Annotated in this window: 53 protein-coding genes (2 of these 53 only partly in view); 19 read left to right on the forward strand and 34 right to left on the reverse strand. The window is 59.2% G+C overall.

The genetic code is table 11. The features are described from left to right. Positions 1–772 carry the 3' portion of an MFS transporter gene (locus tag HEP89_RS26480; protein WP_168693432.1) on the forward strand. It extends 395 nt beyond the left edge of the window, so the window shows 772 of its 1,167 coding nt (coding positions 396–1,167); its start codon lies off the left edge, out of view; it ends in the stop codon at positions 770–772. Between the two features lie 123 nt (positions 773–895). Here HEP89_RS26480 and HEP89_RS26485 read toward each other — a convergent pair whose 3' ends face one another. From HEP89_RS26485 to HEP89_RS26505, 5 genes are all read right to left on the reverse strand, one after another. Next, complete coding sequence (locus tag HEP89_RS26485) at positions 896–1,516, reverse strand: LysE family translocator (protein ID WP_168693433.1); 621 nt, start codon at positions 1,514–1,516, stop codon at positions 896–898. 72 nt (positions 1,517–1,588) lie between these two features. Then, a complete protein-coding gene (locus HEP89_RS26490; protein ID WP_168693434.1) occupies positions 1,589–1,984 on the reverse strand; it encodes a GFA family protein in 396 nt (131 codons plus the stop codon). A gap of 4 nt (positions 1,985–1,988) precedes the next feature. Then, positions 1,989–3,470 (reverse strand): Asp-tRNA(Asn)/Glu-tRNA(Gln) amidotransferase subunit GatB, encoded by a 1,482-nt coding sequence (gatB, locus tag HEP89_RS26495; protein ID WP_022997767.1) that lies wholly within the window; start codon positions 3,468–3,470, stop codon positions 1,989–1,991. A 352-nt stretch (positions 3,471–3,822) separates the two neighbouring features. Next, complete coding sequence (locus tag HEP89_RS26500) at positions 3,823–4,107, reverse strand: EscU/YscU/HrcU family type III secretion system export apparatus switch protein (RefSeq protein WP_022997768.1); 285 nt, start codon at positions 4,105–4,107, stop codon at positions 3,823–3,825. Between the two features lie 13 nt (positions 4,108–4,120). Further along, on the reverse strand, positions 4,121–6,664 hold the full coding sequence (locus tag HEP89_RS26505) for a flagellar hook-length control protein FliK (protein ID WP_168693435.1): 2,544 nt from the start codon (positions 6,662–6,664) through the stop codon (positions 4,121–4,123). A 255-nt stretch (positions 6,665–6,919) separates the two neighbouring features. Here HEP89_RS26505 and HEP89_RS26510 point away from each other — a divergent pair, with 255 nt between their 5' ends. Then, entirely contained in the window at positions 6,920–7,162 is a 243-nt protein-coding gene (locus tag HEP89_RS26510) for a DUF6455 family protein (protein WP_062489387.1), read from the forward strand. 19 nt (positions 7,163–7,181) lie between these two features. On the opposite strand, the gene HEP89_RS26515 is transcribed toward HEP89_RS26510, so the two are convergent. Next, the gene (locus HEP89_RS26515) at positions 7,182–7,484 is read right to left on the reverse strand and encodes a hypothetical protein (protein WP_022997774.1); all 303 of its coding nucleotides are present in this window, start codon (positions 7,482–7,484) and stop codon (positions 7,182–7,184) included. A gap of 394 nt (positions 7,485–7,878) precedes the next feature. Between HEP89_RS26515 and HEP89_RS26520 the strand changes: the two genes are divergently transcribed. Continuing rightward, a complete protein-coding gene (locus HEP89_RS26520) occupies positions 7,879–8,025 on the forward strand; it encodes a hypothetical protein (RefSeq protein WP_022997775.1) in 147 nt (48 codons plus the stop codon). A 294-nt stretch (positions 8,026–8,319) separates the two neighbouring features. Continuing rightward, on the forward strand, positions 8,320–8,577 hold the full coding sequence (locus tag HEP89_RS26525; RefSeq protein WP_168693436.1) for a YjhX family toxin: 258 nt from the start codon (positions 8,320–8,322) through the stop codon (positions 8,575–8,577). 59 nt (positions 8,578–8,636) lie between these two features. On the opposite strand, the gene soxR is transcribed toward HEP89_RS26525, so the two are convergent. Continuing rightward, a complete protein-coding gene (soxR, locus tag HEP89_RS26530) occupies positions 8,637–9,101 on the reverse strand; it encodes a redox-sensitive transcriptional activator SoxR (protein WP_055658778.1) in 465 nt (154 codons plus the stop codon). A 100-nt stretch (positions 9,102–9,201) separates the two neighbouring features. Between soxR and HEP89_RS26535 the strand changes: the two genes are divergently transcribed. Continuing rightward, complete coding sequence (locus tag HEP89_RS26535; RefSeq protein ID WP_152507120.1) at positions 9,202–9,591, forward strand: VOC family protein; 390 nt, start codon at positions 9,202–9,204, stop codon at positions 9,589–9,591. A 55-nt stretch (positions 9,592–9,646) separates the two neighbouring features. On the opposite strand, the gene HEP89_RS26540 is transcribed toward HEP89_RS26535, so the two are convergent. The 8 genes from HEP89_RS26540 to HEP89_RS26575 all read right to left on the reverse strand — a co-directional run bounded on the left by HEP89_RS26540 (position 9,647) and on the right by HEP89_RS26575 (position 19,587). Continuing rightward, positions 9,647–10,888: an HlyD family secretion protein gene (locus HEP89_RS26540; protein WP_075282026.1), complete on the reverse strand. Its 1,242-nt coding sequence runs from the start codon at positions 10,886–10,888 to the stop codon at positions 9,647–9,649. Then, a complete protein-coding gene (locus HEP89_RS26545) occupies positions 10,881–11,387 on the reverse strand; it encodes a hypothetical protein (protein ID WP_168693437.1) in 507 nt (168 codons plus the stop codon). The genes HEP89_RS26540 and HEP89_RS26545 overlap by 8 nt, the downstream gene beginning before the upstream one ends. Before the next feature lie 200 nt (positions 11,388–11,587). Further along, positions 11,588–12,355 (reverse strand): SDR family NAD(P)-dependent oxidoreductase, encoded by a 768-nt coding sequence (locus HEP89_RS26550; RefSeq protein ID WP_168693438.1) that lies wholly within the window; start codon positions 12,353–12,355, stop codon positions 11,588–11,590. 156 nt (positions 12,356–12,511) lie between these two features. Beyond that, entirely contained in the window at positions 12,512–13,867 is a 1,356-nt protein-coding gene (locus HEP89_RS26555) for an adenylate/guanylate cyclase domain-containing protein (RefSeq protein WP_168693439.1), read from the reverse strand. A 99-nt stretch (positions 13,868–13,966) separates the two neighbouring features. After that, on the reverse strand, positions 13,967–15,118 hold the full coding sequence (locus HEP89_RS26560; protein WP_168693440.1) for a helix-turn-helix transcriptional regulator: 1,152 nt from the start codon (positions 15,116–15,118) through the stop codon (positions 13,967–13,969). A gap of 493 nt (positions 15,119–15,611) precedes the next feature. After that, complete coding sequence (locus tag HEP89_RS26565) at positions 15,612–16,436, reverse strand: MBL fold metallo-hydrolase (RefSeq protein WP_168693441.1); 825 nt, start codon at positions 16,434–16,436, stop codon at positions 15,612–15,614. 10 nt (positions 16,437–16,446) lie between these two features. Further along, the gene (locus tag HEP89_RS26570; RefSeq protein ID WP_006931293.1) at positions 16,447–16,905 is read right to left on the reverse strand and encodes a Crp/Fnr family transcriptional regulator; all 459 of its coding nucleotides are present in this window, start codon (positions 16,903–16,905) and stop codon (positions 16,447–16,449) included. 99 nt (positions 16,906–17,004) lie between these two features. After that, a complete protein-coding gene (locus HEP89_RS26575) occupies positions 17,005–19,587 on the reverse strand; it encodes an ABC transporter transmembrane domain-containing protein (RefSeq protein WP_168693442.1) in 2,583 nt (860 codons plus the stop codon). Positions 19,588–19,818: 231 nt separating this feature from the next. Here HEP89_RS26575 and HEP89_RS26580 point away from each other — a divergent pair, with 231 nt between their 5' ends. The 6 genes from HEP89_RS26580 to HEP89_RS26605 all read left to right on the forward strand — a co-directional run bounded on the left by HEP89_RS26580 (position 19,819) and on the right by HEP89_RS26605 (position 25,916). Next, positions 19,819–21,033, forward strand: a complete 1,215-nt coding sequence (locus HEP89_RS26580; protein ID WP_152511400.1) for a glycosyltransferase — start codon at positions 19,819–19,821, stop codon at positions 21,031–21,033. Positions 21,034–21,074: 41 nt separating this feature from the next. Further along, positions 21,075–22,295 carry a glycosyltransferase family 4 protein gene (locus HEP89_RS26585; protein WP_168693443.1) on the forward strand — a complete coding sequence of 407 codons (1,221 nt, stop codon included), beginning with the start codon at positions 21,075–21,077 and terminating at the stop codon, positions 22,293–22,295. 19 nt (positions 22,296–22,314) lie between these two features. Next, complete coding sequence (locus tag HEP89_RS26590; RefSeq protein WP_168693444.1) at positions 22,315–23,442, forward strand: glycosyltransferase family 4 protein; 1,128 nt, start codon at positions 22,315–22,317, stop codon at positions 23,440–23,442. Then, entirely contained in the window at positions 23,439–24,593 is a 1,155-nt protein-coding gene (locus tag HEP89_RS26595) for a glycosyltransferase (protein WP_168693445.1), read from the forward strand. The genes HEP89_RS26590 and HEP89_RS26595 overlap by 4 nt, the downstream gene beginning before the upstream one ends. Beyond that, entirely contained in the window at positions 24,590–25,360 is a 771-nt protein-coding gene (locus HEP89_RS26600) for a polysaccharide deacetylase family protein (protein ID WP_077290373.1), read from the forward strand. The genes HEP89_RS26595 and HEP89_RS26600 overlap by 4 nt, the downstream gene beginning before the upstream one ends. Before the next feature lie 250 nt (positions 25,361–25,610). Next, positions 25,611–25,916 (forward strand): DUF3088 domain-containing protein, encoded by a 306-nt coding sequence (locus HEP89_RS26605; protein WP_077290374.1) that lies wholly within the window; start codon positions 25,611–25,613, stop codon positions 25,914–25,916. Positions 25,917–25,948: 32 nt separating this feature from the next. On the opposite strand, the gene HEP89_RS26610 is transcribed toward HEP89_RS26605, so the two are convergent. Next, complete coding sequence (locus HEP89_RS26610; RefSeq protein WP_077293119.1) at positions 25,949–26,467, reverse strand: peptide-methionine (S)-S-oxide reductase; 519 nt, start codon at positions 26,465–26,467, stop codon at positions 25,949–25,951. A gap of 292 nt (positions 26,468–26,759) precedes the next feature. Here HEP89_RS26610 and HEP89_RS26615 point away from each other — a divergent pair, with 292 nt between their 5' ends. Beyond that, a complete protein-coding gene (locus HEP89_RS26615) occupies positions 26,760–27,308 on the forward strand; it encodes a GNAT family N-acetyltransferase (RefSeq protein ID WP_077290375.1) in 549 nt (182 codons plus the stop codon). 245 nt (positions 27,309–27,553) lie between these two features. Here the strand turns inward: HEP89_RS26615 and HEP89_RS26620 are convergent, their stop codons facing one another. From HEP89_RS26620 to HEP89_RS26630, 3 genes are all read right to left on the reverse strand, one after another. Next, the gene (locus tag HEP89_RS26620) at positions 27,554–27,781 is read right to left on the reverse strand and encodes a DUF2783 domain-containing protein (protein WP_197923294.1); all 228 of its coding nucleotides are present in this window, start codon (positions 27,779–27,781) and stop codon (positions 27,554–27,556) included. A gap of 3 nt (positions 27,782–27,784) precedes the next feature. Beyond that, positions 27,785–29,395 carry an FAD-dependent oxidoreductase gene (locus HEP89_RS26625; protein ID WP_077290376.1) on the reverse strand — a complete coding sequence of 537 codons (1,611 nt, stop codon included), beginning with the start codon at positions 29,393–29,395 and terminating at the stop codon, positions 27,785–27,787. 74 nt (positions 29,396–29,469) lie between these two features. Continuing rightward, on the reverse strand, positions 29,470–30,012 hold the full coding sequence (locus HEP89_RS26630) for a VOC family protein (protein ID WP_077290377.1): 543 nt from the start codon (positions 30,010–30,012) through the stop codon (positions 29,470–29,472). 262 nt (positions 30,013–30,274) lie between these two features. On the opposite strand from HEP89_RS26630, the gene nthA reads away from it, so the two are divergent. From nthA to HEP89_RS26650, 4 genes are read left to right on the forward strand one after another with little or no spacing between them, the layout of a single operon-like run. Further along, positions 30,275–30,916, forward strand: a complete 642-nt coding sequence (gene nthA / locus HEP89_RS26635; RefSeq protein ID WP_055658742.1) for a nitrile hydratase subunit alpha — start codon at positions 30,275–30,277, stop codon at positions 30,914–30,916. Beyond that, entirely contained in the window at positions 30,913–31,575 is a 663-nt protein-coding gene (nthB, locus tag HEP89_RS26640; protein ID WP_077290378.1) for a nitrile hydratase subunit beta, read from the forward strand. The genes nthA and nthB overlap by 4 nt, the downstream gene beginning before the upstream one ends. Then, the gene (locus tag HEP89_RS26645; RefSeq protein ID WP_031268099.1) at positions 31,565–31,915 is read left to right on the forward strand and encodes a nitrile hydratase accessory protein; all 351 of its coding nucleotides are present in this window, start codon (positions 31,565–31,567) and stop codon (positions 31,913–31,915) included. Before nthB ends, HEP89_RS26645 begins: the two co-directional genes overlap by 11 nt. An 8-nt stretch (positions 31,916–31,923) precedes the next feature. Further along, a complete protein-coding gene (locus HEP89_RS26650) occupies positions 31,924–32,376 on the forward strand; it encodes an isoprenylcysteine carboxylmethyltransferase family protein (RefSeq protein ID WP_077290379.1) in 453 nt (150 codons plus the stop codon). A 16-nt stretch (positions 32,377–32,392) separates the two neighbouring features. On the opposite strand, the gene HEP89_RS26655 is transcribed toward HEP89_RS26650, so the two are convergent. Next, the gene (locus tag HEP89_RS26655) at positions 32,393–33,283 is read right to left on the reverse strand and encodes a LysR family transcriptional regulator (protein WP_077290380.1); all 891 of its coding nucleotides are present in this window, start codon (positions 33,281–33,283) and stop codon (positions 32,393–32,395) included. 101 nt (positions 33,284–33,384) lie between these two features. On the opposite strand from HEP89_RS26655, the gene HEP89_RS26660 reads away from it, so the two are divergent. Then, positions 33,385–33,672: a DUF1330 domain-containing protein gene (locus tag HEP89_RS26660; RefSeq protein ID WP_055658736.1), complete on the forward strand. Its 288-nt coding sequence runs from the start codon at positions 33,385–33,387 to the stop codon at positions 33,670–33,672. A gap of 179 nt (positions 33,673–33,851) precedes the next feature. Here HEP89_RS26660 and HEP89_RS26665 read toward each other — a convergent pair whose 3' ends face one another. From HEP89_RS26665 to HEP89_RS26705, 9 genes are all read right to left on the reverse strand, one after another. Next, positions 33,852–34,445 (reverse strand): class I SAM-dependent methyltransferase, encoded by a 594-nt coding sequence (locus HEP89_RS26665; protein ID WP_022997805.1) that lies wholly within the window; start codon positions 34,443–34,445, stop codon positions 33,852–33,854. A 62-nt stretch (positions 34,446–34,507) separates the two neighbouring features. Further along, positions 34,508–35,686 (reverse strand): ABC transporter permease, encoded by a 1,179-nt coding sequence (locus HEP89_RS26670; protein WP_022997806.1) that lies wholly within the window; start codon positions 35,684–35,686, stop codon positions 34,508–34,510. After that, entirely contained in the window at positions 35,683–36,708 is a 1,026-nt protein-coding gene (locus HEP89_RS26675) for an ABC transporter permease (protein WP_031268102.1), read from the reverse strand. Before HEP89_RS26675 ends, HEP89_RS26670 begins: the two co-directional genes overlap by 4 nt. 266 nt (positions 36,709–36,974) lie before the next feature. Continuing rightward, the gene (locus HEP89_RS26680) at positions 36,975–38,861 is read right to left on the reverse strand and encodes an ABC transporter substrate-binding protein (RefSeq protein ID WP_055658732.1); all 1,887 of its coding nucleotides are present in this window, start codon (positions 38,859–38,861) and stop codon (positions 36,975–36,977) included. Further along, a complete protein-coding gene (locus HEP89_RS26685; RefSeq protein WP_055658730.1) occupies positions 38,858–40,744 on the reverse strand; it encodes an ABC transporter ATP-binding protein in 1,887 nt (628 codons plus the stop codon). The genes HEP89_RS26680 and HEP89_RS26685 overlap by 4 nt, the downstream gene beginning before the upstream one ends. A gap of 290 nt (positions 40,745–41,034) precedes the next feature. After that, positions 41,035–42,912 (reverse strand): adenylate/guanylate cyclase domain-containing protein, encoded by a 1,878-nt coding sequence (locus tag HEP89_RS26690; protein ID WP_209014831.1) that lies wholly within the window; start codon positions 42,910–42,912, stop codon positions 41,035–41,037. Positions 42,913–43,027: 115 nt separating this feature from the next. Next, the gene (locus HEP89_RS26695) at positions 43,028–43,612 is read right to left on the reverse strand and encodes an NUDIX domain-containing protein (protein ID WP_168693446.1); all 585 of its coding nucleotides are present in this window, start codon (positions 43,610–43,612) and stop codon (positions 43,028–43,030) included. A 17-nt stretch (positions 43,613–43,629) separates the two neighbouring features. After that, positions 43,630–44,814, reverse strand: a complete 1,185-nt coding sequence (locus tag HEP89_RS26700) for a CaiB/BaiF CoA-transferase family protein (RefSeq protein WP_022997812.1) — start codon at positions 44,812–44,814, stop codon at positions 43,630–43,632. 27 nt (positions 44,815–44,841) lie between these two features. Then, positions 44,842–45,339 (reverse strand): class I SAM-dependent methyltransferase, encoded by a 498-nt coding sequence (locus HEP89_RS26705; protein WP_082444653.1) that lies wholly within the window; start codon positions 45,337–45,339, stop codon positions 44,842–44,844. Between the two features lie 269 nt (positions 45,340–45,608). Between HEP89_RS26705 and pepN the strand changes: the two genes are divergently transcribed. Continuing rightward, positions 45,609–48,254 carry an aminopeptidase N gene (pepN, locus tag HEP89_RS26710; protein WP_168693447.1) on the forward strand — a complete coding sequence of 882 codons (2,646 nt, stop codon included), beginning with the start codon at positions 45,609–45,611 and terminating at the stop codon, positions 48,252–48,254. 156 nt (positions 48,255–48,410) lie between these two features. Further along, entirely contained in the window at positions 48,411–50,765 is a 2,355-nt protein-coding gene (locus HEP89_RS26715) for a PAS domain-containing sensor histidine kinase (protein WP_168693448.1), read from the forward strand. Between the two features lie 54 nt (positions 50,766–50,819). Here the strand turns inward: HEP89_RS26715 and HEP89_RS26720 are convergent, their stop codons facing one another. The 5 genes from HEP89_RS26720 to HEP89_RS26740 form a co-directional block, all read right to left on the reverse strand. Next, positions 50,820–51,713 (reverse strand): alpha/beta hydrolase, encoded by an 894-nt coding sequence (locus tag HEP89_RS26720; protein WP_168693449.1) that lies wholly within the window; start codon positions 51,711–51,713, stop codon positions 50,820–50,822. A 111-nt stretch (positions 51,714–51,824) separates the two neighbouring features. Next, complete coding sequence (locus tag HEP89_RS26725) at positions 51,825–54,821, reverse strand: bifunctional [glutamine synthetase] adenylyltransferase/[glutamine synthetase]-adenylyl-L-tyrosine phosphorylase (protein ID WP_022997817.1); 2,997 nt, start codon at positions 54,819–54,821, stop codon at positions 51,825–51,827. After that, entirely contained in the window at positions 54,778–56,232 is a 1,455-nt protein-coding gene (locus tag HEP89_RS26730; RefSeq protein WP_168693450.1) for a HAMP domain-containing sensor histidine kinase, read from the reverse strand. The genes HEP89_RS26725 and HEP89_RS26730 overlap by 44 nt, the downstream gene beginning before the upstream one ends. Next, positions 56,216–56,902, reverse strand: coding sequence for a response regulator transcription factor (locus HEP89_RS26735; protein WP_022997819.1), 687 nt, complete (start codon positions 56,900–56,902; stop codon positions 56,216–56,218). Before HEP89_RS26735 ends, HEP89_RS26730 begins: the two co-directional genes overlap by 17 nt. Before the next feature lie 191 nt (positions 56,903–57,093). Beyond that, positions 57,094–57,671: the 3' end of a Do family serine endopeptidase gene (locus HEP89_RS26740; protein ID WP_022997820.1), read on the reverse strand. It continues 958 nt past the right edge of the window; only the last 578 of its 1,536 coding nucleotides appear in the window; its start codon lies beyond the right edge, outside the window; it ends in the stop codon at positions 57,094–57,096.

Genomic DNA, 57,671 nt, shown 5'->3' on the forward strand with positions numbered 1-57,671 from the left:
AGTTTATATCGGCGTTACGCTCGGTGTCGTCCTGGCGCCGTCTTGCGGAACATTCTTTGCAGAACGGTTTGGCTGGCAAACCCCTGTCGCAGGTCTTGGTTTGTTGTCAGTGGTCCTGCTGTTCGCCAATCTGAGGCTTCATTTGCCACCTTTCCAGGCAAAGACAGCCAGCGCACTTTCCCTGCTTCGCCGTCCATCGTTTCTCTGTCAGCTTTTTCTGTCTGTCTGCGTTTTCTCGGCAATGTTCGCTGGCTATTCGTATCTCACCAGCCTGTTGGCCAACGCCGGGCTTGGAGGAGATCAGATGTCCATCGCGCTGCTGGTTTTCGGTGCAGCCGGCCTCGCGGGGAACTGGGTCGGAGGAAGGACAGCCGACCATGCGTTGGCCGGAGCCATTGTCGTTCCATTGCTTGTTTCAGGCGGAGCCATGGCCTTCGGCCTTCTGGCGACTGCTCCCATCCTGCTTTTGACAGTCGTCCTGATTGCCTGGGGCATGGCCCACGCTGCCGGCTTCGTGCTGTCGCAGGTGCGCGTGATGACGGCAGGGCCTGATCACAAGAGTTTCGCGGCATCCATGAACATTGCAGCCGCCAATGTCGGCATTGCACTTGGTACCTTCGTGGGCGGATGGATGCTTGAAACGGGTGGCGTAGCCTCAATGAGCGCAACAGCAGCTCTGTTTGCAATACCGTGTATCGCAACGGTCATTTTGCTCGCAGCACTGCCCAAGCGGTTTCACTCACCTGCCCCGGAGGCCGCAGACCGGATCTGAACCAAGCGAACCAACAGAACGTCACCGAGAACCTGTTGGCAACTGAACAGTTATGTCCACTGAGCTTCAGTGGACATTGGCCTGTAAGCTTGAAACAGGCAGCCGGCAGCAACGTCTTTCCGCTCAAGGCCGGAATGTAGCCAGTTTGTAGGCTGCGAAGGAGAAGAAGACGCCCAGCGTTGCGCTTATCCAGCGCTGACTACGCCGATAGAAGCGGATGACGGGTGCGGTTGAAAACGTCACTGCATAGGCGACGTGCCCGATGATGGAAATTGCCGTACTCAGGCCAATCAGCAGCAGACCGACCCATAGCGGCGTGTCGGCACCCAGGCCTATCCCGACAATCGCGATCCAATGCAGTGCTGCCTTCGGGTTGGTCATCTGTATAGCGAGCCCCTGCAGGAACAGATTGCGTCCCCTTGCACCGGTCACATGCTTTGCGTTGGCCGGCCTTGAAGCCGCACGGAATGCCTTGAATGCCAACCACAACAGGTAGGCCGCCCCGAAAATCTTCAGAACGGTAACGGCCTGGGCATAAGCGGCAATCAGGGCAGTCAGTCCGGCAACCGTGAAGGTTGCCCATAGACCGGAGCCTGCGCCTACACCCAACGCGAGCTGGGTGCCGGACTTGCGACCGCGTTCCATCGACGTCCCGATGATGGCGAGGATGTTTGGTCCAATGCTGATGAAACCAAGAGAGAAGATGCCGAGAGCCAGAAAAAGGCTCGCAAGATGCTCGTTCATTGCCCCTCCCAGGTGTGGATGGCATTACGTGCGCAACAGCGCTTCGGCCCGATCAGAGCACGCAATGTTCCCTCAGTCCAGAAAGGTCCAGGTATCCGCGCCATCGAAGTGACGCAGCCCGATGGCTTCGATGGTTCCAGGAGGCGCTAGCCGGAGGTTGACTGCCAACCGATCGGGAAACTCAGCCGACAAGCTTTGCCAGTGGGTGGTGCAGCCGCAAGTGTTGCAGCTGTGGAAAGCCAGTCCCTTGTCGCCCCAGACGTAGCTGAGCGTTGCTCCGGGTGCCGCCTTGATCTCGATATCGCCAGCTTCGCCATGCCCCCAGATGGTGCCCAGCCGGCGGCAGATGGAGCAGTTGCATTCAACGGCGTGTCGAGGCGGTGTCTTCATTTCGTAAGACACCGCCCCGCAATGGCAGGAACCGGTGATGGGCAGCTCAACTTTCGGCGCTGTCCCCTCACCGCTCATGGTCTTACTCCAGACCGATCTTCTGCTTCAGCATGTCGCTGACGGCCTGCGGGTTGGCCTTGCCCTGGGACTGTTTCATCACCTGGCCGACGAACCAGCCGAGAAGACCCGGCTTGGCGATTGCCTGCTGAACCTTGTCCGGGTTAGCGGCAATGATTTCGTCGACGATGGCTTCAATCGCACCAAGGTCGGTCACCTGCTTCATGCCACGTTCTTCGACGATCTTCGCCGGGTCGCCACCTTCGGTCCATACGATCTCGAACAGGTCCTTGGCGATCTTGCCGGAGATGACACCGTCCTTGATCAGATCGACGATACCGCCGAGCTGCGCCGCGGAAACCGGGCTGGTCGAAAGGTCCTTGCCTTCCTTGTTCAGGCGGCCGAAGAGCTCGTTGATCACCCAGTTGGCAGCCAGTTTGGCGTCGCGGCCCTTGGCGACTTCCTCGAAGAAATCGGCAGAAGCTTTTTCGGCAATCAGGATCTCGGCGTCATAGGCGGTGAGGCCATAATCGCCCATGAAGCGGTTCTTCTTGTCGTCCGGCAGTTCCGGCAGGTGCTGCGCCAGTTCGTCGACGAACGCCTGCGTGAACTCCAGCGGCAGCAGGTCGGGATCCGGGAAATAGCGGTAGTCATGCGCTTCTTCTTTGGACCGCATGGACCGTGTTTCGCCCTTCACGGCGTCGAACAGGCGGGTTTCCTGATCGACCGAGCCGCCATCTTCCAAGAGCGCAACCTGGCGACGTGCTTCATATTCAATGGCCTGGCCGACAAAGCGGATCGAGTTGACGTTCTTGATCTCGCAGCGCGTGCCGAATTCACCGCCAGGACGGCGGACGGAAACGTTGACATCGGCGCGCATGGACCCCTGGTCCATGTTGCCGTCGCAGGTGCCGAGATAGCGCAGGATGGTGCGCAGCTTGGTCAGATAGGCTTTTGCCTCGTCGGAAGACCGGAGATCCGGCTTGGAGACGATTTCCATCAGCGCCACGCCGGAACGGTTCAAGTCAACGAATGACATGGTCGGATGCTGGTCGTGCAGAGACTTGCCGGCGTCCTGCTCAAGGTGCAGGCGCTCCACACCGATCTCGACCTGTTCGTCCGGCATGTCGAGAAGGATCTTGCCTTCTCCGACAATCGGCTGCTTGAACTGGGAGATCTGGTAGCCTTGCGGCAAATCCGGATAGAAATAGTTCTTGCGGTCGAACACGGACTTCAGATTGATCTCGGCCTTGAGACCGAGGCCGGTGCGGATCGCCTGACGCACGCATTCCTCGTTGATCACCGGCAGCATGCCCGGCATGGCCGCGTCCACGAGGCTGACGTTATCGTTGGGGTCCTTGCCGAATTCCGTTGAGGCGCCGGAAAAGAGCTTGGCTTCGGACGTGACCTGGGCATGGACTTCCATACCGATCACGATTTCCCAATCGCCCGTCGCGCCCTTGATGAATTTCTTCGGATCGGGTGTGCGTACGTCGACAATCGTCATAGTCGTCAAAAATCCTGTTCGTTTTGATTTCGCGTCTGGTCAACCAGCTGGAAAGACATGCTGCGGCGCGAATTTGTAGCCGTTTGATGACCTAGTCGGGAATTGTCCTGGCTGCAAGGTTTTCCTTGCCTGAAGCGTCAGCTTTCGCACAGCAGGACGCGCCTTTCCTGTCTGCTTGCCTGGCAATCGCGCATTGCGAAGCGTTGCAACAAGCATCCGTGTCGCCACGGACGAGCGGAATGCCCCCCCGGCCTGATCATTTCCAGAGCCAGGAAACACGACCAACATGCGTGCTACGGAAGGTCACAGTGGCAATTGCTTTGTCAGCGCGACAAGACTCAGCCTTGCGCCATCATTCCTGCGGCGGGTGCTTGGCCTGGCCAGTCCGCATGATGAAGCCGATCAGCACGGCGACCGCCTGATAAAGCTCGATCGGAATTTCCTGGTCGACCTCAATCTGCGACAGGGCCTCAGCCATCATCGGGTTCTGTTCAATCGGCACGCCAGCTTCCCGCGCAAGACGTTCGATCTGTTCAGCCATGGAGCCCGCGCCTTTGGCGGTGACAACGGGAGCGCCCTCGTTCTCATACTGCAGTGCGACCGCAAGCTTCTTCCCGGATTTGTCCTTTTCACTCATTGCCGGTTCCGTCTCACGATTGCCTGTCGATCAGTGCGCCGTATTTGGCCGCTGTTCTGGGTGGGAGCCCCCGGATCAGCCGCAGTTCCTGAAGGTCCAGCCCCGCATCGGCAAAAGCGGCTTCCATGGTTTCGCGAACGGCGTTCAGGCTGTCGAAGGTTTCCTTGCGATCCACCCACAAGCTGGCATAGGTTCCGCCGCCGCGCAGACTGATGGCAGCTTCCAGCGGTCCTGTCGCGGTCAGATCGAGTGCAAACCGCAGCCGCCAGGCGGGTTCCCCCTCATCCTCGTCCTGGTTTCCGGCTCCATCGCGGCCGACCTGCATTTGCATCACGGCCGTTTCATTGCCAAACGCGAGCGGCAGTTCAACCACAAGATCCATCGGACGGGACGCTGCGCGCGGTCCATCTTCCCTGGACAGTTTCGTATTGCTGAGCTGCGTCAGCCGCAGGCGCGCCAGGGCCGAATCCGTTTCCTTCAGAAGTGCCTGCAGATTTTGCGAAGCAGCTCCTGCCCAGAACCCGCTGCTGGTCTGTTGCGCCTGGCCTTGTGGTGCACCATGCCGGGATGGCGCCGGCGGCTGTCCTGCGGGGTGGGTGATTTCAGAGCGGGCACCCAACTGCTGAAGCAGTGCCTTGAACGACAAAAGGGCGGATTTCAGATCCGGCAGTGCGACTTGGCCCTGCGGCTGCGCTCCGGAAGGCAGGGACAATTGTGCTTCGCGAAACTGTCCGGACAATCTTACGGCCTGTTGCAGATCCTGCGTGGTCGGTGCCTGGGCCGACGACAAGCGCAAACCGAGGATCTGCTGCATTGCCTTGACCACGGGATCCGGCAAAGAAACGTTCCCGCTGTTCTGCGCGGACATCAGACTTCCGATCTGGGCGAACAGGCTCCCCAGGCCGGCCTGCTGCTCGCTGAGTGGCTGCTTCAGAAATTCGGCAATCTTATTGGCAGGCTGCTGACCCACCACTGGTGCCTGCGCAGTTGGGTTCGGGGCTCCCGCAGCCGGCACGGATGCACCAACGGATGCGGGATAAGTCTGAGGGATCGCCGTTCGCGTCAGGACTACGGGCTGTGCTCCAACTGTCTGAAATGCGCCGTTTGACTGCCCTGTAGCTTGATTGGGCACGCCTGTGCCAGCCAGGTTTGCAGCTGGAGGAGAAGCGGAGTTGGCACCAGCCCCCGCGGCGGTTGATGCCAATTGCGAGCCCTGGACAGGCGTTGGTCCCGACGATCCTCCCGACTGGAGATTTGCCTGTACCGTGCTTGATACCGGCGCTCCGGTCCCTGCACCTGCCGGAACCTGACCGGGCGCCGTTCCGGGGACTGCACTTTGTACACCAGGGGCGTTTGTGGCAGGTGCAGGCGCGTTTCCTGAAGGAGCCCCCACTGGAGCTGCCGGGTTACCTTGTAAAGGCGGCGGCGCTGGCGTTGCCAGCGTGCCTGCTGAAAGCGTGGACGGTGGTGCCTGAACAGAAGCACCGGCAGGTGAAACTGCGGCAGTGTTCGCTAGGGGCTGGTTCACCGATGTTCCGGGTTGCGTGGGCGCGACTGTAACCGTTGAAGCAACTGCTGCCGGCTGCGAAACCGGTGGTCCGCCGGTCAGGTTAGACAGGCTCGCCGCACCTTGTCCGGGAGCGGCCGTAACAGGTACGCCTCCCCCCGACGGCACTTGCCCGGCCGCAGACCCTGCCGGAGGCGCAGGCTGTCCCGGTTGAGAGATCCCGGAAGATGGCGTGCCCGCCGGTGGCGCGGTAGCGACTTGCGGCTGCACGGGCCCACCCGAAGGGGCATTTGGCGCAGGTGCGGAAACCTGGGACGGGGCAGCAGCAGGCTGCGTCGACGCCGAGTTCTGCGTAGAAGCCCCTGCCGGAGGTGTCACTCCAGCGATTGTTTGTCCAGATGCTCCTGTCGGCGGAAGAGGCTGACCGGTTGCGACGTTTCCTGAAGCCGGAGGCTGCGCGGCGCCGGCCGCCGGCGGAGCGCTGGTTGGCGGAGGCGCCCCCGGAAGAGGTGTTTGCGGCAAGGCCTGCGCGTTGCCGGCAGTCTGGCCCGGAGCCGTATTGACCGAAAGAACCTGAACCAGATGCGCCAGAACCGGCGACGGCCGCGGATAGGCGGTTGCCGTTGAAGGTTGCGGTTGCAGGGGCGCTCCGGCTTCGGATTGCGCAGGAGCCTGGCCGGTCTGGCCCTTTGACGTCTGTACTTGGGATGCTTGAGCTTGAGCCTGGGATGGTTGGGCTTGGGACGCCTGACCTTGAGAAGCTGTCGCCGGCGCGGAAGGTTGCTGCTGCGGCTGCTCCTTGCCCACAGTGATCAGGATCGCAGGCTGCTGTTTTGAGCCGCTGACGGTAACCGTAACCTCGCCACCTTCAGGAAGCGGTGCGGGAACGCGCAGCTCCAGTTTTGCATCGGGTGTGGCAAGGCGGACCACACCACCCGGCAGGTTTGCCTCAACCTTGGCCTTGAGTTCCGTTCCCGGCTCAAGCCCCTGAGCTACTGTGCCATTGCCGGTTGCCTGGGGCAGCGGCGAGGCGCTTACCGTTTCAACCATCACACCGTCTCCAGGTGTTGCGGCGCTCCGATTTGCAGGAGGCGGCCTGGCAGGGGTTCAGAATCATGAACCTGCAGTATGGCTGGTTTCGCAATGCTTGCCCAGAGTTGACCCTGATCAAGGTAACGCAGGTGTTTCTGCTGCATTGTGTCCTTCATAACCGGTGCCGGAAACCAGAGCGGCATCAAGAGACAGAAGGCCTTGGCAGACAATGTCTGCACATGTCCCGTCGGAAGGAGAAACGGCTTGAACTGGATGGATCGCCTCAACGAACGCGCGGAACTGATGGGCAGGATGCTGGACACAATCGGCGCGATGAACCACGTCCCGACCGGTGTGCACACGGGTGCCGCGTTAAGGTCTGCCGCCTATCGATGCATCAACTGCAGCGAAACCGAAGCCTGTCGTGCCTGGCTTGAACGCCATCCCGATGGCGCGGATGAAGCCCTGCCGAACTGTCCCAACGCTCCCCTGTTCAACAGCTGGATCGACAGCTGAAAACGCGGCAGCACCGGCTTCAGGCGCGCTTCACGCGGCGGCTGAGCCAATAGGTCACGGCAGACGCAATCAAACCGCCGACAAAGCGGAACGGAAAGACAGCCAGCGCACCGGCATCATGCGCAAAAGGCTGCGGCACGGGCAGCGCGCCAATCGCCACATCCAGAATGAGCGTCAGCGCTGCCGCCGCGAATCCCGCGATCCAGAGCTTTTGCAGCCGGTCGGCCTTCCACCCCAGATACCCGCCGATCAGCAGCGCAAACGGGTTGAGCAGGCCAGCAAGGCCGAAGAGGTCGTACCAGGTTTCTGAAAGCGTCATCATGGCTTCCTCATAGCCTTGTGCGGGACAAAATGCGAGCCGGTTTCCAAGTTTAAGGACATTAGTCCGGCGGCAAATTGCTGCAGTCTCGTCTCAGCAGTTGGCCGTAAAGCCATGTAATTGAATGAAACAGTCCCATTTCCCTGGCATAACGCGGGGACATGACCCTCAGCTCACCTAAATTTAAACGGTTTTGTACAGCAAAACTCTGTGCTACTTTTGTTAATACAAGTATTTGACATGCATTGCCTCTGGCAGCTCCCATTCCTTAAATTAAGTTTTAAAGGCCATGACTTTACTCTCATCTATTGAAACAGACGACCCAACAGTCGACACGCTCTTCAAGACCGACCGACGCCTTGCCATATTGTGCAATCACTGTGGCCGGTTCCGTTACATGAACTTTTCACGGTTCACCGGAGACCAGAAAGTCTCGTCCTTGAGCGAAACACTTACTTGCGCTTCCTGCGGCTCGCGGGATGTCGAGGCCATTGCGGTTTCACGCAACCCGGACAACGGCTACTGGCCGGCTGAACACAGCTGAAGCGTTTTCACCCGGTCGAACCAGGAAATCGAAATCCTGCGTTTCCAGATCGCAGCAGATTTGCAACAGCCTCTGCAAATCACCCAGCCTCACCGCTGCATTGAGCCTCGGCGCGTTGTCGCGTTTGGCAGCGTGTGCTAAGGGCCTTCCCACCAACTGAGAGGTTTTATGCGCGGATTGCAACAGTCCCGGTAGACCCCGGCTGACGTCAGTCGGGGCCAGTCACATCAGCACTGCAGGCGATTAGCTGCGGTGGCTGGAGCTCTGTGCATACTTTCAGGCAAATTCAAATCAATGGACATTTCCAAAGCCGAGCAGCGGGTCCTGCACCTGCTGGCTCAAGGCGGCTATAGCCTTCTGGAAAAGGATGAGCATGGCCGTGTCATCAAACATGAAACCGTCACCCGTGAAGGCTGGTTCTGGGGCGGCTGCTCACCACAGCTTTTCCATAAGCTGAAATACAAACGGCTGATCGCCTCCAGGAACAGCGGCCCGTATCGGATCACGCCGCTGGGTCTAAAACGTGTAAGGGCTCAACTGGACAACAGGTGAAATCAGGAGCCGGGACAGCCTATTGGCGTCCCGGCAACTTTTCCAAAGCCGCTTGTGAGTCAGTCCCTGGCGAAATCCGGACGATCGCCAAGGAGAAAGCGGGGCCCACGTCCCTTGCTGGCTGCCGCGTCTCCTGCGTTGTAGAGCTGACAAGTTTTCATAGACAGGCATCCGCAGCCGATGCAGCCATCGAGCTTGTTGCGCAAGGCCGTCATCCGTTCGATTTTCCGATCAAGGTGAGATCGGAAATCTCTGCTGATCCTTGTCCAGTCCGCCTTGGTCGGTGCCCGCCCCTCCGGCAACCTTTGGAGCTGCGCCGCGATCTCCGCAATCGAGAACCCGAATTCCTGTGCGACCAGTACAAAGGACAGGCGCCTGATGTCGGCCCTTAAAAATCGCCGCTGTCCTCCAGCGTTCCGGCTTGGGTGCACCAGCCCCTTTTCTTCGTAAAACCGGATCGCCGAAACGGACAGCCCCGTCCGCTCGGACAGATCCCCGATGGTTAGAAGATCGGTGCCTTTCATAACCTTCGTCAAAATATCGCCCCGCCTCTCTTGACCTCAACTAAGATTGAGGAATTATGTCTGGTGTCCACAAAAGGTCAAACCCTGATAGGACACCGAGATGAGCAGTGCATTCCTGGAACATGTGAACGTCACGGTCAGTGACCCGGAAGCGACCGCCAAACGTCTGGAAAGCTGGTTCGGCTGGAAGGTTCGCTGGAAAGGTGCAAGCCTTGGCGGCGGCACGACGTATCACATCGGCAACGAAACCAGCTATGTAGCAGCCTATTCACCGCCTGGTACAACCAGCAAGGTTTCCGGAGACAGCTACAGCCACCACGGTGGGCTCAACCACATCGCAGTCGTCGTCGATGACATCGACGCAACCGAAGCAGTGATCAAGGCCGATGGCTATCACACGCACAATCACGGCGACTACGAGCCGGGCCGCAGATTCTATTTCGACGATGACGATGGCATCGAGTTTGAAGTGGTCAGCTACACGAAGTGAATGATACGCACCCCGTCAGGACGGTTTCCCACCGTCCCGCCGGGATGCTTTCGTTCTAGTGGCCCGTCAGCACCAGCGTCTGGATCGGGAACAGCAGCGCCTGAAGCCGAATGATCATCGCATGGACGAGACCGACCGTGTCGACCACGTGCAGGAAGATGAACTCACCGGTTCCAATCGGTTCGCCCGACGACAAGCGGTCATGATTGCTGGTGTAGGCGTTGACCGTGCAAATTGCGCCCGGTGGCAAGTCAGCCAGGCCGTCTTCGTAAAGCGGTTCCAGCAAGGTGGTGATCGTTGCCGGCTTCACACTTTGAGCGGCATCAAAAAGCTGGCCTGAGGTTGTTATCTGCCCGGAAGCGATCTGCGACTGCACTTCTGTCACGACCAGCGGAATAATGGTGAAAGGTACGGCTCCGCAGAACGCTTCCGCCACCATTCCTTCCTTGAGAACCTGGGCCTCGATCTGGCCGAAGCCCGCAACGATTCGCTCTCGCTGTGCATCCGTGGGAATTAGCACGCCTGCAGGCCGCATCATCGGGTTGACGATATCACCTGGACGCAGGATGAACTGGCTCATGGTGCCGTCCACGCCGGCGTAGACAGTCATCTTCTCCAGCTCCACTTGCGCCTCGTGCAATCTGGCCTCCGCGCTTTTCAGGCGCGCGGGCAGATATACCGTGATCTTGGTCTGGATGAGTTCCTGATTGGACTGCGCCGCGCGCAGTGCGCCGGTTCGCGCATCCACCGCGTTCTGCAGCTTTTCGATGTCCCGTTCACTCACGACATTGGCATTGCGGGTGAAAAGCTCCTGCCTCGTGTCGAGCTCGTCCTGCGCCTGCTTCAGTGCTGCCTGCGCCTGCTCGGTCTGGGCATTGGCAACAGCCAGTTCGCTCTGGGCCAGCGCAAGCTCTCCCTGGATTTCGACCAATTGCTGTTGCGCAGTCACGACATCCGCTTCCTGACGCGTGCTGTCGAGCTTGAAAATCGGGTCACCCGCCTTGATGTCCACCTCAAGCTCACGCGGCACGAAGGTTTCGACGACCCTGCCGGAACTTTCCGGCAGTATCGGAATTGTCCGGAATGTCGAGACCGCCGTGGTTGCCGTTGGATGAAAATAGAAAATCAGCGTGATCAGGGACACGGTCAGCATCAGGCACAGCACAATGCCGTAGCGCAGCTCGAACCAGACCGAATAGAGCGTTATTTCCCGGCCGATGCGCTTGCCCTGCACATATCTGCGGATCAGATAGTCGGGCAATATGGTGAGAAGGGAACAGAACAGGAGCTCAAACATGTTTGTTCTCCTGTTCGGCTGTCGATGCAGTGGAATGATCGGCTGGAGTTGGCGGTGGTTCGTGAGGCGCTCCCTCCGACGCACTCGTGCCGACCTCCAGCTCCTGCTCTTCCTGCTCAAGATCATGCTCGACCAAGGTTTCGGACGAAACACCACCCGTTCCGGCCAGACGACTCAGGGAATGGGCCATCGATTCCAGCGGTGTCCAGAAATCGGGAAGCTGAATGAAGGCGAGCAGAAGCGCTGCAACCCAGAAGATGTTGTTATGTGTGAAAAGAGCCAGAAGGCCGAGGACCGCAACAAGCTCGAACTGCATGCGCCCATGTTTGTGAGCAAGCCGTTCGGGGATCGAATGCAGGTGCAGATAGAACACCCCGACAAGGATCCCGCCGAAAATCAGCACGACCAGCATCACGGTAAAAAGCCAATCACCACCGTCCGCAGCCGGTATGAAAGGCGGCAGATGATGCGGAGCAAGCTCGTGCATATTTTCCGCCATCGGAATTCCCCCTTACGCCCTCGCTCCGCCCGATATGGCGGAAGCAGTAGCGTAACCTTAAAAGGGATTTCCGGTCATGCGTATGAAAAAGTGTGACTTTGGAGGACTTTGACACAACCTATCCGGCCGCAACCCTTCAGCCACCAACCGGATAGATCTGTTCTTCTTGTCGCTCTGGCAGCCCCCCGCAAATAGCGGTGTTAGCGGGGTGCCATGCGGATCGCGCCGTCGAGACGAATGGTTTCGCCGTTCAGCATGTCGTTTTCGCAGATGGATTTGACCAGCTTCGCATATTCGGTCGCCTTGCCGAGGCGCGAAGGGAACGGAACTTGTTGGCCAAGCGAATCCTGGACCTCCTGTGACAGACCCAACAGCATGGGCGTCTCGAAAATGCCCGGTGCGATCGTCATGACACGAATGCCGGACTTGGAAAGGTCACGGGCGACAGGCAACGTCATTCCTGCAACCCCTGCCTTGGAGGCTGCATAGGCCACCTGACCGATCTGGCCATCGAAGGCAGCAACCGAAGCCGTGGAAACAATCACACCACGTCCACCGTCGGCCGTGACAGGCTCCAGTGCGGCCATGCCCGTTGCTGCAATCGACAGGCACCGGAAAGACCCGATCAGGTTGACGGAAATCACCTTCTCGAACATGTCCATCGGGTGAGGTTCGCCGCGAGACGTCGTCTTCGCCACAGGTGCAATACCCGCGCAATTGACCAGAATCCGCTCCTGGCCGTGAGCTGCGCGCGCCTTTTCGAAACCAGCCTCGACGCTCGCCTGGTCAGTCACATCGACATCGGCAAAGACGCCGCCAATTTCCGCGGCGACGTCTTCCCCCTGATCGGCATTGCGATCGAACAGCGTCACCTTGACGCCTTCGACCGCAAGCATGCGCGCGGTGGCGGCTCCGAGCCCGGATGCACCGCCTGTCACGATGGCTGAAAGTGTTGAGTCCAGTTTCACAGAAACCTCCAAACGGATGCAATTCATTGAAATCAATGAATTTAATCTACTCAATTGACGATTAGGTCAATTTTGAAGGCAAATTGGCCCAGATTGACAGTTCGGTCAAGTGTTTCAGTATTGACCAAAAAGGCAGTTCGGCGGCCCTCCAACGGCCTATCTGGCCAGAACCACCAGGTCCACAGGACGCTTGATACCTTGGACCGCCGCATCCGACCTTGCTTCGATCAAGGGCAGATCATGACCCTGTGCAACGGCCAGATCAAATGTCGCCTTATCTGTCAGCGCCTTGGTTTCCTGGCTCTTGTTGGCGTCTTCCAGCTTGGCAGCGCAGTTGACGGCGTCACCAATGACCGTGAATTCCAGGCGCTCCCTGGAACCAATCACACCGACCGTGACCGGCCCGGCGGCAGCCGCTGTTCCAATGCGCAATTGTCCCGGCCAGCCGGCGTCCCGAAAACGCTGCTGTTCCCGCTCCACGGTTTCCACCAGACGTCTTGCAGCCCGAAGCGCATCGGCGGCGTAAGTCGTGGAGGGATAGACAGCGCCGAAGGTTGCCAGGATGCCGTCACCCAGAAACTTGTCTACCCGTCCTCCTTCCTCAACGATCACATCAACCGCCAGGTTCTGGTACTCGGCCAGGACCGCCAGCACAGTTTCCGGTCGCAGAGTGGCGGAGGTGGAAGTAAAGGAACGGATGTCGGCATAAAGAATGGCGGCATCGCGCAAGCTTCCTTCGCCGGCCTGCAACTCCGTGTCCGCTCCGGTGATTGAGGCCGCAACTTCCGGCGAGAAGAAGCGGCTCAGATCCATTGCAGCCGCGTGATCTTTCGAAGCCTCGAACAGCATCGACCGTCCCCTGTAGAGGGCAACGGACAGAATGACCGTCACGGCCAGGATAACCATGGTCTTGTCCAGCTCGGCACCAATCAGGATGGTGTTGCCCGTCAGGTAGTCGACATAATTACGGGTCACGCGCATGTGGTCCATGTCTGCGAACACCGCATAAAACACCAGTCCGAGCCAGCCAGTGACCGCCACAAGGCCTGTGGTCAATACGAAGCGAGGATCGAACCGCAAAGCCCTTAGCCCGATGAAGAGGAAGACATACATCAAGGTTGGCGTCTTCAGATAGAACGTCGGATGCTGGCCGTATTGAATGTGAAACGAAAAGATCAACCCGACCAGGAGGGCCATGTCGACACCGATCGACACAAATAGATACCAGCGCGGCAATTCAAACCTGTACGACAGCACAAGCCGAAGGACGGTGAACAGAAAGTAGGCTGCAAGGGCAATAGGCACGAAGTTGAAACCGGCCGATCCCTCAGCCCTTGGTGCAATGGCGTAAAGCAGTGAGAAAAACAGCACGAGCCCAAGCTGAACCCAGCCTATCAGGCGCTCGGAGGACGCTTCTCGGGCACGGATTTCGGCCCTGACCCGTTCCGGAATGCCGGTATCCGGAGGTCCGCCTTGCAGGATGTAACGCAGTGTCTGGGATATGGTGGTCATCTCGCCGCCGATAAGACGTTGCTCGTGCGCGGATTTTCCACCGGCGCCGCGAATTGCGCAAGCGACCCCGCGGTAAAGTGAGTGGACGTGAGCAGGCCCTTACCGGTTGCCTTGCAAACGCAATTGCTCAACACTGCGCACAAGTTCGGCTTGACGTCGCGACCCGGTCTTGGAGAGCGCAGCCTTGATCTGGTTGCGCACGGTATAAATGCTGATCTCGCGGTCCTGGGCTATTTCCGCCGGTGTCCGGCCGTCTGCGAGCTTCAGGACCGTTGCCGCTTCTGCCGGGCTGAGACCAAGCTTCTTCTGCATTTGAGCCAGGAACGTATCGCTGCCGGCTTCGGGCCTGACCGCCAGAAGTACTGCAGAGACCGCCTTGTTCATGAAAACACCGAAGGGCGTCTTGTCCAGATCCCCCAGTTGCAAACCTATTGAGCGACAGGTCCAGTTCCTGCCTCTGCCATCCCTTGCCTGCCAGTTTCGAAACACATCGAAACCACCCATGGATTGAAGCTGCACGAAACCAGCGAACCTGCCTTGATCCTCTTCGGACCGGAAATGCAGACGCCTGTCGAAACCACAACCGACAAGAGAGCCTGAGGCCAGGAGCTTTTGCGCCTCCGCGCAGGCATAGTGGATCCGCATCGCGGTATCGATCACAAAAATCGCCGTTCCAGATCCCATGAGATGCTGTTCAGCAGCCCATTTCTCGAAGGTCAGTCCGGAGATGGTCCGATTGATTTCCAGTGACTGACGGATGACCGGGGCGAGTTGAGCACACAGCCGAAGCCAGTCGTCTTCGTATTTGTCGCGATCCTTCGAGCGCATGTTGCCACCGAGCAGGAACATGCGATCGCCATCCAGCGCCAGCATCGACCCACCGCCACCGGTAATATCTTCAAGCGGCAACAAAAGATCGGCGTAGAACTGGGTCTTTTTCAGCGTTTCAGGTCGGCACAGCTGATGGGTTGATACGACGTCTCCCACCTTGCAGGTGGCAAAGTTGGCAGCAAACGGGTTCTTGTCCGCGTAGTGCTCGTCGTAAAGTTCCAGAATGTACGGGTCGTATCCTGACGAAAAGGTGAGCGGCGTGGCTTTGGTCAGGTCGTCGTAGCCGATCAGCTGCGTGCACACGCGCGTACCAAGGCTGCAGCTCAGCGTGTCGAGAAAAACCTGCCACCGCCCAGGATCCAGTGCCGCCGATACAGCAAGGTTCGACAGCCTAATCAATTCTTCTGCTGCGACAGCCAACCCTTCCCCCCGGGAGTTCTTGCGGCATCACGCCAGTAAACGAAGTCGGGCAGACCAGATTGACGCTTCAGCTTCCGCTAAGCCCGCTCCGCCTTGACGCTCCACCTCAATACATATGCAAAAAACGGAGGCAGCGCGTTAACATTGATCAAGTTCCGACCATTTCTTCATCACGCCAGTCTGCAGAGGCCGGCACACTTCCAATTACTGGCCAACCATCCGCCCTTCCCCAGCTGCGGAAAATACATATTTATAGTCCAAATGGACCATGCAAGTAATTCCTACACCCTGTAAACAACTATTGATCGTATCCGGCAGGCACGTGTGACGGCGTTTCAAGTCACAAGTGTTTGTTTTCCGGCGGCAATCTCGGGATTCCCGCATTCCAGCAACCGGCGATCGATCTATTTTTAAGCCTTATTGATTTTTTGGGCGGCTATTTGAGCCGCCCTTTTTTTATTATTGAATCGAGGCTTGTCTGGCAGGGCGGTGCTTACGGCTTGAGGGTCATGCCTTCGCTGGCGACCAGTGTTCCGGGATAAGCGTTTTGAGCGGCGAGACCAATTTCATCAAGCTCGTCGTCAGACCTGCGCGGATCATGATGGAAGAGAACGGGGGTCTTTACGTTGCCGGCCTTTGCCAGCTCGACAGCCTTTTGCCAGGTGGAGTGTCCCCAGCCCTTGTAGGTGCCGTATTCGTCGTCAGTGAACATGGCGTCATAGATCATGACGTCGGAATTGCGCACGAAATCAGGTAGAGCTGCATCAATTTCCGGATCGCCATGTTCGTGATCCGTGATGATGCAAATCGATTTGCCCTTAAATTCGAAGCGGTAACCACACGCTCCACCGGGGTGGTTAAGCCGCGTGGTGCGGATGACGAGATCATCGGTGCGCGGGATGAGGTCTCCGGCATTGAAGGACTTGAACTCGACCGCCTTCAACGTCTTGGCAGCTACCGGAAAGATCGGCGGCGACATGATCCGGCTGACGATGTCAACGAGGCTGGTTTCGTCCTGAAAGTGTCCGGCCCAGGCAGTGACGGAGAAGCTCGGATCATAGGCAGGTTTGAAAAAGGGAAGACCGCAGATGTGGTCGAGATGGGTGTGGGTGAAGAGCAAATCGAAGGTTCGTGTCTTGCACCCGCAGATTTCCACGCCCAGGTTTCGAGCGCCGGAACCGCAATCGACCAGAACCAGTGCGTCGCCGGCCCGGATCTCGAAACACGACGTTTCGCCGCCATAGCGGAGTGTGCTCGACCCCGGCGTCGGGGTGGACCCTCTGACGCCCCAGCAACGAAGCGAAAATTCCTCAGCCACGTGTTACTCCCTAACCGCTGGCAGCCCCTCGACGTGCGTCGGCAAGATCCCGGGTCGTCCGTTCAAGCCGCAGCGCCAGTGTCCGCATCACCTCCAGCGAGATATCCGGAAATTCTTTCAATAGTTTCAAGAAATCGTCTTTCGAAACAGTGAGAACATCCATGTCATTCGCTGCGACCAGTGTCGCGGTTCTTGGTACGTCGCACAGAATAGCGATTTCGCCAACAATTGAATTTTCCGAAACCTGCGCTACCTTTTTTTCGCCCTCAGGCGTGTCGACCAGAACATCCGCATCGCCGGACAGGATGATGAAGGCGCAATCGCCTTCTTCTCCCTGGGAGCAAAGACGTTCGCCGGAGGGGTACTCGGTCCGATCACTGATGAAGGCCAGAAGCCTCAGCTTGGTCTCGTCGATCCCGCGGAACAATGGCACCTTACGGAGTGCCTCGACTTCGGTTTCAAGTGTCATCTTCTTCTCCCGCGCCCGTTGTTTTTTTGCTCCGACCGAACCGAATCGCCCGGCCGGTCCCCGCAGACCGGTAGCCCACCTATTGTCACACCCACCGTCTTACCCTTTTTCTGAAAGCCGTCCTTGATCCAGAATGAAGCGCTGATCGAATTCAGCTGCTATTTCGGCATTGGACGTGCCGAACAGGAATGTTTTGCCGGACAGGATTTGCCTCAAGCCTTCGCGAAGCGTCTTGTCCTCGTCCGTCATACCGGTGGCGATATCGTCCAATATGGTGATTTTTGCGTTTTTCAGAAGACCGCGGACCAGTGCGATCTTGCGGCGCTGGCCGGCAGACAAGCGCGAACCGGACACTCCAACGTGATATCCGAAGCCCGCATAGATGATCGGGCGCCGCAAACCGGTTTCCTCGACAATGGTACGGATAACATCGTCGATACGCCGCCGGGCATCCCGGCGGTCGACGCGTGCACGCCCGAACAGGAGGTTGTCCTCGATGGTCAGCGGCGGCAGATAGACATCCGGATCAAAGGCAACGAAGTTGTCGCTGTTCTTGACGACCTCTTCCAGGAACGTCTGGCGGGCGCTGATGATATCGCGCTTCAATTCGTCGGTCATGACACCCAGACGATGCCGGGCGGGGACCAGCTTGAAGGCCAGCCCGGTCAGACGTGACCGATCGGCGTCTGTCAGGCCCGGGCGCGGCTGATCAGACTTGGCGATGCGGACAATGCGCTCGAAATCCGGAATCTCATCCAGCGTGATGAAGGAGTAAGCCCCGAGCAGACCGCTGTCGCCGGAAACATTGGAGAACAGTTCCAGCATGGTTTCGGCAATCTTGAGGCCGATTTGCTGAAGCTTCTGATCGAAGCCCGTTTCCGCCAGGAAGGCCTTGACCTCATCGAGGTCCGGCACCTGGTCCATGGTGATTTCCGGATCGGCCGGCACGGCAAAGAACAGGTTGTCCGCCAGGCTGGCACTCGCATTGAAGCGATCGCGATGCCACAGCTCGACCAGGCCACCGAGTTCAGGTTCGTGGGCAATGCGCTCGGCGAGTGCCTTGCGCACGTTCAGGATCTTGTCGGCAAAGCCATCGTCCATGGTCGGATCGAACCGCGACTGCAGACCGAGCCGATAGATGTCCTTGTCGATCTTGACGGTCTCGAGCAGTTCAAGCGCCCTAGTGTCGAGTTCTCTCTCGTTGCTGACACCCGCGGCAGCGAAATCGTCCCAATCGGCAGCAAGGTCATACGTTGGGTTGCGTGTTTCCTTGGCTTCGGCAAGCCGCCGCTTGTAGTTTCTCAGGCTTTCCCCCTCCCGCTGGGGCGGAACGAGCGGACGGTGGCGCAGACCGTAATAGAGGTTGTCCCGGATCGTTCCCGTCCAGACATGCACTGCCCCGCCGACATAAGCGATTTGCCGGCCGAGAGTGGCGTCCGTCAGCTTGTCGAGATCGTGGCTGCCGATGCAGACCTTGCCGGAGACGGCCGCAACGAGCCCGGCGGCAAGCTGCAGGACCTCCGACCTTCCGGATCCGTCCGGACCGACAATCGCGCAAGCACTGCCGGACGGAACGGTCAGCGAGACGTCGACAACCTCCTGCCCGGCCGCACCGCCGGAGAAATTGACATTCTCGAGCTTGACGTCGCCGGAAAGGTCGACCGTATCGTCCGAGGTCAGGCGCTCCTTGTCATAAATATCCGACGGGTCGAAGTTTTCGACAACAGTCTGATACTTGACGCTGACGTCCGCAGTCATCTGGTAGAAGGAAAGCAGCTCTTTCCAGGGGCCAGCCAGATCCTTGTAGGCCGCGATGACCGCCAGCAGGGCACCGATGCTCAGATTGCCCTGAATGACCAGATACCCGCCGATCAGGTAGAAGAAGAACGGCGTCAGCTGGTTCATGAAGTTGTTCAGGAACTTGATCAGGAATTTCCGGTTGAAGATGTCATACCGGATCTTGAAGTTCTCGTAGAGGCGGTCGGAGATATCCGCCGAATGCCAGGCCGCCGCGTCATTGGCATGGATTTCGGCAACGCCCGTGATGCTCTCGCCAACCTTGTCGGCAATGACGCGGATGTTGCGCACCCGCTGCCGGGACAACAGCACCACCTTGCGCTGCAGAAGCGGGATCACATAGCCCTGGATGGGATAGGAACTGATGGCAGCAAGCCCCAGTAGCGGGTCCTGCATGAAGATGAAGCCGATCTGAACGATCAGCATGCCGCCCTGGTAGGCCGGCAGCGCAAAGGCTTCACCAATGTAACCGCCGACATCCTCCACTTCCGATGTGATCATCGGAATGATTTCGCCTGAACTGACCTTTCTGAAATGCGGCAAGCGGAAGCGAAGCACCCGCTGGAACAGCTCGAACCGCAGGCGCCGGAGCATGCGTTCGCCGAGACGCCCCTTGTAGACGTTGAGGTAGAATTTCAGCCCGTTCGAAACGACGACCAGAAACAGGAAGGCAAAACACAGAAGAAGAAGATATGGGACTTGATCGAAATCGACGCCAAGGATCGTCCGTGGAAAATTGTCTCCCTGGACGGCATCATTGACAATCAGTTTTGGCAGCTCGAGAAGGATATAGACCACCGGGTATGTGAGTACGGTGACCATGAGAATGAAGATTTGCTGTCTGGCGCTGTATTTCCAAATAAAACCGAAAAGGCTCTTTTCCATAAGCTCATCCAAACAGACAAGGATCAAATATGTGCAAGCAGATCATATTTGGTATATTAGCGATCCGAGTTAGTTGCGCCAGCCGGGATTAACATTTGCCACAACCGCTTTAAAAGGGTCCGCAGACCGTTCCTTGTCGAAAGTCCCCTGTCAAGAAATATCCGCACGTGACAAGGGCCAATCAATTGAGACATAAGCCTTTCGGGGCAGTTTTACAAATTTAGGGGCAGTATGAGTTCCAAGACGCCGAAGATCCTCATTTACAGCCACGATTCCTTCGGGTTGGGCCATCTCAGACGCTGCCGGGCCATTGCGCAATCCCTGGTCGGGGACTTCGATACGCTGTCTGTCCTGATCCTGTCCGGCTCCCCGATCATCGGCAGTTTCGAGTTTCGCTCCCGTGTCGATTTCGTTCGCATTCCAGGCGTGATCAAGCTGCGCAACGGCGAGTACACACCGTTGTCGCTGCATATCAACATCGACCAGACGCTGGCGATCAGATCATCGATCATCGAACACACCGCCAAGGTGTTCGATCCGGACATCTTCATCGTCGACAAGGAACCGCTTGGCCTGCGCGGGGAAGTGCTGCGGACGCTGGAAGCCCTGAAGGATACCGACACCCAGCTCGTACTCGGCCTGCGCGATGTCATGGACGACCCGAAGGTGCTGAAGGAAGAGTGGGACCGCAAGAACGTCTATCCGGCCCTGCGCGACCTTTACGACGAGATCTGGATCTACGGACCGGAAGATATCTGTGATCCGCTGGAAGGCATCGACCTGCCGCAATCGGTACGCGACAAGCTGCGCTATACCGGTTACCTGCGCCGTGAGTTGCCGAAATCGGCGCTCGAAAATCCCGCACCCGCGCCCTTTGACGAAGAACCCTATATCCTGGTGACGCCAGGAGGCGGCGGCGATGGCGTTGAAATGGTCGACTGGGTGATGCGCGCCTACGAAGCCCGGCAGCGTCCGCTTTTCCCGGCCCTGATTGTGCTTGGCCCCTTCATGCCGGCGGCCGCCGCAACCCAGTTCAGCGAGCGCGCCGAACACCTGCGCGACGTCGAGATCATCCGCTTTACACCGCAGATCGAACCCTATCTTGCCAATGCCACAGCCATTGTCGGCATGGGGGGTTACAATACATTCTGCGAGATCCTGTCCTTCGACAAGCCAACCCTGATGGTACCGCGCGTCATTCCGCGCCGGGAACAGGCTATCCGGGCTGAGCGGGCCGAACAAAGCGGCCTCTTGAAGGTGTTGCCGATCGACCAGTATCCGGATCCCGACCTGATGGCTGCGGCCTTGTCCGAACTTCCGGGCATGGCTTCGCCTTCGGCAGCCGGCGTCGATAATCTGCTTGGCGGTCTGGATGTCATCTCCAACCGCGTTGGCGAAATCTTCGACGAACAGCAGGCAGCCAGCCGGAAGCTGGTCAACTTCTGACCATCGCCACCCGCAAATCGCATTCTTTCAAGGGCTGACCGATGTCCCGTATCGCCGTTGTGGTCAAAGGCTATCCTCGCCTGTCCGAAACCTTTATCGCCCAGGAAATGCTTGGTCTGGAGCGGCGAGGTATCGAGATCCTGATCGTCGCCCTGCGCAAGCCGTACGACCCGTACATTCACGATCTGCACCGGCAGATTTCAGCCGAAGTCATGTATCTGCCGGAGTACGTGAAAGACGACCCGTCCCGCGTTGCCCGCGCCAAACGCTGGGCGGAGAAACAGCCGACCTTCGAGGCTGCCAAGGCTCTGTTCGATGCCGATTTCGCGCATCAACCCAACGCCGACCGGCGACGCCGGTGGGCCCAGGGTTGCGTCTTCGCCCATGAACTGCCGGAAGACGTGACCTGGATCTACACCCACTATCTGCACACACCCTGCTCCGCCTCGCGTTATGCTGCGCATCTATCCGGCCGAAAATGGTCTTTTTCCGCACACGCCAAGGACATCTGGACGAGCCCCGACTGGGACCTGAAAACCAAGATCAACGACGCGGCCTGGGGCGTGACCTGTACCGCGGTCAATGCCGAACACCTGAAAGGCCTTGCCGAGGATGCGGACAAGATCGAGCTGCTTTATCACGGCCTCGACTTTTCCGGCTTTCCCGAGCCCAAGACCAAAGCCACGACACGTGATGGCAGCGGTGAGCCTGTGCGCCTGGTTTCCGTTGGCCGCGCCGTGGAAAAGAAAGGCTATGACGACCTTCTGGATGCTCTTGCAAGGCTGCCTGCGGCTCTCAACTGGCACTTCACCCATATCGGCGGCGGAGACCTTTCCGAGCACCTGAAGGCACAGGCGGATGCGCTCGGACTGTCGGACAGGATCACCTGGCGGGGGGCGCAGCCGCGCGAGGAGGTGATCGCCACCTGCCGCGAGGCTGATCTCTTCGTCCTGCCATCGAAGCTCGCGAAATCCGGTGACCGCGACGGCCTGCCCAATGTCCTGATGGAAGCCCAGTCCATGGGCATCTGCTGCCTGTCCACCAAGGTTTCAGCGATACCCGAACTGATCCTCGACGGTGAAACCGGTGTGCTTGTTGCTCCTGGCACACCAAAGGAACTGGCCGAGGCCATGCAGCGCCTTATTACCGCCCCCGAGACCCGTCACGGTCTCGGCCTTGCCGCGGCCAAGAGGGTCAGAACGACGTTCTCGACAGACCCCGGCCTCGACCGCCTTGCCGACAAGTTCCGCAAAGTCCTCTAGGCCGAACCCCAGGAAAACCATGAAGATTGCCTTCACTGCCCCGATGAAACCCCTGGATCATCCGGTCCCGTCCGGTGACCGGACCATGGGACGGTTGATCGTGAAGGCTCTGGAAAGTCTGGGGCACGAAGTGACGATTGCCAGCCGTTTCAGGTCCTGGCGCAAGGATGGCAGTGACGGCATTCAGTCAGAGGTGCGGAGTGAGGCGCTGGCAGAGGCAGACCGGATAAGCGCCGACTGGCAACAGTCAGGCTATCGGCCGGATCTCTTCCTGACCTATCATCTCTATCACAAGGCGCCGGACTGGATCGGCCCGGCGCTTGCCGACCGGTTCGACCTTCCCTATGCGATCGTTGAAGCCAGCCGTGCGCCGAAACGGCAGCAGGGCGACTGGGCCTTCGGGTTTGCCGCCGCGGATGAAGCCTTGAAGCGCGCCGATGCCGTTGCCGCCATCCACAACGCTGATGCCGAATGCCTTGCGGCGGTCGTGCCACATCGTTGCCTGTCGGTCCTCCTGCCGTTTCTGGATGCCGATCCCTTTCTCGCCGCATCGACCACTGCCAAGCCGCTTGCGGCAAGTCCTCTGAAACTGCTCTCCGTGGGCATGATGCGCGAAGGCGACAAGCAGCGCTCTTACGAAGTGCTTGCCGCGGCACTGGGCGAACTTCGGGACCTGCCCTGGCATCTGACGCTCATCGGCGACGGACCGATGCGCGAGCAGGTCCTTGGCCTGTTTCCGCCCGAACGGATCACCTGGCTCGGCGCTCTTACCGGTGACGACCTTCCAGCCCAATACGCACGGCACGACCTTTTCGTCTGGCCCGCAATCCGGGAAGCATTTGGTCTCGTGTTTCTGGAAGCACAGGCAGCAGGCGTCGGCGTGATTGCCGGTGACACCTTCGGTGTTCCCGACATTGTCCGTGATGGCGAAACGGGATTGCTGTCACCCGAGGGCGATGTATCCGCGCTTGCCGCCAACCTCAGCCGCGCCATGCGGGAACCGGCGCTTGTGGACAGGCTTGGCCTGGCAGCCCGCCACCACATCCTTCATTTCCATACGCTTTCGGCAGGCGCTGCCCGGCTGGAAGCACTTGCCGAAAAGGCCATGCGGAACCACTTGAGCCGCCGGGAGACGAAAGACGCATGAGCTTCAAGGCCCTCATACATGTTCAACATCTGCTCGGGACAGGCCATGTCGTGCGGGCCGCTGCCATCGGCAAGGCACTGGCCGCCGAAGGCGTTGAGGTGACACTTGCCAGCGGCAACACAATACCGCCGACACTCGACACCGGATCACTGAAGATCGTCGAACTGCCAGCCTGCAGAAGTCCGGACGCGACCTTCAAGCGTCTTGTGACTTTGGACAATGAAGATATTGACGATGCTTGGAAAATCGCCCGCGTTAAAGCATCGATTCAAGTTCTTGAGGCCGACGACTTCGACCTGCTCCTGACCGAGACCGACCCCTTCGGCCGTCGCCAGCTTGACTTCGAACTGGCCCCTCTTCTGGAAACGGCCAAGGCGAGCAGCAAGGTCCCGCTGATTGCCACTTCCATTCGCGACATTCTGGTGCGCAAGAAGCAGCTCTGGAAAGAACGCTGGATGGCCGACCAGGCGCTGAAATTCTACGACCGGATCCTGATCCATTCCGATCCGGACTTCATCCGCCTTGCAGACAGTTTCCCTTTTGCCGAGGAGGTCGACCACCTGGTTCGCTACACCGGTTATGTCGGCGGCGATCCACGGCCTGTCGTGGAAGGGCCGGACGGCGAGGACGAGGTGGTTATCTCCTGCGGCGGCGGCGCCGTTGCCGAAAGCCTGCTGTCGGCGGCACTGGAAGCCAGACCGCTGTCGCGCCGTGCGGAAGACACGCCGTGGCGGGTGCTGATCGGTCACGACATTTCCGACGACGCCTTTGCCATTTACCGGCAAAGCGCGGTGGACGGGGTCATCGTAGAGCGCGCCCGGCGCGACTTTCCGGACCTTTTGAAACGGGCGCGCCTTTCCGTCAGCCAGGCGGGCTACAACACCGTGCTCGACATTCTTCAGGCTGGTGTTCCGGCTGTCTTCGTGCCCTTTGCCCAGATCAACGAGACCGAACAGACACAACGCGCGGAAGCGCTTGCCGGCCATGGACGGGCGATCGTTACGCCGGAAGCAGACCTCACACCAGAGCGGCTTGCCGCTGCCATTGACGATGCACTGGCTCTTCCGCGCAGCAAGCACACCGTCCGCCTGGGTGGTGCGGAGGAAAGCGCCCGTGTCCTCCTTCAAGACCTGAAAGACCGGATGTCATGACCACTGACCCGCAGCGCTTCCGGCAGGAGCTTACCGATCATCTCGACTGGTTTGCCGAACGCGGCCGCAAGGTCCGCTTCTGGTGGCGCGACGACGACGCCATCGAACCGACACCAGCCCTTGAACGCATGTTGTCTCTTGCCAACAATCATGACGTCGATGTGGCGTTCGCGGTCATCCCGAAGATGGCGACGAAAGCCCTTGCAGATCGGTTCGCCGATGAACGACATGCGCTGGTTCTGCAACACGGCTGGCAGCACAAGAATTTCCAGCGGAAGGACCTCGGCGAAAAAGCAGCCGAGCTTGGTTCCCGGCGGGATCCGGACGACCTGATGGCCGAGCTCAAGGCAGGTCATGACCGCCTGTGGGAACTCTTTGGCGACAAGTTCGTGAAGGCCATGGTGCCGCCCTGGAACCGGATCGATCCTGAAATCTCCCGCCGCCTGCCCGGTATCGGCCTGTCGGGTCTTTCTACCTTCACCTGGCACAACTTTCCGCGTGCGCATCAGCTCCAGTCGCACATCGACATCCTGAAATGGAAAAAGCAGGTGCGCTTCATCGGCTGGGAAAGCGCGCGGCTGCGCTTCGACCTGCAGCTCACCCGCCGGCGCAACACCGGCTCCGAGCCGGTTGGCCTCCTGACCCACCATCTGGTGCATGACGACGGCTGCTTCGAGTTTCTGGAGATCTTTCTGGAAATCGCCGCTCATCATGAAGGCGCTGAATGGCCGGAGGTGAAAAGCCTCTTTGGCGAGAACGGTTCCTAGCCGTTCGGATGAGAGCATCTGTCTGAGGTGAGAGGCGTCAGACGAGCACAAATTGTGCGTCTCCCCGGCCAAGCACCGCGCAGATTCGGAACTTACTCCCTACGGTCGCCCGGGGTGACCTTTTAGAGGTGATCTACTCCTGCGAGATGGTCTTCCTTACCAGAATGGATCAGGAGCTTGCAGCTTGGGCAGGTCTGCCGCATAGCTGCGCCAGATCCAAATCCGTTGAGTCGACGCAAAGGCCCAAGGCATGAAAGACACGCTCTACGTACTCGCCCCTGGATTTGAAGACCCCGCCTATCCCGGCAAGACATTCTACTGCTGGCATTGCGCGCTCATGGAAGGCGTGCTCGCCTCGTTTCCGGAGCTTGCGGACCGGCTTGACGTTCGCCGCATTGCCTGGCCGAAACCACGCAGGGACGTGGCCGAACTTCTGGGGGAAGACAATCAGTCCCTGCCTGTGCTGGTGCTCTCCGAAGGCGGCTTCATCAATGACAAGGACGCGATCCTTACCGCCCTCACCGAGCGCCACGGCTTTCCCCATCCTCATCCGTGACAGACAAACATCAGACCTGTTTACAGTCTTCGCTATTCCGCTGCTTCCAGTCGTTCCGGCTTCAGAGCAGCAACAAATTGTTTGCGCAGGAGGGCGAGCTTCGGGTCGATATAGGTCTTGCAGAACGGGCGTTCCGGCCCCTTGGCATAGTAGTTCCGGAACTGTTCGTCCGAGGCCTTGAACTCGGCAAGCGTCATTACACGCGTCACAAGCGGTTCGTCAAAGCGCTGCTGCAAGGCGCGCATCAGCCTTCCGACCTTCACACCTGTCCCGGCGTCATAGACGTAAACGGCACTGCGATACTTGCCGCGCATCTTGTGGTGGGAGGTGCTGGAGTGGGTGCGCAGATGGATCTCGAGCAGGACTTCCAGCGGCAGTGCGACCGGATCGAAGGTCACCACCACCGCTTCTGACCAGGCATTTTCTGGCGGATCGGAGCGGATGAAGCCCTGTTCCACCTTCGAAATGCCCGCAATTGCCTGAAAGACGGCCTCCGTGCACCAATGGCACCCGCCGCCCAGCCCGATTTTCACCCCGGCCTCCAATGTCATGATCGATGCTCCCAGTGTGACGTCAGGCATTTCGTTTGCAAAACGGCTTGGGGGAGATTCCCCCAGACGAGATCTTATGCCGACAATTGACAGGCTGCGCACAACATAAGATTGTGAGGCATGATCAATCGCGCGACCCTTCATCTAACCGTGGTGCATATCGTCGTTCCCGCAGGGGACGCGAGGGGATCACTGTTGGCTGAAGACATCTAGCCGGATCGCATCGCAACCCTGCTTCGAAGAGCAGGGTTTGTCAGATGCCTGCTCTCTCGATCCAACGAATGAGAGCAAAATGAGCATTTCAGACATCCCCGCGGAATTTGCACCGGTCTCCAGGGCAGGTAACTGGCCCGAAGGCCTGATTATACGCGCCGAAAGACCGGACGACGTGGACGGTTTGACCGTCCTGCAAGGTCTGCCGAAGTTCCGGGCGGGTACCTTGCGCCTGCCCTACCCACGGCGCAAGGACATCGAGGCCCGTGTGAACCAGTCCTCACCGGATAAGGTGTCCCTTGTCGGCATTTTGGGCGGGACTCTGGTCGCCGCCGCCGGTTTTGCCCGTTCCGCCGGACGGCGCGGACATGCGGCCAGTCTGGGCATGGGCGTGCACGACGATTACACCGGACGCGGGATCGGCCGGGCGATGCTGACAGAGCTGATCGAGATTGCGGACAACTGGATGAACATCCGCCGTCTGGAATTGACCGTCTTCACCGACAATGAAGCCGCCGTCAGGCTCTATCAGACACTTGGCTTCGAAATAGAAGGCACCCACAAGGACTTTGCCTTCCGCTCCGGGTCGTTTGTCGACGCCTATGCGATGGCGCGGCTCAGGAGGTGAGTGAAAGGCGCCAGCTTCTGATCTCTTTCCTTGTCGTCCCGGTTTGCCGCGCAAGCGGCGAGACCGGGACCCAGTATCCGTGAGACCCGGCCGAAAACCACGGCGGGGTCAGCAGATTACTGGATCCCGGCCTTCGCTGGGATGACAGGTTACTCATGCCCGACATTGCAGAAAATCAAGGGTTTTGAAGCCATCCGGACAACAGCCACTGGAGCGTGAACCACATGTGCTCCAGCCCCTTCTGCTCAGGCTGCTTCCTTTTTCTCTGCCGCCTTCGGATTGGCCGCAAAGTCGATGGCGGCTTTGAGGACATCCGGATCGCCGATCTGGTTGGCGAGGATGAGGATCAGCCTGGCATTCATGCAGTTTGCTTCCTCGTCACTCATATGGCGCTGACTGGAGACCAGATACTCATAAAAGCCGTCCGGATCGGGAAGGTTTCGTGTCAGGTTCAGCTTCAGATTTAAGGCCATGGTTCATGCGCCTCCCATCGCGGTTTTCAAGGCGGCTTCCACCTTGTTGTCGTTGAAATAGCGCCAGCGAGCGGCAATATGCTGGTCCGGGCGGATCAGGTAGACCGTGCCGGGAGCCGCGTCGTAACGGGCTGCAAGTGTTCCGTCCTTGTCCTGCAGGTCCTTGCCCACACGCAGGACACGGGCCTTGACATTGCCGGCTGACACATCTGTTGCGGCTTCATCACCAAAGACAAGCAAGGTGAACCCGTCGCCGATCTGGTTGAGGAACCAGGCCGCCTCGCCGTTCACTTTTACAGGCGCGTCGGCGCAACAGGTGCCCGGGGACATCTTGCCTGCGAAACTGGATTCGTCGGCCGTATTGAGCGCGCTTTCAACATAAGGTGTCGGCGCCGACAGACGTCCGGAGTTGACCAGTGGTTTGGCAAAGTCGGTCACCTCCGAAAGATCCAGAACCGCGTCCCGGAACCTGCGCGAGGCCTCGTTTTTCGGTGTGATGAAATCGGTGGAACGGGTCGAGTTCAACAGGTTGTCATCCGCCGCGAAGGCTCGCTCCGTGTGGTAGCTGTCGATGAGGCTTTCCGGGGCGTCTCCGTCCAGCACCAGTTTCAGCTTCCAGCCCAGATTGTCGATGTCCTGCACGCCGGTGTTGGCGCCGCGTGCGCCGAAGGGTGAAACCTGATGGGCAGCATCGCCCGCGAACAGTACCCGGCCATAACGGAAGTTATCGATCCGCCGGCAGGCAAACTGATAGACGGAGGCCCATTCCAGCTCGAACTCCTTGTCCTCTCCCAGCATCGCCTTGACGCGCGGAATGATGTTTTCCGGCTTTTTCTCCTCTTCCGGATCGGCCTCCCAGCCAAGCTGAAAATCCAGCCGCCAGACATCGTCGCACTGCTTGTGCAGAAGAGCAGACTGCCCCCGGTGGAACGGCGGGTCGAACCAGAACCAGCGCTCGGTCGGAAAATCGGCCTTCATGATGATGTCGGCGATCAGGAACCGATCCTGGAAGAACTGGCCGGAAAAGCCTGCCCCGACCATCTTGCGTGTGTCGGAGTTGGCGCCATCGCAGGCAACCACCCAGTCTGCTTCCATCTTGAAGACGCCGTCAGGCGTTTCGACGGTCAGCACGACATGATCGTCACCCTGCTGCAGGTTCAGGAGCTTGTGCTTCCAGCGCAAGTCGATGAGGTTCGATTTCTGAGCCTCGTCGACCATGTATTCCTCCAGATAATATTGCTGGAGGTTGATGAAGGCCGGGATCTTGTGGCCGTCTTCCGGCAGAAGGTCGAATGTGTAGGCAAGGTCGTCGCGGAAGAAGACCTTGCCGATCTTCCATTCGATACCCTTGTCGATCATGCGTGTGGCGCAGCCGAGCCTGTCCCAGATCTCCAGCGGGCGTTTGGCGTAACAGACCGCGCGCGAACCGATGGAAACGGTGTTGTTGTCGTCCAGAACAACGGTGGGGATGCCCCGCTGGGCGAAATCAAGCGCAGCCGTCAGTCCGATCGGCCCAGCCCCGATCACCACCACCTTGTGGCGCTTGACCGTACCTGTCTGCTGCTCCTCCGACTGACGATAACTGTATTGCGGATATTGATAGGTCTGAAACATCGGGCTCTCCTCCCAGATCCGCCAAGGCGGCATCAATCGAACGGCATTTGCCGCACTGGCGGCATGTGTCTTGCTCACACATCGGCCAGCTCTTTGGCGTGCAGCCATTCAGCGTGTTTCGGGGCCCTTTTGGTCTTCGACCATTCTTCCAGCATCTCCCACTTGACCTCGTCCAGGCGAGCCAGAAGCTGGTCTTCTTCGGGATCCGGGCAAGCCAGCTCGACACGGTGACCGTTGGGATCGAAGAAATAGATGGAGTGGAAGATTGAGTGGTCGGTCACACCCAGAACCTCGACACCGTTCTTTTCCAGGTGGTCCTTGAACGCAATCAGCTCGTCCCGATCCTTCACCTTGAAGGCGATATGCTGTACCCAGCGCGGCGTATTCGGGTCAAACCCCATCTCGGGTTTGGTCGGCAGTTCGAAGAACGCCAGGACGTTGCCGTTTCCGGCATCCAGGAAGACGTGCATGTAGGGATCGGGATCGTGGGTGGAGGGCACATGATCTTCGGCGATCGCCAGAACAAAATCCATGTTCAGCATCTTGCCGTACCATTCCACGGTTTCCTTGGCGTCCTTGCAACGATAGGCGACGTGATGCATCTGCTCGATTTTCATGGGACCGCTCCTCCAAATTAGTTACATATGTAACCATATAGCTCCACAGCCTATCCGCCTTGATCTAAGTCAAATTGGTTACATTCGTAACTAATTTAACGACCAATCCACGCAACACCGTCACCCCGGACAAATGCGACCAGGTCGAACACCGATCCGGGATGACAAACCCTCCTCAAAATCAGGCGACCAACCTCGTGTTGGAATTGACAGGCCATGACCTGCGTTCTCATATGAGGTACCTGCCAGCGAGGAGCTTTCCATGTCCGCTCACGAACACGATCATTCCCATGATCACGACCATTCCGAATTGAGCGAGATAGAGCTGCGTGTACGCGCTTTGGAAACGCTGCTGACGGAAAAGGGATATATCGATCCCCCTGCCCTGGACGAATTGATCGAGACTTACGAAACCAAGATCGGCCCCAAGAACGGCGCCCGCGTTGTTGCGCGGGCGTGGGCGGATGCAGACTACCGGGACCGGCTCCTGAAAGACGCGACCTCAGCGATTGCCGAGTTCGGCTTCACTGGCCGTCAGGGTGAACACATGGTGGCGGTCGAGAATACCGACCAGACCCACAACATGGTCGTTTGTACACTGTGCTCCTGTTATCCCTGGACAGTGCTGGGCTTGCCGCCTGTCTGGTACAAGTCTGCTCCCTATCGGTCCCGCGCCGTGCGCGACCCGCGAGGTGTTCTGGATGAATTTGGCGTAAAGCTGCCGGATGATACCGAAGTCCGCGTCTGGGATTCGACGGCTGAAATCCGCTATCTGGTGATCCCCAAACGCCCTGCGGGAACAGACGGATGGAGCGAGGAACGTCTGGCGGATCTCGTCACCCGCAACAGCATGATCGGTACCGGGCTGGCGCTCGATCCTTCCGAACTGGAGGATGCGGCATGAACGGCGCCCAGGATCTTGGCGGACAGATGGGCTTTGGCCCCATCGAACTGGAAGAAAACGAACCCAACTTCCATGCCAAATGGGAAGAACGCGCGTTTGCGGTAACGCTGGCCATGGGCGCAACCGGCTCCTGGACGCTTGATGCCTCACGCTTTGCCCGCGAATCCTTGCCGCAAGTTACCTACCTGACCTCCAGCTATTACGAGATCTGGACCAGAGGGCTTGAAAAACTTGTGCTGGCCAATGGCCTCGTTACGGAAGAGGAACTGAAACAAGGCCGGAAACTTGAAGCCGCGAAGCCGGTCAAGCGCGTGCTCTCGGCAGACGCTGTTGCCGGAGTTCTGTCCAAAGGCGCACCGGTCGACCGAGAAGAACATCAGCCCGCCCGTTTCCGCGTCGGTGACAAGGTCCATACGCGGCGCATGAACCCCGAACACCACACGCGCCTTCCCCGCTATGCCCGCGATGCTGTTGGCACGATCGAGGTCATTCACGGCGTTCATGTGTTCCCGGATACCAACGCGCACGGCGAGGGCGAACAGCCGACCTGGCTTTATGGTGTCCTCTTCAAGGGTACCGACATCTGGGGTCCTGACAGCGATCCCAAGCTTTCCCTGCGTATCGATCTCTGGGAGCCTTATCTTGACCTTGCCCGATAAGTTTCTCGAAACGCCGCGCCTGCCGCTGGATGAAGACGGCGGGCCGGTGTTCGGTGCTCCCTGGGAAGCCAGGGTTTTCGCCATGACGGTGAAAGCCCATGAAGCCGGAGTGTTTACCTGGGGCGAATGGGCTGAGGCTCTGGGCGCCGAGCTTGCCAAGGATGGCGACGGAAGCGGCGAGACCGAAGGCTATTACGACCGTTGGCTGGCGGCCTTCGAAGGTCTGCTCACAGCCAAGAACATTGCCGCAGCCGGACAACTTGCAGACCTGCGCAAGGCCTGGGACGACGCGGCCAGGGCCACGCCGCACGGCGCACCAATCGTTCTTCAGAGGTCCTGAGGGAGACCATGCGCCTGTTGCTTCCACCTCCGGTCGTCGTCGGGATCGGACTGCTTCTGCTGTATGCCGGCGCCAGGCTGTTCCCGGCGCTGAACCTCACCTTTTCAGGTCAGACTTCGATCGCCGCGGTGTTGCTCATTGCCGGACTGGCAATTGGCGGACACGCGCTTTTTCGCTTTGTCATGGCGGGAACGACCTTCAACCCCGTAACACCGGATAAAGCCAGAACTCTGGTGACCCGAGGTTTCTACAGGGTGTCGCGCAACCCGATGTATGTCGCCGACGTTCTGCTGCTATTGGCATTCGGCACCTACCTCGGTACGGCGACGGTTTTCGCCGTCGTTCCGGCTTTTGTCTGGTACCTGACCGAATTCCAGATCAGGCCTGAAGAAGAGCATCTGAAGCGCCTGTTCGGTCAGGAGTATCTCGACTATTGCGCGCGCGTTCGCCGCTGGATCTGACGGCTGGCAACGTCACTCAATTCCCGAGGTAGAGACTGCTCTTTTCCTTGAAGGCGTCGGCCGCAAAGCGAAGAAAGGTTCGGACCCTGGCGACGTTCTTCAGGTCCGGATGGGTCAGGATCCAGATATCGAAGTAACGGCTCGGTTCGACGCCCGGCAGGCGGATCAAGTCGGGATCAGGATCCCCCAGAAAGCAGGGCAAACGGCCGATGCCCATGCCGGCCCGAACGGCCGCATGCATCGTGATCATGTCGTCGGTGACCGTTGCCACCTCGCCATTGGGGTACCGATCGCGCATTTCCTTCGGCACCTTGTTTCCCCACCATTTGAAGGCGATGAAAGGCACCGCCTGCGATGTGACCGTTTCGAGCGCCGCGTCCCGGTATCGGCGGGCAAAGTCTCTCGACACGTAGAAACAGCGGTTCTGGCCTGTGGCAAGACGGCCAAACAGGCTTTCATCGGGCTTGTCGGTGACACGCACCGCGATATCGGCCTCGCGCCGGTGCAGGCTCAGAATTTCGTTGGCCGCATTCATGGTGACGTCGATGCCCGGGTGCCGCTCCTTGAAGCGCGCGACAATCTCGGCCAGTTGCACCTGGAAAATAAGCTGTGCCGCTGTAACCCGTAATGGGCCTTCGAGTTCGGTATCCTTGGCGGCAATGCGCATGTCCAGCGCAAGCACTTCCAATTCCATCCGGCGGGCGGCTTCAACCGCCTCTTCGCCGGCGGTGGTCGGCGTGAACCCTTCCGGAAGACGGTCGAACAGACGTGCGCCGATTTCCTCTTCCAGCGCCGACAGCCGCCGCGACACCGTAGAATGCGTCACACCAAGGCTGCGGGCGGCCTTGGTCAGGCTGCCGGCATTGGCAATGGCGAGCACGAATTTCAGATCATCCCAGCTATACATGGCACGTGCATTTTTGCACAGTTCGGTTACGAATTTGAAGAATTTTTCGCAAACCGCCTCTGCGATACGATTCTGGCATCTCAAGCAAAGGAGACCAAGAGATGTCCATTCAAGCGATTGCCATGATCACGGTGACGGATCGCGAAGCGCTCGGCGCCTATCGTGAAAAAGCTGCAGACGCTCTCGCCCGCCATGGCGGCAGCGTCATTGCAGCGGATCCCGAACCTCTGGTCCTGGAAGCGGCTATCGATGCGCCGAACATGGTTGCCCTGCTGTCCTTCCCCACGCCCGACGCCGCCAAGGCCTGGCATCGCGACCCGGACCTTGCCGATGTACACGCCCTTCGGAACAAGGGCGGCAAGTCGACGATTGTCGTGCTTCCGGGTTGATCACCTGTCACTGGGCAAATCGTCCTCTCGAGGAGGATCACCAAGTGCACTCCAAGAACAGGGGAGCCGCTGCCTGAGCACGCCTCCCCCTCTGGAAACAACACACCCCTGCCTCCTCAGGCTGAGGAGGCAGGGGTGTGTTCGCCATATTCAATGCTGTTTTTCGGGCTCTCCGGCGCTTACCGAACCGGCTTCACCAGGCGCATGCGCCAGGTGACGCCTTTCTTGTCGGAGACGAGACGATAGTCATCGAGCACTTCCCACTTGCTGGTATCGTCGGTTGCTTCCCAGAGCTTGTTGATCAGCTTGTTTGCACCTGACTCCGGCTTTTTCGGTGAATACATCGACAGGGCGATAACACCGTTTTCCTTCAGGAACGGGACGTAGCGGGCAACGACGGCAGCCGGGTCATCCGCGAAGTGAAGAACCTCGTTGAAGACAATGGCGGAGAACGTTTCACCTTCCTGCGCTTCGAAAGTGTGCATGTCGCCTGCCCGCAGGCTGGCGATGGCCGGGTCGACATTGGCGATCTGCAGGGAAGCCGGGGAAAGATCCATGCCGACATAGCGCTTGACGCCCATGGGCTGCAAACGCTCGTAGAGCAGGCCTTCGCCGCAGCCGATATCGAGAACGTCATCCATGGAGCCGGTCAGGCTCAGCCACATGCCGATAATGCCGTATCGGCCGCTTTCAGGCAGCGAGCGCAGGAAGGCCCAGCGACCGGCTTCATATTCCTCGTCCCAGCCAGCGGCGGTGGTGGCATTCTTCGACATTGTGACTTCCTAACAGCAAGACGGGCCAGAACGGCCCGCCGGTTCTTCAGATTTCAGATGCATCACTTATAGGGATCTGCCGCGTCGCGCAAACCATCGCCAAGGAAATTGAACGCCAGGACGACAATGATGATCGGCAGCACCGGAGCCATCAGCCAGGGATAGACGGTCACCACCGAAATATTCTGCGCTTCGTTCAAGAGAACACCCCAGGAAACCGCCGGCCGACGCAGACCGAGGTTAAGATAGGACAGCGCAGTCTCACCCAGGATCATGGACGGGATCGACAGCGTCGCCGACGCGATGATGTGGCTGGTGAAACCCGGCAGCAGATGCCGCGTGATGACGCGCTTCGGCTTGGCCCCCATCAGGACAGCTGCCTTGGCGTATTCCTCTTCACGCAGGGACAGCAGCTTCGACCTGACGGCACGGGCAAGCCCGGGCCAATCCAGCAGACCAAGGATGATCGTCAGTCCGAAATAGATCCAGACGGGGCTCCAGGTGACAGGCAGCGCCGCGGAGAGTGCCATCCAAAGAGGCAGTTCGGGAAGTGAGCGCAGGATCTCGATCGCCCGCTGGATCAGACTGTCGATCCAGCCGCCGAAATAGCCGGCTATCCCACCGAAGAAGAGCCCGAGAACGATTGAGATCACGACGCCGATCAGACCGACAGTGAGCGACAGCCGGGCCCCGTAGACCAGGCCCGAGAACTGATCGCGGCCAAGTCGGTCCGTCCCGAACAGGAACATCGTGCCGCCTTCCGCCGGGCACACAAGGTGGAATGACGCGTCCCAAAGCCCCCAGAACTTGTATTTTGCGCCGCTGCAGAAGAAGCGGAGCGGCTGGACATTATTCGGATCGTCCTTGAACACCCATTGCAGGGTTTCCATGTCGATTTCCGAGGTCATGCCGTAGACGAACGGGCCGACGAGCTTGCCTTCGTGAAACAAGTGGATCGGTTGCGGCGGAGCATAAAGATGCATGCTGTCGCGGCTGTTGGCGCCATAGGGCGCAATTACCTCGGCAAAGGGAACACACAGGTAGAACAGGATCAGGACCACGCCTGACCAGACCGCTATTTTGTGGCGCTTGAATTTCCACCACATGATCTTCCATTGGGAAGCCTGGTAGAAGCGCTCCTGCTCGGCGGTCATCTCCTCGGTGACAGCCGGGTTGAACGGCGTCGGATCGACGTAATGCTCGACTTCGCGCGTGGGCGTGTTCTTCACGTCCATGGTCATGACGAGGCCCTCCCGCCAAGACGAATGCGCGGATCGAGAACCGCCAGCAGCAGATCGGAGATCAGCATGCCGATCAGCGTCAACATGGCAACGAACAGCAGAATGAACCCTGACAGGAACTGGTCTTGCGATTGTAACGCGGACACAAGAACCGGCCCGACTGTCGGAAGGCTCATCACCACCGAAACGATCACCGAGCCAGAAACAAGCGACGGGATCAGGTTGCCGATGTCGGCGATGAACGGGTTGATGGCCATGCGCAGGGGATATTTGACCAGCAGGTGGTTTTCCTTCAGCCCCTTCGCCCGGCCCGTGGTGACATATTGCTTGTGAAGCTCGTCAAGCAGGTTGGCGCGCAGGCGCCGGATCATGGCCGCCGTGCCGGAGGTCCCGATCACGATGGTGGGCACGATCAGATGCGCCAGCACCGACATTGCCTTGTCGAAGCTCCAGGGCTGATCGATGTACTGAGGATCCATCAGGCCACCGACGGACAGGCCGAACCAGCGATTGAAGAAATAGAGCAGAATGAGCGCAAGCAGAAAGTTGGGGGTGGCAAGACCGATATAGCCCAGGAAAGTGAACCCGTAGTCCCCCCAGGAATACTGACGCGTTGCAGAGAAAATACCGATGGGGAACGACACCACGTAGACAAACAGGATCGTCGCGAAGTTCAGGACCACGGTCAAGGGAAGTGTCGGTCCTATGACCTGCTCCACCGGCTTGTCGAATTCGAACGACCAGCCCCAATTGCCCTGGATCAACCCGTCGAAACCGTGAGGCCCCGGCCAGAGGCCGACCCAGATGAGGTAGCGCTCCATGAAGGGACGATCGAGAGAGAATTCCTTTCGCAGGAACTCGAGCTTGGCAACCGAGGAACTTTCACCGGAGGACTTCAGGGCAGCAATCTGGTTGGAAATGTAATCACCGGACGGCAACTCGATGATGAAGAAAGTCAGCAGACTGATCACCAGCAAGGTGGGACCCATCATCAAAATACGTCGGACAATGTAATAGAGCACCTAAACTCCCCTCAGCCCCGGCACTTTGCGCAAATCAGGCTCTGATTTCTGCACTTAAAGTCAAATTCGGTTTCGATAGTATGACGTTTTTCAACCAAGAGTCAGTCCCCGGAAAAACGTCTGGCGGAACGGGCCGGATCAAGTCAGCCCGTCGCCTTTAAAGCGTTCGGTTCGGATAATCTTCCGAACCGAACGATACCTCTGGCAGTTTCCCCGGCCGGTTGGTGTCAGAACCAGCCGGACCGGAAAACAAGCGGAACTGCGGTTTACTTGGCCATGTAGAATTCATCCATGCGGTGAATTCCGAAATGGGCGCCGGGATCCCAGCCGTAGATACCTTCAAGCGGAACGTTTTCGACGTTCTTGATCACAACCGGCTGACGAACGCCGGAAACCAGACCGATATGAATGGTTTCGTCGGCATGGATCTGGAGCATTTCTTCCCAGATCTCGGTGCGCTCTTCCGGCGTTCTGGAGCTCAACCATGCGGTATAGAGTTCCATCAGACGCTCGGCCGGGGCCCAGTCGGGTTTTTCGCCGCCCTCACCCTGGGTTTCGAAATAGTCACCCCACTTGTGCCACGAAAACGCGTCGCCACGCACAGGGGCAAAATCTTCCGGCGGCATTTCGGACGTCGGAATGCCGTTCTCGAAGCCGGACCAGACAGACATCAGCAGGTCACCGGTGATGGCGCGCTCGCGCATGTTGTCACGCTGGCTCGGCTTGGCAAACAGAGCGACGCCGATCTCTTTCCACATTTCCTTGACCAGCTCCAGGGCATCATCCTGGACCTGTTCCTCGCCAGCGGTCTCCACGATGATTTCCAGCGGACGGCCATCGGACATCAGACGAATGCCGTTTCCGTTGCGCTTGGTGAGGCCGATTTCGTCCAGAAGCGCGTTCGCCTGTTCCGGATCGTATTCCGCCCACTTGGTGGTGAACTCGGCCTTGTAAAGCGGGCTGGACGCCAGAACCGTGTCGTTGCCCGGTGTTCCCAGCCCGAAGAACAGGACCCGGTTGAGCAGGTTGCGGTCAATCCCGAGCGACAGGGCATGACGGAACTTCGTATTGCGCATCAGTTCACGCCAGACCGGATCCTTGACCGTCAGGTTCGGCAGGATCGAGATCTCCGCACCCTTGGTGTTGGACCAGAGCGCGGTGACATAGTCATTGTCCTTTTCGCCCTTCTTCAGGACGGTAATGTCGGCGAAGTTGAGGTTACGTGCCTGCAGGTTGCTTTCACCAGCCTGTGCCTTGGCCGGGATCAGCTTGCCGTCGGCAACCGTCATGATGATTTCGTCGACATATGGAAGCTGCTGACCGGTGCTGTCGACCCGGTGATAGTATGGATTGCGTTCCAGAACGAAGCGCAGATCGCTGTCATCGCGGTTGCGCACCCAAGGCTGCAACGACGGCATGTCGACGTTCTGCGCGTTGTACATGTCGTCTTTTTTGTTATGGAGCGGTGCCCAGTCCCGCGCCTTCACCTTTGCAGCTTCCTTGGCGATCACATCAGGATCGCCGTATTTCTCGTGGAACTGCTTCAGATAGTGGGCTGGCCGATAGATGAACGGCGGACGGGACTTTGCCAGTTCCGGCAGGAACAGCGGGTTCGGCGAATCCCAGGTAAAGCGGACGGTGGTTTCGTCCAGGACCTCGAACTTGGGGCCCTTGCCGTTGGCCAGCAGGTACGGCGGCAGACCTGACGGGGTCAGACTTTCGTTGCTGACAATGTCCTCGAAAAAGTAGCGGAAATCCTCGGCACCGAAGGGATGGCCATCAGACCACTTGTGGCCGGCGCGCGTGTGAAGCGTGAAAATGCGGCCATCTTCAACATCGACGTTCGCCAGGATATCGGGAACCAGTTCCAGTTGCTCGTTGTAGCCAACGAGGCGGGCATAGCCCCAAACGTTGATCAGTCGGACATCCTTTGCCCGGCCGATCAGGGTGTCGATCTTGCCTCCCGGCTTGCCGACGGTTCGACCCTTGGCTTCAAGATCAACGATCAGAGGGTCGGAGGGAACCCGTTCCGCCACGGGCGGCAGAGACGGATCAAGGCCCGGTGTTTCCTTCAGCTCCAACGCGGCCAGTGGCCCCGCTATCAGAGCTACGGTCAGGAAAAGACCGGCCCTTACGGAATTCAAAAACTTCATGCTGCAGTCCCCTCAAGCGCCCCGGCATTCTTCAGGCCAGGTGCGCAGACAAAGTGATCCGGTTCCATTTCCACCAGCGACGGCGCCTGGCCGTCGGTCAATCGGAAAGGTTCCGGCCAAGATTGCGGCTCCGATGCTCTGTTGGCATCTAGGGCGGCAAAATCCAGTGGTGCCGACAGGTCCGGCTCGGGCACGGCCGAAAGCAGGGCTTTCGTGTACGGGTGCAGCGGATTGCCGACGACAGTTCGTGTTTCGCCCATCTCAACCAGTCGTCCACGGCACATGACCGCGATCCGGTCGGCAACATAGTCGACCACGGCCAGGTTATGGCTGACAAAGAGATAGGTCAGGTTCAGGTCGCGCTTGAGATCCTGCAGAAGGTTCAGGATCTGCGCCTGTACCGAGACGTCGAGCGCCGAGGTCGGTTCGTCGCACAACAGGAATTCCGGGTTGAGCGCGAGAGCTCGAGCGATCCCGATGCGCTGGCGCTGACCGCCGGAGAACGAATGCGGATAGCGGCGCAGGAAACGCGGGTCGAGCCCCACCAGGTTCATCAGATTGCGTGCGCGCTCGGCCCGCTCCTGAGGGGTGCCGATGCCGTGCACCTCAAGGGGTTCCATCAGTGTGTCGTTGATGGTCATGCGCGGGTTGAGCGAGGAGAACGGGTCCTGGAAAATAAGCTGCACGCGGCGGCGATAGTCCATCAGTTCCGCGCCCTTGAGCTTGGAGATGTCTTCCAGCCCCTTGCCGCGATTGTAGAGGACATTGCCGCCCTCGATACCGATTGCCCTCAGGATGGCCTTTGCTGCGGTGGTCTTGCCGGAACCCGATTCCCCTACGAGACCGAGACACTCGCCACGGCGGATCGTCAGGTTGATGCTGTCGAGCGCGGTCATGGTCTTGACCTTGCCACCAAGGAAAGACCCCTTGCGCAAGGTGAACCGTTTGGTGACATCGCGCATTTCGACCAGTGGCTCGCCCGGCTTGACATCGCAATGCGGGCGATTGGCCGTCAATTCCTCCGAACGGACCTTGATGGGCCGGATCGGCACCAGCCGCTCGTCCCGGTCCATGTGGAAGCTCGGGACCGCGTTGAGCAGAGCCTTCAGATAGTCGTGCTTGGGATTGGAGAAGAGCTGCTGCGCAGTGCCCTTTTCCATGATGCGGCCATGATAGATCACCGCGATTTCATCGGCCATGTTGGCGACCACGCCAAAGTCGTGGGTGATCATCAGGACGGACATGCGCAGTTCGGCCTGAACTTCGCGAATGAGTTTCAGGATTTCCGCCTGAATTGTGACGTCGAGCGCGGTGGTAGGCTCGTCTGCAATCAGCAGCGCGGGGCGGCAGATCATGGCCATCGCGATCATCGCGCGCTGGCGCAGGCCCCCTGAGAGTTCGAACGGATAGGTGTCGAGAGCGCGCTCTGGATCGGGGAACTGGACCAGGCTCAGCATGGTCTTGGTCAGTTCGCGTGCCTCGGCGCTGGAAACGTTGCGGTGAAGAAGTGCGGCTTCGCCGATCTGGTCGCCGATAGTATGCAGCGGCGACAGCGACGTCATCGGCTCCTGGAAAATGATCGCAACCCGGTTGCCGCGCAGGTGCCGCATCTGCGGCCCCTTGCGCTCAAGCGCAGCGATATCGACAGGCGGCTCTGCGCCGGTCGGATCCGCCAGGATTACCTTCCCGGATGTAATGGATGCAGCCTGGGGCAGAAGACCCATGATCGTCTGCGATATGACCGTCTTGCCCGACCCGGATTCGCCCACCAGCGCGACAGTCCGGTTCTCGGGTACGACAAATGACACATTGTCGACCGCCCGGACCTGACCTTCCGCCGTATTAAAATCAACCGTCAGTCCCTCAATCGAGAGAACATTCACCGCGCATTTCCTCCCAGGCAAGGATTGTCTGACAGAGGCTTACTAAGCCCTCATTGCATTTGAAAGACAACCAAATTCGCCAGTGGATAGCAATGCAGGATTCATGAAAACAAACTGTGATGTTCGTCACAGTTTGCAAGAGCAGACCCGTTCCGCCACTCGATTAACAGGTGCAACCGAACGTTAAACTGCAGTTGTCGAACGAACCTGAAATCATTTTTTCTGCGTTCATCTGAACACGAAACAGACTAGCTGGAAGCCTGGCCGGCGGTCCAACGGTCCGGAAGGAATCACTCCGCGGCAGACACCGGCCGCGCCACGGGCCTGTGTACCGGCTTTGACTGCGGAAAGGGATCGAGCCAATAGACTTCCATCTGCCCGCTTCGGCCGCGCAGGTGATGCGCGCCGACCGGCCGCTGGTGTCGCTCACCAGGCAGATGCGCAACGGTGTCCGCACTCGCCAGGATGACGACTTCCGGGTTTTCGGGAACTTCCTTGCCAAGCGTCTGCAGGCGTTCGGCCGCGTTCACGGTGTCGCCGACAACGGTATAGTTCCAGCGATCAAGCGCGCCAACGTTGCCGACAACCGCCGGGCCGGTGTGAATACCGATCCGAAGCGCCATCGGCGGACGCCCCTGGGTAACCGCGTTCAGATTCGACTGATGCAGCGCAGCTGCAATCCGGCGTGCGGTTCTGACAGCAGCCTCCGCATGGTCCGGGCGGGCATCGGGCGCGCCCCAAAAGGCCAGCATGCCATCCCCCAGGAATTTGTCGACCGTGCCGCCCTCGCCTTCGACCGCCTCGACCAGGATGGCGAAATGGTCATTCAGCAGGCTGGCGGTTTCTTCCGCACTCAGGTGCTCGGACAAGGCCGTGAACCCGACAATATCGGTAAAGAGGATCGTGAGTTCGGCACCACGCGCCTGTGCAGCATTCCCGCCACCCAATCGCATCAGCTTGATGAACAGCGAGCGCGGCACATAGGTGTTCATCGCCTTGAGGCCTTCAACCATGGAATTGAAGGCCAGCGCCACCTGATCGATCTCCGCGACGCGGCTGCGCGGCAGGGGCTCTACCTCGTTGAGCGACAGGCTGCCGATGCGCTTGGACTGAACTGCAAGGTAGCGCAACGGGCGGGCGACGCGCCGCCCCATCCAGAATGCGATCAGCACCGACACCACGAGCGCGCCGAAGCCGACGAACATGGAGCCCGCAAGACGCCGCAGCTCCCGGGAGACCGTCGCGCTGAGGTAATACTGTCCGACAGTCCAGGGCCGGTCGCTGAAACCATCCAGCTGGGCCTTCATGAAGATATATTCTTCGTTGTTTGCATCAACGGTGGAGACGTCGATGCCGAGTTCCGCGGCTTTCTTGAATTCGTCCAGCTTTTCTTCATTTACCATGGCAGCCAGAACGGGGTCGCCGATCGTCTGCCAGGAGCCCGGCAACTTGTCCTGAATGTTGCCACCGGTCTGGAGCCAGGGAGCGTCCGAATGCAGGATCACCTGATCGCCGTCCGCGATGATGAAAACGGTATTGTCGCCACCCTCGTCCTGAGCAGAAACGATGTGGGCAAGTTCTTCCATGGACGTCGCAGCCGTCAGCATGCCGGCAACCTTGCCGTCCCGCACCAACGGCACCGAAACATTCGCGAAAAGACCGACCTCGTGTTTGACGAGCGGGCCCCAGGTCGGCGGACTGTCGGCGCTCAATTGCGGCATTTCCTTCATGTTCATGCCGGGTGGCGGTGCGTCGGTTTCAATCCGCCACAGTTTGCCGGTCGGTGCCCGATAGATCCCCAGCTTGCTTCTGTCGGTCGAAGTCACCACCAGTGTGGTGATGTCGTGATTGGATTTCAGCGCGATCGAGAGATCCTGCAGCGTCCTTTCCGTATCGTCGAAGCCGAGCGTGCCGTCGTCGAAATAGGGCTTCAGGCCAATGATCGCGTTTTCGACAGACACGAAATGCGTCCGCAACTGCGTCTCGAGCGCCTGGGTGCTCAGGATCGTCTTGTCATTCAGCAGGGAAAACGTGTTGCGAAAGTTGGCCGAGACAGACAAGCCCAGGACAAGACCGATCGCAATCGCAACAAACGCACCGAACCCCAGCCCGACGATAGTCGTCAGGGGCAGCATTATGCGCCGGCCGGTGCGTTTCGATTTTTTCATTGGGCGGTGACCCTTGTTGCGAACAGGCAGCTTACCTGCATGACGGTTTCCGTCAAATTAAGGCAAGCTTTCGACTTTCCACCGCAAAGGACTGCCACCGCGATGTCTTTTGCCTTTAGCCGGTCAATCGACGCAGGGCCAGTTCCTGCAGCAAGATTATGGTTTTTGCGTCCATGATTTCACCGGAGCGGATCATCTCGAGCGCCTCGTCGAGGGGAACGTGCATCACCTCGATATCCTCCCCCTCGGTTTCCTTGCCGCCACCTTCGGCAACCTTGTCCTTCAGATGGTATGTCCCGCGGAAGAATGCCACATATTCGGTTACGGATCCCGGACTGCTGAAGGCATCGAACAGATGTTCCAGGTCCGAAACCTCAAATCCTGTCTCCTCTATCAGCTCCGCCCGCATGCGATCCTCCGGATGCGCACCTTCCAGAAGACCGGCGGGTGCTTCGATCAGCATCGGATCTCGACCGGCAGCCCAGACAGGCAGCCGGAACTGGCGCGTCAGCAGCACGCAATTGCGTTCCGGATCGTAGAGCAGGCAGGTTGCGCCATGCCCCCTGTCGTAGACTTCACGCACTTGCTCCTGCCAGTCGCCATCCCGGCGCCTGTACTCGATCCGGTGGCGGGTCAGCGTTCCCCAGGAATTGGACAGAACTTCGCTATCGGAGACCTTGAGGTAATCCGGGGTGCTCATGGCAGTGCTTTCTTCGTTCAGGAGTTCGGGTCAGACGTGATGCCCAGTTCCTTCAGGATTTCTTCCGTGTGCTCGCCAAGTGCCGGCGCGGCGCGGTCCAGCACGAGTGTCCCGTTCCGAAACCTGATGGGCGTGCGGACTGAGGCAACGGAGCCGCCTTCGACACCGGTCGCCGGCAGGTCGACCTTCATATCCCGGTGCAACACCTGCTTGTCGTTGAAGACATCTTCCACGGAATTGATCGGTCCAGCCGGAACACCCTCGCCTTCAAGCGCGGCCAGGAGGTCGTCGCGGGCTCTCGTTGACGTTTCAGCCGTCAGGATCGGCACAAGGTCCGAGCGGGCGGCAACCCGCGCTGCGTTGGTGGCGTAGCGGGGATTGTCGGCAAGCTCCGGCAGGCCAAGAACAGCACAAAGGCGCCTGAACTGGCCATCATTGCCGACCGCGATGATCAGATGCCCGTCGCTGGCCGGAAAGACCTGGTAGGGAACGATGTTGGGATGCGCATTGCCCAGACGTTTCGGTGCCTTGCCGGAAACAAAGTAATTGAGCGCCTGATTGGCAAGCACACCGACCTGCGCATCCAGCAATGCCATGTCGACCCATTCGCCTTCGCCGGTTTCATCGCGGCGGCGCAAGGCGGCAAGAACGCCGATGACACCGTAGAGCCCGGTAAAGATGTCCGCGAACGCCACCCCGATCTTCTGCGGGTCGCCTTCCGGGTCTCCGGTCAGATCCATGATGCCGCCCATGCCCTGGATCATGAAATCGTATCCGGCCCGATGAGCGTAGGGACCGTCCTGACCGAACCCGGTGATCGAGCAATATATCAGCTTCGGATTGACCTTGGAAAGGCTGTCGTAGTCGAGGCCGTATTTGGCGAGCCCACCGACCTTGAAGTTCTCGACCAGAATGTCGGCATCCGCCACCAGGCGGCGAACGAGGTCCTGACCTTCCTGTGTACGAAAATCCACCGCAATGGAACGCTTGCCGCGGTTACAGGCATGAAAATAGGCTGCATCCCGGTCCGCGCCCGCCTCGTCCTTGACGAATGGCGGCCCCCAGCCCCGGGTATCATCGCCTTGCGGGCTTTCCACCTTGATGACGTCTGCCCCCAGGTCCGCGAGGGTCTGGCCCGTCCAGGGCCCGGCCAGAATGCGGGCCAGTTCGACAACCTTGATGCCTTTGAGCGGCGCGGTCATGTGTCTCTTCCTGAATAGTGCCGACGGTCAGGCTTCTGATGTCTTGCGATAGATATGATAGCGACCCCGGTGAATGCCATCCGGCTTTTTCAGGGGCTCGTAATTCGGCAAGTTGAGTTCGAGCGCGCACAGGATAATTCCGCCAACGGCCATGTGGGCATCTATTGAAGGAGCCAGCCAGGAAGCTGTCGCAAGGTCATTTGTAGGATCAGCCGAACCGATGTCGATATGGGCGAACGACGCCTTCGCCCCGATCCGCGGACCGCAGAAAACAAGCGTGTCGCGAATGTTGCCGAGGATCATGTGATGCGCGTCCGGAGCGCAGCTCGGGTGGCAGTCCATGGCGAAATCGAATACGAAAATTTCCTTGTTCGGATAAATCTCGCGCAAGTGGTCATAGGTCCTGCCATTGCCCAACCCGAGTTCCAGGATAGGTCCGTCGACTTCGTTGACCTTGTCGACCAGAAATTCGAGCAATGTTTTCTGGGATGTCATTCGACGAATAAAACTGTCCAAACGGCTCATTAAAAAAATTCCCTGCAACTTACGACGCACCTGACATAGACAATGCCCCGGCTGCCGTCAAAACCTCCCGTCCGTATTTAGGTGTTATCAAAGGCTGACGGAATACCAGCCCTTGCGGAAGGTCAAACAGGACTTTGCCGTAATCTGCGATCATGCTAACGCCTTAGGTCATCCTCACATTTTCATGAGGGTGCGGTTGCGGCCTCCAAACAGGGCCTTACGGTCAGGCACGGGCAGGCAATTGCGCCTAACATCAGCAGGAGAATTCGATGCGTTCAGAAACGGCGCCGGCCATACGGCTGGAAGACTATCAACCGCCACTTTATCGCATCGACAAGGTCGCCCTGAACGTTGAACTCGCCCCGGGCGCAACCCGCGTGACCGCGACGCTTGAGGTCAGCAGGCAACCGGGAACAGAGGCCGGCGCCCCGCTTGTGCTGGATGGTGACGAATTGTCACTTGCGGGCATCAAGCTGAACGGCGAAGCGCTTGCCGAGACTGCCTATGCAGCGACAGCCGATCGTCTCGAACTTGCCTCACCGCCTGCCGATCCGTTCGAGCTGACACTCGTGACCGAACTCGATCCGGACGCGAACACGAAGCTGATGGGGCTCTACCGCTCCTCGGCAACCTATTGCACCCAATGCGAGGCCGAGGGCTTTCGCAGGATTACCTATTTTCTGGACCGACCGGATGTCCTTGCCGTTTACACGACACGTCTGGAGGCCTCGAAGAAAGACTGCCCCGTTCTCCTGGCCAACGGCAATCTGACGGAGACAGGAGATATCGACGGCACCGGCAGGCATTATGCCGTGTGGCACGACCCGCACCCCAAACCGGCCTATCTGTTCGCACTGGTTGCGGGCGATCTCGCCGAAGTTCCGGACACGTTCACCACCATGTCCGGCAAGGAGGTCGCACTCAACATCTACGTCGAGCATGGCAAGGAGAGCCTGTGTGACTGGGCCATGGATTCCCTGAAGAGGTCCATGCGCTGGGACGAGGAAGTGTTTGGCCGCGAATACGATCTGGATGTGTTCAACATCGTCGCCGTGTCGGACTTCAATATGGGCGCGATGGAAAACAAGGGCCTCAATATCTTCAACGACAAGTATGTTCTGGCCGACCCGGAAACGGCAACCGACCAGGATTATGCCAATATTGAAGCCGTGATCGCACACGAATACTTCCACAACTGGACCGGAAACCGCATCACCTGCCGGGACTGGTTCCAGCTGTGCCTGAAGGAAGGCCTGACGGTGTTCCGCGACCAGGAATTTTCGTCCGACATGCGCTCGCGGGCGGTCAAGCGCATTGCCGATGTGCGCTTGCTGAAATCGCATCAGTTTCCGGAGGATGCAGGCCCGCTCGCACACCCCGTACGTCCGCGAACCTATCATGAAATCAATAACTTCTATACGGCGACTGTCTATGAAAAAGGCGCCGAGGTTGTTCGCATGCTGCAGACGCTTCTGGGCGAACAGAAGTTCCGGGCCGGACTGGACCTCTATTTCGACCGCCATGACGGCGAAGCAACCACAATCGAGGCATTCCTGTCCTGCTTCGAGGAAGCATCGTCCACCGATCTTGAACAGTTTTCGCTCTGGTACGAGCAGGCAGGAACGCCAGTCGTGTCGGTGGAAACGGAATATGATCCCGACCGCAAGTCCTTCACCGTTTCATTGTCCCAGGAAATCCCGCCCATTGCCGGCCAGAAGTCCAGCAAACCGGCAGTCATCCCGCTTCGTTTCGGGTTGATCGGCCCCAATGGCGAGGACATGGAAACAGGCTCCGTGGAGGGTGCCAACGTCGCCGGCGATGTGCTTGTGCTCGACAAGGCTCACCAGGACGTCGTCTTCCACAATGTCGCTGCCGCTCCCGTTCTGTCTCTCCTGCGCGGTTTCTCCGCACCCGTTCGTCTGAACCAGCCCCTGCATTCCGAGGAGCTCCTGTTTCAGGCAGCACAGGATCGGGACCCGTTCAATCGATGGCAGGCGGTGCAGACGTTGGCGATGCAGGACCTTGTGAGGCTTGCCGGTCTGGTCCGTGACGGCTCGGAAGGCACGCCGTCCGAAGACGTCATCGGTGTGTTCGCGTCTGTTCTGGGTGAAACCCAGCTGGATGAAGCCCTGCGTGCGCAGGCACTCACGTTGCCCAGCGAAGCGGATGTCGCACAGGAAATCGGCAAGGACGTCAACCCGGACGCCATTCATACGGCCCGTCAGATGCTGCGGCGCGCAGTTGCCGCCCGCATCGCATCTTCCCTCGTCCCGTTCATTACCGTCCAGTCCGCAGGTGGGACCTTTTCTCCGGATGCGCAGGCAGCCGGAAAACGAGCGCTCGCAAACCGTTGCCTGCATTATTACGTAGTCTCCGGCGCAGCCGATGCGACTGACCTGGTCTGGTCGCGGTTTGCCTCTGCCGACAACATGACCGACCGCCTCGCGGCCCTCACCCTTCTGGTACACGACCATATGCCACGTGAAGAGGAAGCGCTTGCAGCTTACCGCGAGCGGCACACGGACAGCTCTCTGGCCATGGACAAGTGGTTCATGACCCAGGCCACCGCACCCGGCAACGAAACGCTGGACCGGGTCAAGGCATTGATGTCGGACCCATCCTACGATGCCGGCAACCCGAACCGTGTCCGCTCGCTGCTGCAATCCTTTGCCACCGGCAACCCGACACAATTTGCCCGGATGGATGGTGCCGGATTTGAACTGATCGCCGAATCAGTTCTGGAGATCGACAAGCGAAATCCACAAGTGGCATCGAGACTTCTGACGAGCTTCCGCTCGTGGCGCGCACTTGACCCACAAAGAAGTGCCCTTGCTGAATCTGCCCTCTTGAGGATTTCAGCATGCGAAAATCTGTCGAGAGACAGCCGTGACATCGTCGACAGAACCTTGCAGTAGTCTGCAATACTGAGAAAGGTTAACGAAAGAACGGAAAATCCGGATTTGCGTTAACCATTTTATTCTTTGACGGGTCTGGACAAAAACAGACGATTTGATTCAAATGGAAGTGATTCGGGGCACCCCCGACGCGGCGGTTTTTGAGGCACACTTCCTATGGCGAGAGCATTAGCTGGCGACGCATCTGCGCGGCGCGGCGAGAAGGAGTCTGAGTGGGAGACAGACGCAGGCACAAAACGCCTGCCTCTGCGCACCCTCCTCGGCGCTCTGGCCGAAAGCCTGGCCCGCTCCGATAGCCTGATGCGACGCCTCATTCCCGGCCTCGCCATCATCTTCATCGTCATACTCGCCCTGTTCCGCACCGGCGACCTTGTCAGCGATTCCACCCGGACCCAGGAAAACGCCCAGGTTACGCTCAGCCTGATGGCAACTGTCGTCGCCAGCGGCCTGATGTCGTCGGAAAACGATCTGCCTGAAACGGGCTACCGGACGACGTTGAAACGCATCCTTGCCGACAGTCTGCCCACAGGGGCGACCAGCAAGGGCCGCATTTATCTCGTTGCGGACCAATCCGGCACCATCGTTGCCTCGGCACCGCTCCAGCCATCGCTTGAAAGCCGGCCGATCAGCGACCTGCTCGGCCCATCACAGCCGCTCATGGTGTTTGGCGCCCGTGCCGGCGTGATGCCGGTTGCCACCAACCTTGGTACAGGCCGGGGCCAAGAACAGGTTCTCGCAACGGTTCATCACCTCGACGGCCGCCTCGGAATGGTGGCGGTGCTGCAGCCGGAAAACGAGATCTTCAGCCAGTGGCGGGATGACCTTTCGGCAAATGTGACGCTCTTCGTCGGAACTTCGCTGGTGCTGCTTGCGGTCATCTACGGCTTCTTCAGTCAGGCGACCCGCGCGGAAGCGGCCGACGACATGTATGCGGCAACCCGTGCCCGCATCGACACCGCCCTCACCCACGGCCGTTGCGGACTGTTCGACTGGGATCTGTCACGCGGCAGAATGTTCTGGTCGTCTTCGCTGTACGAGCTGCTCGGACGCGAACCCAAGGACGATATTCTCAGCTTTGCCGATGTCGCAGACATCACCCATCCCGATGATATCGACCTTCTGGGCCTTGCCGAGCACCTGCTGGAAAGCGGTGAAACCCTGGTCGATGAGACCTTCCGCATGCGACACGCCGACGGAAGCTGGATTTGGCTTCGCGCCCGCGGTGAAATCCAGTCGGAACCCGGCCGTGCCGAGCCGCACCTCATCGGTATCTGCATCGACATTACCGAGCAGCACGAGCTTGCCGAACAAAGCCGTATGGCAGATCTTCGCCTGCGTGATGCGATCGAGACAATCTCGGAAGCTTTCGTTCTGTGGAATGCCCGAAACGAGCTTGTGATCTGCAATTCCAACTATCAGTCGCTGCACAGCCTGCCGAACGCCGTGATCAAGCCTGGCACACCCTACAAGGACGTGATGGCAGCTGCCTCCAATGCCGAAGTAGCACCGCAACCGGTCACTCTTCGCCAGCGTGGCGGCGCTCCTGATGGCTCCTACGAAGCGCAACTGGAAGACGGTCGTTGGCTGCAGATTTCCGAGCGGCGCACCAAGGACGGCGGTTTCGTGTCTGTCGGGACCGACATTACCCCGCTCAAGAAGCACGAAGAAAAGCTGATCGACTCCGAAAAGCGGTTGAGGGCAACCGTTTCCGATCTCCAGAAGTCCCGCCAGACCCTTGAGGTTCAGGCCCGGCAGCTGGTGGAAATGGCAGAGAAGTACCAGGAAGAGAAAACCCGGGCGGAAGCCGCCAACAAGGCCAAGTCCGAATTCCTGGCCAATATTTCTCATGAACTGAGAACGCCGCTCAACGCCATCATCGGCTTCTCCGACATCATGACGCAGGAAATGTTCGGCCCTGTCGGCACCGACAGGTATTCCGACTACTGCAAGGATATCTATTCTTCCGGCACTTACCTGCTGAACGTGATCAACGACATCCTCGACATGTCCAAGATCGAAGCCGGTCGCATGAGTATCGAGACCGAAACGGTCAATGCTTCGGAATCGGCCGAAGATGCCAGCCGGATCGTCACGGGAGCAGCAACCGAGAAGAACATCACCGTCACCACCGATGTCGTTGAAAACGTCTCGGTGCACGCAGACAAGCGGGCGCTCAAACAGATCCTGCTGAACCTGCTGGCAAATGCGGTGAAGTTCACGCCGGACAATGGCACCGTCACGCTCAAGGCGCGGCCACGCGGAGACAAGCTGCATTTCGAAGTGATCGACACAGGCATCGGAATTTCGGAGCGCGATATCGAACGTCTCGCCCAACCCTTCGTGCAAGTGGAAAACCAGTTCACCAAGACCCACCAGGGCTCAGGCCTCGGACTAGCCATCGCCCGCTCGCTGGTTGAACTTCATGGCGGAGCGCTGGTAATCAAGTCGGAAGTCAAGAAAGGCACCACTGTCAGCTTCACCTTGCCGCTTGCCGACAAGGAAGCCGCCTGAAGAGCTTTACCCTCCAGGCGAGCCAGGTTGTCCGTAGCCCTAAAGCACAGCAGATCAGTCGTTGCCGCTTGTTGTTGCCAGCTCGCTCAGGATGTCGAGCGATCGGGTCCACAACAATGCGCCGCCTTCCTCCGGAATGAACCGGCGGCTTGCATTGGGCAATCTGCCTGCGAGCGAAAGACCGAAGTCCGGTGAATGAACCGGGCTGCCATCCTTGCCGCCGTACCAGAGCGAGACCGGGCAGTTGATCATGCCAAGGTCGATACTCCAGGGCCTGAGCGCTGCGAGCGTATCAAGGACGTATCCTTTCGGTCCCTGCCTGAAACCTTCCCGAAGGGCGTGCCTGTAGGCCGCGGCGAAAGGTTCGACTCCATATACCGACCGGTCTTCCGGTGAGCTCATCGACAGTACCAGGTCGTAGAAGCCATCCGGCTCGGCGAAGCCTTCAAGCATGGCAGAAAACCCTGCGGGGTCTTCCTGTGCATGCCGGGTCATATCCCTCACCTGATCCGGCAAACCATCAGCAAATTCCGGACGGTAGAGTTCATCCTGACCGGAGACGATCGCCAGGGAGCTTGCAGTCCCCGACGCTGCAGCGGCGAAAGCGAAGGGCGCTCCTTGCGAAAAGGCGACCACTGGGATGCTGACAAGCCCAAGGTTCGCAACAAGTTCGCCAACGTCACGCGCGACACTTGCCAGTGACTTGTCAGGGTCGGGCGATGAAGCGCCGAGGCCCGGCCTGTCCGGTGCAATCAGTCGAAGGTTTAGCTTTTCGAGATGTTCCAGGCCAAAGCCAAGTGTGCCGGCCATGCCGGCGCCTGTCAGAAACAGAACTGGGGTGCCTGTCACCGGGCCCCATTCAGACCAGGCAAACACACGGTTGCCAGCCAGCGCAATACGATCGCTCCGGTCCGGACGACGGACCATTTCGTCGAGTGAATAAGTCATGAGGTTTCTCAGAGTATGGAAAAGGGTTCGCTCAAGAGAGCGCGAATAATTTGAAATCGGCCGCCGGTGCGGTCCTTCCCTATCCCAATGGAAACAGCTTGGCAATCCGGGTCAAGTGTTGACCGTTTCAACCTCGCCAATCAGCCGCACAAACGTCTCGCGCACCTTCACCTGAAGGTCTGCGAGCTCTGCTTCCAACCGGGTGAAGGTCGGACTGCCGGAGGCCTGAACCAGGAGATCCAGTACCCCGCGAGGTGCTTCTGCCGGCACGAACTTGCCGGAAAGAGCCAGCCGCAACACCTGGGTCAGTCGGTGGTAAAGCCTGAGAGCTTCCAACAACAGCCCGGCATCGCCCAGGGTCAGAAAGCCGGCGTCGCGGGCCAGTTCCAAAGCCTGCTCCGTGCTTTGTGCCAGGATTTCCGGATTTTCCTGAGCGTGTGCAAGCTGCAGAAACTGGGCAAGAAACTCGATATCGACCAGACCGCCGGCCACCTGTTTCAGATCCCAGACATCTTTGGTGCCTTTTTCCTTCTCGATCCGGGCACGCATGGTGCGGACATCGTCGGCCAGCTTCGTCAGATCACGCGTCTGCACCAACGTGCCGCAGATGCTGTCGACAATCTTCTGCTTGAACTCAGGCGTCGTGGACGCAATCACACGTCCGCGCGTCAGAGCCATATGCTCCCAGGTCCAGGCCTCTTTCTGCTGGTAGGCTATGAAGCCGTCCAGATTGGTAGCGAGCGGGCCTGCATTGCCGGACGGACGAAGCCGGAAATCAACCTCGTAAAGCGAGCCTTCGGCCGTCGGTGCGCTGAGGGCCGTGACCAGCCGCTGCGTCAGACGGGTGTAATACTGGGTGATCGCAAGAGGCCGCTTACCATCAGACTGCTTGACGTCTTCCGGAGCTTCGTAAAGAAGAATCAGGTCCAGATCGGAGGCTGCCGTCATTTCGCGCCCCCCAAGCTTGCCCATGGCCAGGACCGCGATATTGCCCCCCGGCACCGTGCCGTTGCTTTCGCCGACATGCACGATCACCTGCTTCAGGATCCGGTCGACGACAACTTCGGCCAGCCGTGCCAGTGCAAACCCTACCCGGTCGGCGGACAAGGTATCTGAAATCATCCGCAGGCCGATCAGGAACTGCTGCTCCTGGGTAAATATCCGCGCCCTGTCCAGTGCTTCCTCATAAAAGCGGGCCTGAGACAGGGTTCTGTCGAGCCCGGCGCGGAACTCCTCGACGCTCGGCATGGCGCCGAAAAACGCCGGATCGAGGACTGCATCCAACACATGAACCCGCTTGGAGACCGTTTCGGCCATGCGTGGCGCAGCGCCCATGGTGGTTGCCAGCAACGTCAGGAGCTGTGGATTGGACCTCAGCAGCGAGAACAGCTGCACGCCCGCTGGAAGCTTGGCCAGAAAGTTGTCGAACGCCCGCAGCGCGGCGTCCGCGTTGTCCGTGGCCGCCAGCGCACTGAGAAGCGCAGGATGCATTTCGGTCAGCCGCTCGCGCGCCTTGGTCGAACGGGTGCACGGATAGCGGCCGAAATGCCAGGCCTTGACGATCGCGGCAGCTTCAGCAGGCTGCTTGAAACCAAGACCGGCAAGCGTCTCCAGGGTACCCGGATCGTGGTCATCGCCGGTAAAGACCAGATTGCCCAGTTCGGACGACAGTGCCGGTTCATCTTCGAACAGTTCGGCATAATGGTGCTGAACCGTTCGCAAGTGGTCGAGCAGTGCCGTTTCAAAGGCTGCAAGCGTGTCGTAGCCCATCAGCGCGGAAACCCGCTTCATGCCGTCTTCATCCTTCGGCAGAAGCTGGGTCTGCTCGTCGTTCAGCATCTGGATGCGATGCTCGACATTGCGCAGGAACCGGTAGGCGGCGGCCATTTCGTCGCGTGTCTTGCCCTTGATCCAGTCTGCATCCACCAGAGCGTCCAGCATGTCGAGCGTGCGACGTCCGCGAAGGGCCGGGTTGCGGCCACCCGCGATCAGCTGCTGGGTCTGGACGAAGAACTCCACTTCCCGGATGCCGCCACGGCCGAGCTTGACGTTATGCCCGGCAACCGCAATGGCCCCGTGGCCCTTGTGCATATGGATCTGGCGCTTGATCGACTGCACGTCTGCAATGGCCGCAAAGTCCAGATACTTGCGCCAGATGAACGGCACGATTTCATGCAGGAAGGATTCGCCGGCGGGAATGTCGCCCGCGCAAGGCCGCGCCTTGATCAGCGCCGCCCGTTCCCAGTTCTGCCCCAGGGATTCGTAATAGACGAGCGCAGCGGGCACCGACATGGCAAGCGGGGTCGCACCGGGATCGGGGCGCAGGCGAAGATCCGTACGGAAGACGTAACCGTCCGCGGTCCGGTCCTGCATGATCTTGACCAGGCGCCGCGTCAGCCGAACGAATTCCACCGGAGCTTCCGCTGTTCCCGCCATGGGTGCCTTGGCCGGGTCGTAAAGAACGATCAGATCGATATCGGACGAATAGTTCAGCTCGTTTGCACCGTGCTTGCCCATGGCAAGAACGATGAGACCGCTATCGACTTCCGGCTTCTCCAGGTCATGAGGTGCGAACTTGTTCAGACGGACCAGATCGCCGAGGCAGAACCTGATTGCCGCTGTCAGCGCGGCGTCGGCAAACCCGGCCAGGGCACCGGTAACGCGGTTCAGACCGATCGCACCGGAGATATCGGCGAGGCCGAGCGTCAAGGCGAGGTCGTGTTTGAAGTGGCGCAAGGTCCGCATGATACCGGCCTCGTCCTCCGCCCGCGCTTCACGGGCAGCAGACAGCAGGTTTTCAAGACGGCTTTCCGGCGCTTCCTGCAGCAAGCGAAGGAGACGCGGTGGATCGGCAAGCATCAGATCGCGCAGATAGGGCGAGTTTCCAATGACCCCGATCAGGAAACCTTCCAGGTCCGGTTTTTCGTGCAGAAGAGCGTTGAGGGCCTCGCCGGCTTCGGCATGAGCCAGAAGATCTTTCAGGAACAGGGCTGCATGATCGGGATCCGGTGCCGTTGGGACCACCGCGATCCGGTCGGCCAGAACGCCCGCGCCACCGTCCTGGTCAGTTCCCTTCTCCCGTTTGCCCGGCTGTGCCGCCTTGTTCATGCCCGCTCCTGCTGCTGTCCGGTTTCACCGGCTTGAGATCGATCCGGGCGCTCAGCCCCGGGTTCTCATTCATGAAGCGCAAGTCTCCGCCATGCAAGCGGGCAACCGCCTTGACAAGACTCAATCCAAGGCCTGTTCCAGGTTCGGAACGGCTTTCCTCCAACCGAACGAAACGTTCCTTCACCCGGTCCTGGTCTTTTTCCGGAATGCCGGGACCATTGTCGGTGACGCTGAGGACGATGCGACCGTCCTCCTCCCGCCCGCCAAGGCGAATAAGCAGCTCGCCAGTTTCAGGACGACCGTATTTCAGTGCATTCTCAATGAGATTCACCAGTACCTGGCTGATGAGGTCGCGATTACAGTCTGCCTTCAGCCCTTCGGGCAAATCGGTTTCAAGCTTGCCACCCTCATCTTCAACCAACGGCTCGTAAAGTTCGGCAACTTCGGCAACCAGCTTGTTGAGATCGGTCGGCTCCATGACGGAGGCCGGTGCCATGGATTCAACACGCGCAATACGCAGCAGCGCGTTGAATATCCTCAGGAGCTGGTCGGATTCCTCCAGTGTCGCTTCCAGGGCGCCGCGGTAGCCCTCCTCCCCCTTGGCTTCACGCAAGGCGTTTTCGATCCGGGTCTGCAGGCGCGTCAGAGGTGTCTTCAGGTCATGGGCGATGTTGTCTGTCACATCCTTCATCGACTGCATCAGCAGTTCGATCCGGTCGAGCATCGTGTTGAGATTGATCGCCAGACGATCGAATTCGTCGTCATTGCCCGCAACGGGAAGACGGCCGGAGAGCTCACCCTGCATGATCGTGCGGCTGGTGGCGGAAATCTCGTCGATGCGCTTCATCACCCTGCGGCTGACAAACAGCCAGGTGATCGCGGCCATGACCACCACGACGACCAGCCACAGGCGCAAGGCGTTGGCCAGAAGGTTGGAGAACCTGAGCTGGTCGCCCAGGTCACGTCCAACCAGCAGACGGAAGCCGCCGCGAAGCTCAAACGTGCGCACCATGGCCTGCCGCTCTACGTCTTCAGCATCCTGGCCAAGGCGCGTGTAACGAACCCGGCGCAATCCACCATCGGCCTCTTCGAGAACGGTGGTCGGCAGGCGGGCAATATTCCCGACAAGCGCATTGCCGGCAAAATCGACGAGGAGATAAAGGCTGGCATCCGGGTGGCGGGAGCGCCTGTCGATGGTTTCGACAAGATCGCGAACACCGCCGCGCACATAGACGTCGGCAAGGGTTTTCAGTTCTGAATCGACGGATTGAACCACCTGCTCGGACATCAGGTTGTCCGTGTTGTCCGCTATATAGAACAGCAGCACACCGGACATCACCGTGAAGACGGCAATGTAGAGCAGCGACAGCTTGAAGGCTGTGGTTCTGGTAAACCTAGTGAGCCGCGTCACGGATCGTATATCCGGCACCCCGGATGGTGTGCAGAAGGGGTGTTTCGAAACCCTTGTCGATCTTGCCGCGCAGACGGGAGATATGAACGTCGATCACGTTGGTCTGCGGATCGAAGTGATATTCCCAGACGTTTTCGAGCAGCATCGTACGGGTCACCACCTGGCCGGCGTTCTGCATGAGATATTCCAGAAGGCGGAATTCACGCGGCTGCAGCGGGATTTCCGTTTCGCCGCGGCGGCACGAATGCGCCATCCGGTCCAGTGTCAGGTCGCCCACGGTATAGGTGGTCTCAATCTGGCTGGCCGACTTGGGGCGTCGTGCCAATGCCTCTATGCGGGCTTGAAGTTCGGTAAAGGCGTAAGGCTTGGGCAGGTAGTCGTCGCCACCGGCCTTCAGGCCCTTGACGCGGTCATCGACCTGACCGAGCGCCGAGAGGATCAGCACCGGCGTGTGGTTGCCTTCCCGGCGCAGGTCCTGAATGACCGAAAGGCCGTCCATCTTCGGCAGCATGCGGTCAACAATGAGGATGTCGTAGTCCCTGTCGAGGGCCATATCCAGCCCGGTCCGCCCATCGGCAGCCTGGTCGGCGGTGTGGCCCAGTTCACTCAAACCCTTGACGAGGTAGCTTGCAGCTTCCGGGTCGTCTTCAATGACAAGAATCCTCAACATCTCATCCTTTTAGCTTGAGTTGGCCCTAAAGAAAATGGCTGACGGCGGCGATGGATGTGAGAGTCGCCGCCGCCAGTCAGTCAGGGTTTAGCAGATAAACCCTTGGCAATGACCGGCCCGTCGGGGTTTGGGGGCAGAGGGCAGGCCGGTCTTGCCTCACAGGTCCGGTTCGGGGCGGAACCGGCCCCTGATCAGGCGAGGTTCATGGGCAGGGCCACGAACCGTGTCGTGTTGTTGCTTTCAACCCGGAAGAGAACCGCCTTGCGGCCATCCTTTTCCGCCTTGTCCAGCGCCTTCAGCACATCGGACGGGCTGTTGACCTTCATGCCGGCCACTTCCAGGATCACGTCACCGGTGTTGAGGCGCTTTTCGGCTGCCGGGCTTTCCGGGTCGATTTCGGCAATAACCACGCCGTCACCTTCCAGGCCAGCTTCGGCTTTCGTCGTCAGGACCAGGCCGAGATCATCCAGGCTGGTCTTGCTTTCACCGGCTTCCGGCTGAACGGCTGCAACCTGTTCCTGATCCTGCAGGCGGCCCAGTGTCACGGTGACGTCCTCTTTCTGGCCGTCGCGCCAGACCGTGATGTCAACCTGGCTGTCGGGCTCGTAAGCCGCAATGATCTTGGACAGCTCGCGCGGGCCTTTCACTTCGGTGCCGTCAACGGCAAGGATGGTGTCGCCCGAGCGCAGGCCAGCCTTCTGTGCCGGGCTGTTTTCCTGCGCTTCCGCGACGATGGCGCCGCGGGCCTCTTCGAGGCCAAGGCTCTCCG

It is taken from the genome of Labrenzia sp. 5N (assembly GCF_012395805.1).
Taxonomy (GTDB): domain Bacteria; phylum Pseudomonadota; class Alphaproteobacteria; order Rhizobiales; family Stappiaceae; genus Roseibium; species Roseibium algicola.

Coding starts and splice junctions, on each gene's coding strand:
- HEP89_RS26485 (WP_168693433.1), bottom strand. CDS start 1,516: ATGAACGAGCATCTTGCGAGCCTTTTTCTGGCTCTCGGCATCTTCTCT.
- HEP89_RS26490 (WP_168693434.1), bottom strand. CDS start 1,984: ATGAGCGGTGAGGGGACAGCGCCGAAAGTTGAGCTGCCCATCACCGGT.
- gatB (WP_022997767.1), bottom strand. CDS start 3,470: ATGACGATTGTCGACGTACGCACACCCGATCCGAAGAAATTCATCAAG.
- HEP89_RS26500 (WP_022997768.1), bottom strand. CDS start 4,107: ATGAGTGAAAAGGACAAATCCGGGAAGAAGCTTGCGGTCGCACTGCAG.
- HEP89_RS26505 (WP_168693435.1), bottom strand. CDS start 6,664: ATGGTTGAAACGGTAAGCGCCTCGCCGCTGCCCCAGGCAACCGGCAAT.
- HEP89_RS26510 (WP_062489387.1), top strand. CDS start 6,920: ATGGATCGCCTCAACGAACGCGCGGAACTGATGGGCAGGATGCTGGAC.
- HEP89_RS26515 (WP_022997774.1), bottom strand. CDS start 7,484: ATGATGACGCTTTCAGAAACCTGGTACGACCTCTTCGGCCTTGCTGGC.
- HEP89_RS26520 (WP_022997775.1), top strand. CDS start 7,879: ATGAACTTTTCACGGTTCACCGGAGACCAGAAAGTCTCGTCCTTGAGC.
- HEP89_RS26525 (WP_168693436.1), top strand. CDS start 8,320: ATGGACATTTCCAAAGCCGAGCAGCGGGTCCTGCACCTGCTGGCTCAA.
- soxR (WP_055658778.1), bottom strand. CDS start 9,101: ATGAAAGGCACCGATCTTCTAACCATCGGGGATCTGTCCGAGCGGACG.
- HEP89_RS26535 (WP_152507120.1), top strand. CDS start 9,202: ATGAGCAGTGCATTCCTGGAACATGTGAACGTCACGGTCAGTGACCCG.
- HEP89_RS26540 (WP_075282026.1), bottom strand. CDS start 10,888: ATGTTTGAGCTCCTGTTCTGTTCCCTTCTCACCATATTGCCCGACTAT.
- HEP89_RS26545 (WP_168693437.1), bottom strand. CDS start 11,387: ATGGCGGAAAATATGCACGAGCTTGCTCCGCATCATCTGCCGCCTTTC.
- HEP89_RS26555 (WP_168693439.1), bottom strand. CDS start 13,867: ATGACCACCATATCCCAGACACTGCGTTACATCCTGCAAGGCGGACCT.
- HEP89_RS26570 (WP_006931293.1), bottom strand. CDS start 16,905: ATGACACTTGAAACCGAAGTCGAGGCACTCCGTAAGGTGCCATTGTTC.
- HEP89_RS26575 (WP_168693442.1), bottom strand. CDS start 19,587: ATGGAAAAGAGCCTTTTCGGTTTTATTTGGAAATACAGCGCCAGACAG.
- HEP89_RS26580 (WP_152511400.1), top strand. CDS start 19,819: ATGAGTTCCAAGACGCCGAAGATCCTCATTTACAGCCACGATTCCTTC.
- HEP89_RS26585 (WP_168693443.1), top strand. CDS start 21,075: ATGTCCCGTATCGCCGTTGTGGTCAAAGGCTATCCTCGCCTGTCCGAA.
- HEP89_RS26590 (WP_168693444.1), top strand. CDS start 22,315: ATGAAGATTGCCTTCACTGCCCCGATGAAACCCCTGGATCATCCGGTC.
- HEP89_RS26595 (WP_168693445.1), top strand. CDS start 23,439: ATGAGCTTCAAGGCCCTCATACATGTTCAACATCTGCTCGGGACAGGC.
- HEP89_RS26600 (WP_077290373.1), top strand. CDS start 24,590: ATGACCACTGACCCGCAGCGCTTCCGGCAGGAGCTTACCGATCATCTC.
- HEP89_RS26605 (WP_077290374.1), top strand. CDS start 25,611: ATGAAAGACACGCTCTACGTACTCGCCCCTGGATTTGAAGACCCCGCC.
- HEP89_RS26610 (WP_077293119.1), bottom strand. CDS start 26,467: ATGACATTGGAGGCCGGGGTGAAAATCGGGCTGGGCGGCGGGTGCCAT.
- HEP89_RS26615 (WP_077290375.1), top strand. CDS start 26,760: ATGAGCATTTCAGACATCCCCGCGGAATTTGCACCGGTCTCCAGGGCA.
- HEP89_RS26620 (WP_197923294.1), bottom strand. CDS start 27,781: ATGGCCTTAAATCTGAAGCTGAACCTGACACGAAACCTTCCCGATCCG.
- HEP89_RS26625 (WP_077290376.1), bottom strand. CDS start 29,395: ATGTTTCAGACCTATCAATATCCGCAATACAGTTATCGTCAGTCGGAG.
- HEP89_RS26630 (WP_077290377.1), bottom strand. CDS start 30,012: ATGAAAATCGAGCAGATGCATCACGTCGCCTATCGTTGCAAGGACGCC.
- nthA (WP_055658742.1), top strand. CDS start 30,275: ATGTCCGCTCACGAACACGATCATTCCCATGATCACGACCATTCCGAA.
- nthB (WP_077290378.1), top strand. CDS start 30,913: ATGAACGGCGCCCAGGATCTTGGCGGACAGATGGGCTTTGGCCCCATC.
- HEP89_RS26650 (WP_077290379.1), top strand. CDS start 31,924: ATGCGCCTGTTGCTTCCACCTCCGGTCGTCGTCGGGATCGGACTGCTT.
- HEP89_RS26655 (WP_077290380.1), bottom strand. CDS start 33,283: ATGTATAGCTGGGATGATCTGAAATTCGTGCTCGCCATTGCCAATGCC.
- HEP89_RS26660 (WP_055658736.1), top strand. CDS start 33,385: ATGTCCATTCAAGCGATTGCCATGATCACGGTGACGGATCGCGAAGCG.
- HEP89_RS26665 (WP_022997805.1), bottom strand. CDS start 34,445: ATGTCGAAGAATGCCACCACCGCCGCTGGCTGGGACGAGGAATATGAA.
- HEP89_RS26670 (WP_022997806.1), bottom strand. CDS start 35,686: ATGACCATGGACGTGAAGAACACGCCCACGCGCGAAGTCGAGCATTAC.
- HEP89_RS26680 (WP_055658732.1), bottom strand. CDS start 38,861: ATGAAGTTTTTGAATTCCGTAAGGGCCGGTCTTTTCCTGACCGTAGCT.
- HEP89_RS26690 (WP_209014831.1), bottom strand. CDS start 42,912: ATGAAAAAATCGAAACGCACCGGCCGGCGCATAATGCTGCCCCTGACG.
- HEP89_RS26695 (WP_168693446.1), bottom strand. CDS start 43,612: ATGAGCACCCCGGATTACCTCAAGGTCTCCGATAGCGAAGTTCTGTCC.
- HEP89_RS26700 (WP_022997812.1), bottom strand. CDS start 44,814: ATGACCGCGCCGCTCAAAGGCATCAAGGTTGTCGAACTGGCCCGCATT.
- HEP89_RS26705 (WP_082444653.1), bottom strand. CDS start 45,339: ATGAGCCGTTTGGACAGTTTTATTCGTCGAATGACATCCCAGAAAACA.
- pepN (WP_168693447.1), top strand. CDS start 45,609: ATGCGTTCAGAAACGGCGCCGGCCATACGGCTGGAAGACTATCAACCG.
- HEP89_RS26715 (WP_168693448.1), top strand. CDS start 48,411: ATGGCGAGAGCATTAGCTGGCGACGCATCTGCGCGGCGCGGCGAGAAG.
- HEP89_RS26720 (WP_168693449.1), bottom strand. CDS start 51,713: ATGACTTATTCACTCGACGAAATGGTCCGTCGTCCGGACCGGAGCGAT.
- HEP89_RS26725 (WP_022997817.1), bottom strand. CDS start 54,821: ATGAACAAGGCGGCACAGCCGGGCAAACGGGAGAAGGGAACTGACCAG.
- HEP89_RS26735 (WP_022997819.1), bottom strand. CDS start 56,902: ATGTTGAGGATTCTTGTCATTGAAGACGACCCGGAAGCTGCAAGCTAC.